Here is a 42,518-nt window from a genome sequence, read left to right on the forward strand (position 1 = left end):
CCTGCGGACCGTGCGGGGGCGGGGGCTGTCCCATCGGGGGTACCTCGTACTCCTGGTATCGGCGTATGTGCCCCGGGTCGTCCCGGGGACTTCAGTTCTATCCGACGCCGGGGACACGAAAAGAACACTCCTCCGCCGACCACCGGGCGTGGCCGTGACCGGCCCACCCGGCCTGTTCCGGCCACACGAGAACGACACCCGGGGTCCGCGGAACCCGCCCGCGCGCCCCCGAACCCGTCGACAATGGGAGTGTGAAAGGACGACTCCGCATCCATCTGGGTTCGGCACCCGGTGTCGGCACCACCCACCACGCCCTGGAAGAGGCCCGTCGGCGGGCCGAACGCGGCACCGACGTGGTGGTCGGCGCCGTGCACACCCACCACAGGACCGAGACCTCGGCCCTGCTGCGGGGTCTGGAGACCGTTCCCCCGCACGGATCGGGTTCGGTGGACACCGCGGCGGTCATCACCCGCGGGCCCGAACTCGTGGTCGTCGACGACCTGGCCAGGCCCAACGGCGCGGGATCCCCGAACCCCACCCGCTGGCAGGACGTGGAGGAGCTGCTGGCCGCCGGGATCGACGTCCTGTCCACGGTGGGCATCCACCAGCTGGAATCGCTGTACGACGTGGTCCACCGCATCACCGGGGTGTACACCGAGCACACCGTGCCGGACCGGGTGGTGCGAGCGGCGGCCGAGATCGAACTGGTCGACGTCACACCCCAGGAACTGCGCCGACGCATGGCCCACGGCGACCTGCACCCGGCCGAACGCGTGGACGCCGAGCTGGCCGACTACTACCGCGAGGGCAACCTCGCGGCCCTGCGGGAACTGGCGCTGCTGTGGACCGCCGACCGGGTGGAGGAAGGGCTGGCCCGCTACCGGGGAGAACACCAGATCCGGGACACCTGGGCCGCACGCGAACGGGTGGTGGTCGCGCTGACCGGCGGCCCCGAGGGCGAGACCCTCATCCGCCGCGCCGCCCGGGTCGCCGACCGCTCCAGCGGTGGCCGCCCCCAGCCCAGCGACCTGGTCGCGGTGCACGTGGTTCCGCCCAGCGGCCGAGGCGAGCGGCCCTCCGGCGACCTCCTGCTCCAGCGCCGGTTGTTGGCCGAACTGGGCGGCACCTACCACCAGGTGGTGGGGACGGACGTGCCCTCGGCACTGCTGGAGTTCGCCCGGGGCGCGAACGCCACGCAGATCGTGCTGGGCTCCTCGCGCAGGCGCACCTGGCAGTACGTGTTCGGGCCGGGCGTGGGCACCATCGTGGCACGCGAGTCCGGCGACATCGATGTGCACATCGTCACGCACGAGGAGGTGGGGGGCGGCCGGTGGCTGCTGCCCGCGCCGGGACGAGGGCTGAACGAGCACCGCCGGGTGTGGGGGTGGACGCTCGCGCTCATGGCCCCTCCCCTGGTCACCCTCATCCTCGCGCTGCCGTTCTTCGCCGAGATCGGCCCGGCCGCCGACCCCCTGTTCCTCCTGCTCATCACGGTGGCGACGGCGGCGGTGGGCGGCCTGCGCCCGGCGGTCGCCTCGGCGCTGTGGAGCGCGGTGCTGCTCACCGTGCTGTTGTCACCGTTGCACGGCCGCCCCTCGATGTCCTCCGACAACTTCCTGTCGATGGCGGTGTTCGTCCTGGTGGGTTCGTTGGTGGCGGTGATGGTGGAGATGGCGGCCCGCCGGTCGGCGCAGGCGGTGCGCGCACGGGCCGAGGCGGACGCCGTCGCGCTCCTGGCCTCCAGCGTTCTGGCCGGCAACGAGCCCCTGCAGGCGCTGTTGCGGCGGATCCGGGAGACCTTCGGGCAGCGTTCGGCGACCCTGCTGGAACGTGTGGACGACGGGGGCTGGCACCCGGTGCACAGTGTGGGGGCTCCCTCCTGTGAGTCCCCCGAGGACGCCGACGCGCTGGTGACCGTCTCCGACTCCATCGTGCTCGCGTTGCGCGGTCGGGTGCTGCCCGCCGCGGACCGTGGGGTGCTGGCCGCGTTCGCCACCCACGTGGGCATCACCCTGGAGCACCGCAAGCTGGCCTGGGACGTGGCCGAGGCGCGCGCCCAGGCCGCCGGCAACCGGATACGCACCGCGCTGCTCGCCGCGGTCTCCCATGACCTGCGCACCCCGTTGACCTCCATCAAGGCGAGCGTTTCCAGTCTGCGCGCCACCGACATCGAGCTGTCCGCCGAGGACCGCGCGGAGCTGCTCGAAACGGTGGAGGAGTCCACCGACCGGCTGGACCGGCTCATCGGCAACCTGTTGGACATGAGCCGGGTGCAGACCGACAGCGTGGTGCCGCGGATACGGGCGGTGGACCTCCACGAGGTGCTGCCGGCGACCCTGCTGGGGGTGCCGGGTGACGCGGTGCTGGTGGACGTGCCCGACGACCTGCCGCGGGTGCGCGTGGACGCGGGTCTGCTGGACCGGGCGGTCGCCAACGTGGTGACCAACGCGGTCCGTTACAACCCGCTCCCGGGCACGCCCGTGCTCGTGTCGGCCAGCGCCCACGGCGACAGCGTGCAACTGCGGGTGGTGGACCGGGGTCCGGGGGTGTCGGACGAGGCGAAACAGAGGATGTTCGAGGCCTTCCAGCGGCTGGGTGACGCGCCTCAGGGCACGGGTGTGGGCCTGGGACTGGCGGTGGCGCGTGGTTTCGTGGAGGCGATGCACGGTGACCTGAACGCCGAGGACACACCGGGCGGTGGGTTGACGATGGTGTTCACGCTGCGTGCGGCGGCGCCGGAGGACGAGGAAGACGAGAGGCGGGCCGATGCGGGTCCTGGTCGTTGACGACGACGTACAGATCATCCGGGCGATGCGGATCAACCTGCGGGCGCGGGGCTATGACGTGGACACCGCGGCGGACGGCGCGGGGGCGCTGCGGCTGGCCCGCGAGCACCTGCCCACGGTCGTGTTGTTGGACCTCGGGCTGCCGGACATGGAGGGCATGGAGGTCATCCGGCACCTGCGCGGTTGGACCCAGGTCCCCATCATCGTGCTGTCCGCACGGCACTCCGCCGGCGAGAAGGTGCGCTGCCTGGACCTGGGCGCGGACGACTACGTGACCAAGCCGTTCGGCATGGACGAGCTCCTGGCCCGCATGCGCGCGGCCGAACGCCGGGCCGTGCGTGTGGAGGAGGCCCCCGTGGTGCGGACCGCCTCCTTCGAGGTGGACCTGGGCGCCAAACGGGTGCTGCGCGAGGGCGAGGAGGTGCGGTTGACCCCGACGGAGTGGCACATCCTGGAGATCCTGGCCCGCAACTGCGGGCGTCTGGTGAGTCAGCGTCGACTGCTGCACGACGTGTGGGGACCCACGTACCAGAACGAGACCAACTACCTGCGGGTGTACATGGCGCAACTGCGTCGCAAGCTGGAACCGGATCCCTCGCACCCCCGGTACCTCATCACCGAGGCCGGCCGCGGCTACCGGTTCGAACGCGACGCCTGAACCCACGGCGGCGTGCGTCGCCGTGAACCCGTCGGAGGGGTCGGTGTCCCCGGGGCAGGGGTGGGCACGGGACCGGGTCGGAAGGCGGCACGGGGCCCCGGGGGGCGGCGGGTCCGGCGCACGCGGGTCAGACGGGGACCTCGCACAGGTGCATCAGCAGGTCGAGCTCCACCGAGCCGGTCTGACCACGGTTGACCTTGGCGACGGCCACACAGGGGGCGAAGGCCCGCACCCACTCCATCATCCGATCGCCGTCCACGCCCATGGCCCGGGAGAGCACGCCCACCCGGCGCTCCACTTCGGCGACGTCGGTCGCCTTCCACAGGGCCCAGTCGACCGCGTCCACGGCCCCGTCGCCCAGGCAGGCTCGGGGATCGACGACCACGAGCCCCCGGGGGCCACCGTCGATGACGTTGCCGGGGTGCAGGTCGCCGTGGAGCGGCACGATGTCGACGTCCCCGCCGGCCAGGTCGCGGGCCTTGGCGGAGGCGTGGTGCATCAGGGCGGCGGGGACGACCTCGGCGGCCGGCCCTTCGACGCGTTCGCGGTTCCACATGTCGAAGATGAACTGCACGCGCGCGGTGAGCGGTCGCAGTTCCCTGCGTTGTGCCGGGGTGATCTCCACCGCGTGCAGTTCGGCGATGAGACCGCCGATGGTCTCCATGGGCGGGAGCACACCCTTGGCGGCGATGGTCTCGCCGTCCACGCGCTCCATCAGAATGGCTCCGCGGTCGGCGTCGACGTCCCATACGTCGGGCACCCGACGGGTCCCGCGCCACAACCACAGGAGGTCGGCCTCGGCCACGACGAAGCCACTGTCCGGGGAGAGCTTGAGCACGCCCTCGGAGCCATCGGCACGGCGGACGCAGAGGACGACGGAGGTACGGCCGTGGGGCGCGGGGCCCTCCACGGTGAGTCGCCATTCGGCGGCGAGCTTCTCGACGACCGCCGGCAGCTCCGTCAGCCACTCGGCGACGTGGCTGCCGAAGCGCCGTTCCAGTCGACGGCGCTGCCGGTCATCGACGAACTGCGCTGTGACGTCGTTCATACATCCACCTTAGGTTCGCTCGCGTCGCCACCCTCGGAGTCCGGTCCCGTCGGGACCGGCGGACGGGGTGCTCGACCGGGGCCGTCCGCTCGGCGCCCGGGCCGGTCACGGGGCGTCCGCGCGCCGGCCGGCCTTCCGTCCCGTGTCGGAAGGGAACCTGCCCGGACCGTCGCCGCACCGCGAGGGTGTCGACACGGCAGCGGAGACCGCGCTGTGAGTGCGGGGAGTTCCCGCCTCTCAGGCACATACCCATCCTCGTGGTCGCGGTAACGACGTGTCCGGGGCTTCGTCGGCCCGACCTCGTCGTGGCCCATGCCCCGGTACGTCAGGAGAGGCGCCCCTTGGCGGCCCGGTGCTGGGCCAGCAGCGTGTCCACCACCAGATCGGACGGCCACAGGGGCGCCGTGATGGCGGTCGCGTCGAGACCGCGGAGCAGCTCGAAGTCGGGACCGTCCACCAGACGCCACGCGGCGACGGCGACGCGCTCGCGGCCGTCCCTGCGCAGCCGATCGACGGCGTCGAAGACGGACGGCGCCCACGTGCGCAGGTAACCGATCTGGACCGGCGAGGCGAGGCGTCGGCTCAACATGCGGGCCACGTCCATGACGACCTGGCGTTCCTCGGTGCCGGTGGTACCGTCCGCGGCCAGGACCACTCCGTCCTCGGGCTGCCGGCCGGAGTCGCCCAACCGCGCGGCCAGGTCGGCCACAATGGACGGGACCGCTCCCAGCGGGCTGGTCTGGCAGGAATTCTCCAGGCGGGCGAGGTCGAGCCGGGAGAACAGGTGCGCGCTCGCGACATCGCCCCCGGCGACATAGGCGGGCACCACCACCTTGGGACCGCGGACCGAACGGATCGTCGCCCTGACCTCCTCGGGACTTCCGAAAGCCGCGGTGACGGGCGCCTCACCTCTGTCGGCCACCGCTTCGGCCAGCCCGCGTAGGGCATCCCGGCGTTGAGCGTCGCGTGAATCATCGGCTACGAGGACCATCGTGGGGACCATGCACGGCTCCTTGGAATCGTTCTGTGATCTGCCGTTGCCCACCGAGCGTAAAGAGGTGCGGTTTCAGAGGGGTGCCCCAGTGTTACGCGAAGAAAAACAGCAGGCAATGGCTTTGATGGTTATCACCAGGGGAAGACTTGGTGAACCATAACAATCTCCAAAAAAAGACGTTCTGTCCACTTCTCAGAAAGTGGAACGCATCACGGTGCTCCGTCGCCGCAAGACGGCGAGCGGCCGACCATTCCCGACCATCGCTTCCCACCTGCGCATATTCATTCAGGAGAACGCGGCCGATGCGTCCACGCAGAAGGAGAATCCGTCGCACAACACACGTGAACGGGGCCGGAACCGCACACGACCACAACCCCGCCCGGCCTCTACAGAGAAATCCACCCAAGTCCGAGCAAATGCAAATGCACGGGGCGAATGCACGTGCCACGGAATGCGCACACGATTCTCACCTGCCGGCGAACCCGACCACGCTCGGTGTACGCTCCACCGCACCGACGGGTGGACAGCCGCCGGGAACCGCGGTCGCTTACCATGGCCCGAAACAACCCGTCAAGGGTGGGCACTCCCCCAGGCCCCGATACCCGCACACCACTTGACGTGGGGGGACAGGGTGCGGTTCCGGCACCATCACTTGCTAATCGGACCCGACCGCGACCACACTTGGAACCCGAGGGAGGACCCACGCGGGCCCCGACCGCCCCCGCGAGCACCTCCGCTCACGCGAGCCGACCGCACCGACCCGCGCACCGACGTCCCCCTCCACACAGACTCGCGACCGCAGAACCGTCCAGACTGGAGTGAGCATGGCCGTCCACCCGAGGGTGCAGACGCTGACCCAGGCCTTCCTCGCCAACGCCGACCAGGAGGCCCCCGGCCTCGTTCAGGGCCTCTACCTGACCGGCTCGGTCGCCCTCGGCGACTTCCGTCCGCACACCAGCGACGTCGACTTCGTGATCGTCACCGAACGCCACCTCGCCGACGACGACCTCGACACCCTGCGTCGCATCCACCACCGGACCCGGCACCAGGTGTCCGAACCGCAGTTCAACGGGATCCATCTCACGTGGGAGGAACTCGGGCGCGCCCCTGCCGAGTGCGGTCCCGTCCCCTCCGTGATCAACGGACGCTTCCGTTCCCGCGGCACCGCCGACGTCAACCCGGCCACATGGCACGTCCTGGCCGAACGCGGCGTCACCGTCCGCGGCCCCCACCCGGTCGAGCTCGACGTGTGGGACGAGCCCGAGAGCCTGCGCTCGTGGTCCCTGGGGTCCCTGGACGAACAGTGGCGCCGCTGGCGGGAGAAGGCCGGGCGTCTGGTCACCCCGCGCGGTCTGGCCGTGCTGGGCTCGCTCGCCCCGTCCTGGAGCGTGCTCAGCGTCAGCCGCCTGCACTTCACCCTCAAGACCGGTGAGATCACCTCCAAGTCCGGGGCCGGCGCCTACGCCCTGCACGCCTTCCCCGAACGGTGGCAGCGCATCGTCAACGAGTGCCTGCGCGTCCGCCGCGGCGCCCAGACCCCCTCGCTGTACGAGAGCGCGCTCGCCCGTCGCCGCGCCGCCCTGGACTACATCGAGATGGTCCTGGACGAGTCGCTGCGCCCCGGTCTGGCCACCTGAGCCACCGCTCCCTCGCGTTCCCTCCCGGCCGGCGACCCCGGCCCACGCGGAGACGGCACCCGATCCGCGGGGAACGCCACCCTCGGTCGAGCGAAAAGGCCCTAATCTGGGACGCATGACCATGCGCCCCATCGTCCGTTTCGGCGACCCAGTACTCGTCACCAAGACCGCACCCGTCACCACGTTCGACCAGCGCACGGAGAAGCTGGTGCGGGACCTGCTCGACACCGTCGACGCCCCCGGACGGGCCGGAGTGGCCGCCACCCAGATCGGGGTGGGTTCACGTGTCTTCAGCTACGCCGTCGAAGGGCGGGTGGGGTACGTGATCAACCCCGAGATCGTGGAACTGTCCGAGGAGCTCCAGGACTGTGACGAGGGTTGCCTGTCCATCCCCGGTCTCTGGTACGGGACCCGACGCGCCGCGCGGGCCGTGGTCCGGGGGGTGGACCTGCGCAACGCGCCGATCACCGTGGAGGGCACGGGGCTCATGGCGCAGTGCCTCCAGCACGAGACCGACCACCTGGAGGGCATGCTCTACATCGATCGGCTCTCCGCCGAGGACCGGAAGCGGGCGCTGCGCGACATCCGCCACTCGGACTGGTTCCTCCCCGCGGACCGGCCCGCTCCGACGACGTCGGTCCGTCTGCCGGGCGCGTTCGGCGGGATCGGCTAGGCCGGCTCTTCGGAGCCTCCCCGACGCCGTGGCCGGCGTTCGGGCGCCTCACGGCAAGGCCGGACCCGCGGTTCCCGCACCGAGGAACACCCCCGTGTCGGAGGTGCCGGCGCGTACGCGGAACACCCGTCCGGGCTGGAAGAGCCGCGTCCTTTCCGGGCCGCCGTGCTTCGACCCGTGGTCGACCGCCGGGTGGCCGGGGACCTTCGGCACCCCGGTGCGCGGACCTTCGACCTCGATCGACCCCCACGGGGTCGCTTCCGTCCCCGGGGTCCACGCCGAGGAACGGGCACGTGCCGTTCTGGTCGTGGGCCCCGGGTATCTTCGGACAGACCCCGCTCACTCCCCCACATCATCACGAGTCAACACACTGTGCAGATAACACCGAGATCTCGTATGGTCGGCCGCGGATCCTCCGCCCCTCCCGTGACGCAAGCAGGACCGTCGCCCAGGGCGTGACCGACGCGCTCGCACCATCGACGGAGCTGACATGACTTCCTCTCCTCAGAACGCCGCCTCCCGACGCGGCCTGCCCCTGGCCGCGGTCACCGTCGGCACCGCGACCCTCCTGAGCCTGTCCGGGGTGGCCCATGCCGACCCGGACGACCTGGACATCGACGAGCTGACCGCGCGGGCCGACGAGCTCGAGGAGACCTACGACGGCGAACTGCTCCAGTTCACCGAGATCAAGGACCGGGTGGACGAGGCCGAAGAGGTTCTCGTGGACCTGGAGGAGCGCCTGGAGAGCTCCCGCACGGGGGTGTCCGGCATCGCCGCGGCGCGGTACAAGAGCGACGGGTTCGACCCGGCGTTGCAGATCGTGTTCTCCAGCGAACCGGAGGACATGTTCGCGGACGCCGCGACCGTGACCTACCTGGGGGACAGCCAGGCCGAACAGATCAGCGACCTCATCGATCTGCGCGACGAACAGGCCGAGGTCACCGAGGAGCTCCAGGGAGAGCTGTCGGAGGCCTCCGACCTCATCGACACCCTGGAGGAGCAGCGCGAGGAGGTCGCGGACCGCATCGCCGAGTACGAGGAGGAGCAGGTCCCCGAGACCCCCGGCGACGGCAGCATCCCCGAGAGCGCGCAGGGCGGCGGTTGGGACCAGACCCAGCCGCGGATGGCGGCCATCCGCGACGAGATCATCATGGAGTTCGGCGCGCCCTTCCCCGTGGGTTGCTGGCGCCCCAGCGCCGACGACCACGGTGACGGCCGGGCCTGCGACTTCATGATGAGCGCCAACGGCGGGGCCCCCACGGAGGCCAACCGCCAGCTCGGCACGCAGATCGCCGACTACGGCATCGCCAACGCCGACCGGCTGGGCATCAAGTACATCATCTGGGAACAGCAGATCTGGCAGTCCACCTCACGCCAGTGGACGTACATGAACGACCGTGGTGACCTGACGCAGAACCACTACGACCACGTGCACGTCAGCTCCTACTGATCCTCGTGCTCACCGTCGCCCCCCGGCGGCCCTGACCGCCGCCGTTCACCGGGCGCGGCGCAGCGCCAGGGGGACGACGGCCACCAGGGCCACGGCGACCACGGCGAACGCCGGACCGTAGCCCAGCAGTTGGATGACCAGTCCCAACCCCACCGCGCCCGCTCCGGTGCCGGCGTCGTAGCCGATGTTCCACACGGCGCTGGCCCGGCCGTGACCGGTGGGGCCGGCCCGATCCAGCATCAGGGTGACGGTCTCGTTCTGCACGGCGCCGAAGCCCAGCCCGAACAGGGCGGCTCCGCACAGCACCAGCGCGGCCGTGGCCGGCCCCGGGGCGGCGTCGCCGAGACCCCACAGACCCGCGGTGATGAGGCCCATCCCCACAGCCCCCACCGTGGCCCCGGGGAGCAGGAGCATCGTGCGCCCGTAGCGGTCGAACATCACCCCGGCGGTCCAACGCCCGACCACCACCATCAGCGCGTACGCGGCCAGGAGCGCGCCGACCAACCAGGCCGCCCGTTCCAGGGGGATGGCGAGGAACGTGACGATCGCGCTCGCCCCGGAGGACAGCGCCAGCATGAGGATCAGAGGAGTGGCCAGGGCCACCCACAGGTGCGGTCCACGCAGGGCGGGCGTCGACGCGGTCGTGGTGTCGCCCGCGTTCCTCAGCGCGGCCCGGTTCCGGCCGCCGTCGGCGAACAGGATCCCCGAAGCCAACGCCGCCGCGACCACACCGCAGATCCCGGTGATCCAGAACGCCGTGTCGAAACCGAACCGCAGGGCCAGCGCCACACCACCCGGCAGGATGACGATCTGTGGGAGCCCCACGGCCAGCCCGTAGTAGCCGGTGGCACGACCCACCTGTGCGCGGTTCACGAGCCGGGCGGCCAGGGCGGTCCCGGCGACGGTGACCATACCGAACCCGATCCCGCGCACCGCGGAGATCGCGATGAGCGGGCCGAGGTCGCTGGTGAGCGCGAACAGCGGGGTGGGCAGGCCCATGATGAGCGCACCGACCGGGAAGGTCCACTGGTAACCGGCGGCTCTGTCCAGCAGCCAGGGCATGCCCAGCTGGGTGAGGACCGTCGTGAGCATGAAGGCGGCCGTGGTGGCACCCGCCCCGAACGCGCCGGCGCCCCCACGGGTGGCCCAGAGGGGGACGAGCGGCAGGACCGCGGCGAAACCGCAGAGGCCCACCGCCGTGGCCATGATGAGCAGGGCGAACCCACGCCCCTTCAACCCCGGGATGTCGGTGGGGGTGGAGGCGGTCCCGGAGGAGGCGATGGATCGGGTCATCCCTCCTTTGTACCGGCGCCGACACCCACTGTCGACGTGGGTCTTCCCGCCTCGGAGCGCACCCGTCGGGACCGCGATCACCCGGCCGCGTTCACGCCTCTTCGGTGACGGTCAGACGTTCGTCGAGCCACTCGCGCAACCGGGCCACCAGGTCCGCGCCGACCGCGCGTTCGGCGTGCCCCATGCCGGGGATGACCCACAGGTCCTTGGGCCGTCGGGCGGCGTCGTAGATGGCGGTGGCGTGCGCGACGGGGAAGTAGCCGTCGGAGTCACCGTGCACCACCAACAGCGGCACGGGGGCCACCGAACCGGCGATCTCACGGGGCTCGGCCGGGGTGGGGTTCCAGCGCTGGTCGGTGACACGAACCTTGCGGAACCGTCGCAGGAAGGCACGGCCCACGCTGCGGCGGATGCACAGGTTCAGGACGCGCATGGCCCGGGTGCCCCGGTAGTACCAGCGGCTGGGGCTGCTGATGGCCACCACGGCGTCGGTACCGCCGAAGATGGCGGCGTGCCGGATGGCCACGGCGGCGCCCATCGAGAAGCCCACGGCGGCGATACGGCCGTAGCCGAGGTCGCGCAGGTGACCCACCACGGCTTCGAGGTCGTGGATCTCGGCGTTGCCGACCGTGCTGTGGCCGCCGGAGCCGTGGTGCCCGCGGAAGTCGAAGGTCATGACGTCGCCGACGGACATCAGTCCCTCGGCGATGGCCCGGGTGTGCGGACTTCGATAGGTACCGGTGAACCCGTTGGCCAGGATCACCGCGGTGGTCCGGCGATCGGCGGCGCGCAACAGGACCGCGTCGATGCCCACCCCGTCCGAGGTGGTGAGACGGTAGCGGTGCTCACGGGGTTGCGCGATGGAGTGGTCGATGGCGTCGGACACCACTCCATCGTGCACGATCAGTCCCGGTGGCGGGTACCCCGCCCCGGTGTGTCGTCGCCGGGGCCGTAGGGATGATCACGAGGATCGAACCCGGGGTAGGGACGTTCGTCCGGCTCGCGACCATGGTCCGGGTAGGAAGGCGGATCGCCGTAGAGGAAGTCGCCCGGGGCGTGCCGCGGCTGCGCGGGCGGCTCCTGGGAGAACAGGTCACCGCCGGCACTGCCGTAAGGACCCGGGTGCCGAGGATCACCACCCTGCCCGTACGTGGGGTCGTGCGGTCCGGGCCACGTCGACGGGCCGGGTGCTCCGAAGGGCGGGGTCCCCTGGGGAGGGCCGGACGGCGGCCCGGAAGGCGGGGTGCCGAAGGGCGGCCCCTGGGGGCGCCCCGGCGGTGGACCCTGGGGTGGTGCGACGTGCGGGGGGTGCGGATACGGCCCACCGGGGGGTGCGCCCTGGAGCGGGCCCTGGGGCGGGGCACCGTGGGACGGTCCCGGATACGCACCCGCGGCAGGCGGACCCTGAGGCGGCGCGGTGTGCGACGGCCCCTGATACGGGCCCCCGGCAGGCGGGCCCTGCGGTGGGGTGCCGCGCGGCGGACCCTGACGCGGATCCCCGGGCGGCGGTCCCTGACGCGGGCCACCGGCGGGCGGACCCTGGAAAGGGTCCCCGGCAGGCGGGCCCTGCGGACCGGGCCACGCCGACGGACTCGGTCCGCCGAAGGGCGGTGTGCCCGAAGAAGGAGCGGACGGTGGCTCCTGGGAGGGCATGGCCCGTGTGGCGTCCGCGGGGCCGGGGGCGGCCTCCACCGAGGCGAACTCGCCGGTGCCCTCCTCCTCGTACTCGTCGTCGTCGTAGTAGTCGTCCTCGTCGTCGTAGCGGTCGTAGTCGTCGTAGCCGTCGTCACCGTCGCGGTCGTCGTACTCCTCGGCCTTGGCCAGCTCCGCGGCCGGTGGGAAGACGATCGAACGCAGGTTGAGGGCCACGTGCACGATGATCGGCACGACGAGGCTGCCCGTGCCCAGGTACAGAACGGTGAACAGGGTGCCGGAGAAGCCGGCGCTGAGCAGCCCCCACCAACCCTGGTAGACGTGGGCGACGGAGAACAGCACCACAGAGAGCACCGCGGCGATCCACAGCGGCACGTCCATGCTCGCGACCAGCACGATGAACAGGCCGCGGTAGAGCAGTTCGCCGAACACGCCGCCGGTGACCGCCATACCGGCCGCGAAGGCGCGTTCCTTGCGCGTGCGCGGCAGCAACAGGTGCTGGCGGTGACCGGGTTCGGGCAGCGTCATGGGCGCGGCGGGGCCACGGCGTCCGCGGTGACCGCGACGCCCCCGGCCCCCACTCGACTCGGTGCCGGCGTCGTCGTCCTTCCTCCCACGCTTGGACCCGACCCCCGGAAGCTTCGCCAGGGCGGGGTACCGGTCCGCGGTGGGCCTGCCGTTGACCAACAGCCAGAAGGCGGTGAGCGCCACCAGTCCGCCGAGGGCACCGCCCACCACCGGCCCCCAGGCGTCCGGGAACCGCAGTCCCAGGTCGACCGGGTGCAGTTCGGGCGAGGTGAGCACGACCGCCAACACGAGCAGGCCCCACAGGAGGTGGACGGCCATCGTGACGGCGTACAGCAGCTCCAGGGCACGCCCGTCACCCTCGCGGCGGGACAGCCACGCGAAGGCGCGTCGCCCGAGGAAGGGCTCACCGAACGCCGCGAAGAACAACAGCAGGATCGTCAGCAGCGTCCCGATGAGACTGAACTGGGGAAGAATCTCCGACCAAGGCACGGGGGACAGCCTAGAAGAACAACTCGGGTCATAGGGCCCCGAATCCTGACCCTGGGGATATCGACTGCGTGACCTCTTGTGATCACGGCCACGAACAGCGACCGTAGAAAGTGTCACAGGTCACACCCATGGTGATGGTCCTGGAGGCCACCACCCGGACGCCCGAAGGGCTGGGAAGCAGGGATGGCAGAGCGAACCGTAGCCGTACCCAGGGCCGACAGGCCCCAGAACATCCGCAACGTCGCACTGGTCGGACCGACCGGAGCGGGCAAGACGACTCTGGTCGAGGCACTGCTCCACGCCTCGGGTGAGATCCGACGCCTCGGAAACGTGGAAGAGGGCACCACCGTCAGCGACCACGACGAGGTCGAGGTCCGCCGGCACCGTTCCGTGAACCTCACCGTGAACCCGGTGATGGTGGACGGGGTGAAGGTGAACCTGCTGGACACCCCGGGGTACGCCGACTTCATCGGGCCCATGCGCGCCGGCCTGCGCGGCGCCGACGCCGCCCTCTTCGTGGTCTCCGCCCTGGACGGGGTGGACGGGCGCACCCGACTGCTGTGGGAGGAGTGCGCGGCCGTGGGCATGCCGCGCGCGGTGGCGGTCACCAAGATCGACCACCCGCGGGCCGACTTCGACGAGGTGGTCGCCCGGTGCCAGGAGACCTTCGGGTCGGGGGTGCACGCCGCCTACGTCCCGGCCTTCGAGGGAACGGGCGACCAACGCGCGCTCGTGGGCCTGTGGGGACTGGTCTCCGAGCGCTACTACGACTACTCCGACGGGGGCGGGGCCGACTCCGCCCCCGCCGCGCGTTCGGTGCCCGACCGACTCCGCGAGGTCGCGGGGTCGCTCCGCGCGACCCTGGTCGAGGAGGTCATCACCGAGAGCGAGGACGAAGCGCTCATGGAGCGCTACATGGAGGGCGGCGCGCTCGACCCGGACCTGCTCATCGCGGACCTGAAGCTGGCGGTGGCGGCGGGCGGTCTCCACCCGGTGCTGGCGCTGTCCCCGACCCGGGGCGTGGGGGTCCGCGAACTCCTGCGCGAACTCCCGTTGTCCTGCCCCGACCCGACCCGGCGTCCGTTCCCCGCCGTGGTCCGGCCCGACGGCCGCCCCATCGAGGGGCTGTCCTGCGACCCGGACGGCCCTCTGGTGGCCGAGGTGCTGAGCACGACCAGCGACCCCTACGTGGGCCGGGTGAGCCTGGTGCGCGTGTTCTCGGGCACCCTCACCCCGGACTCCGAGGTGCACCTGCACGGCCACGGGGTCGTCTCCGGCCTGGGCGCGTCGGACGTACTGGACCGCACCGGCGAGGAGGAGAGGGTCGGCTCGTTGTCGGTGCCGCTGGGACGCGAGGCACGACCGGTGGGCGAGGTGATCGCCGGTGACCTGTGCATGGTGTCCAAACTGCCCGCCGCCCGCACCGGGGACACCCTCTCCGCGCCGGATCGACCCCTGCGGGTGGCGCCGTGGGCCTTCCCCGAGCCGACGATGCCGGTGGCGCTCGCCGCCGCGTCCGCCTCCGACGAGGACAAGCTGTCGCAGGCGGTGGCCCGTCTGGTCGCCGAGGATCCGTCGCTGCGGGTCGAGGTCAACCCCGAGACCCATCAGATGGTGTTGTGGTGCCTGGGCGAGGCGCACCTGGACGCCGCCCTGGATCGTCTGGAGCACCGGTACGGGGTACGGGTGACCACCGGCGACATCCGCATCCCGCTCCGGGAGACCTTCACGGTGCCGGCCCAGGGCACGGGCCGCAACGTCAAGCAGAGCGGCGGCCATGGAGAGTTCGGGGTGTGCCGGATCCGGGTGGAACCGTTGGAGTCCGGGGCGGGCCTGGAGTTCGTCGACCGGATCGTGGGCGGTGTGGTGCCCCGCCAGTTCATTCCGTCCGTGGAGAAGGGCGTGCGCGCCCAGATGGCGGACGGTGTGGACGACGGGTATCCGCTCGTGGATCTCCGGGTGACCCTGTACGACGGCAAGGCGCACTCGGTGGACTCCTCCGACATGGCCTTCCAGAAGGCCGGACGCCTCGCCCTGCGCGACGCCGCCGCCTCCTGTGAGCGGGCCGTGCTGGAGCCGGTGGACAGCGTCACGGTGGAGGTCGACGAGGCCGACCTGGGCGCGGTGCTGAGCGACCTGTCCGCGCGGCGCGGCCGGGTGGTGGGCACCGAGGCCGCCAACGGCGGCCGGGTCGTCGTCAGGGCGGAGGTCCCGGAGCTGGAGATCGCGCGCTACGCCGTCGACCTGCGGTCGGTCTCCCACGGCACGGGGCTGTTCACCCGCGACTACCTGCGGCACGAGCGGCTGCCCGAGCACGTGGAGCACCGCATGGCCCGAGCCCGCGACGGGGACTGACGGGGTCCGTGGCGGGCCGTGCTCGGGCCCGCCGCGGGCGCCGTCCGGGCGGGGCACCGTGGTCGGAGGGCGTGCGGCCGGACCGGTCGGACGAGGGGGGTCGCCGGATGGTGTCACCGACCGCGCGCCGGGAGGTTCCGGCCGGACTGGCGCCCTCGGAGTGACACGGCGGCCTCCGGGGGCTCCGTCCCCGGCGGAGGCGCGCCCGCCTCACAGCACGCGGCCGGGGCGCGTCCGGTCGGCCAGGGCGGCGAACCGGAACGTGTTCACCGGGTGGCTGGAGAGCAGGTTGACCAACAGCACGAAGAACCCGGTGTCGGTGTGGGCCCGCCGGGCGATGTCGTCGAAGTCCACGTCGCGGTAGAGGTACTTGCCCGCCGCCAGGACCCGTAGGCCCGGCACGCCCTCGGGGCAGTACTCGTAGGCGTGGTTGTCGGCGGTGTACTCCTGGGCGCGCCCCAGAGTGCTGCCCACACCGGGGATGATGTTGGCGACCGACACCCCGAACTGTCGCCAGAACGAGGTGTGTCCGGCCGCGATGTGCCCGACCTCGTGGCCGATGACGAAGCGCAGGGCGTCCGGGTCACGGGCGCCCACCTCGAAGAGGTCGCTGTTGACGGCGACGTAGCGGCGGAACCCGTGGCCCGACGCGAACGCGTTGACCACGCCGTTGCCGAGCACCACGTAGGCGTCGGGGACCTGACGCATCCCGAACCGCGCGGCGGCCTCGACCACCATCCGGTGCGCCTCGGGGAACTGGTCCTCCGTGATGCGCACCCCGTTGACCCGCTGACGGGCGTACAACTGGCCGCGCACGAAGTAGACCAGCACGGGGATGCTCAACAGCAGCAGGGGCTCATTGGGGTCCCCCGACAGGGCGCGGCTCACGGCCCCCGCGATGGTGAACAGCGTCACCAGGACACATCCGATGAGAATGGACGTCTCCCGGTGATGCCGCAGGGACCGGCGCACACGGGGGTCACCCCATCGCCACGGGACGACCCCCACGCGCGGTCAGTACCGGTACTGCGTGTCGGGCAGGTCGTCGTCCGGTCCGGGCGGGGGCGCGTCGTGCGCTCCGCCCACCGGCGGCGGGCCACCGAAGGCCGGACCCGAGGGAGGACCGGAGGGCGGCGGGGGCGCCGTCTCCTCGTGCATGAGGGCCGCCATGTCGGCGGACAGGGTCGACTCGTCGCTCTTGCCGCCGGGCCACTCGTCCCCGTACTCCCGGTCCTGCTCGCCCATCACCGCACCCATGTCGGCGTCGGCGGTGGACTCCACGAGTGACTCACCCGGCGCGGGCCAGGAGGAGGCGAGGAAGGCGCTGTCGTAGGCGTCGTTGTCGTCGAACGACGTACCGGTCGCGGACGGTCCGGTGAGGGGGTCCCCGGTGCTCTCGACCGAGGACGGGACCGGGTCCGTGTAGGCCTCCTGCGGGCCCGACGGCACGAACTGGGGCCCGGACGGCGGGGTCCGGGTCCACGAGGGAAGGTCCTGCGGCCCCGAGGGCACGCTCAGGGGTTCGTCGGTCACCGGCTCCGGGAAACCGAAGGCCTCGGCCGGGTCGGTGGCGGCCAGGCTCGCGCCGCTTCCGGTGGCTGCGCCCGGGTCGGCGGTGTCGGTGGGCGCCGGCCCCGAGTAGGCGGGTCCGACCGGCACGACGGTGGGCGGCAGGCCGGGCGTCGACGGGTTCTTGTTCTCGCTGCCCAGGTAGGACAGGGCGGCCACGGTCAGCGCGGCGAGCCCGGCCCGGAGCGTGGGTTCGCGTGCCGGGGAGAAGAACGGCGAGTGGTTGCTGGGGACGTTGCCCATCTTCTCGTAGGGCGTGTCACCGGGGGCCGCCTCCCACACGTCGTGCGGGGTGGCGCCCACGAACCAGAACACGTACGGGATGGGCTGCGGGTCATCGGGCAGACCGAAGCGGCAGAAGTCCTCCGTGGCCGGGGAGGGATCCGGCAGGTGGATGACGTACTCCTCGCCGAAGTAGGCGAGGTGCGCCGCGGCGACGTCACCGGTGCTCGCCGGGTCGTTGTGGGTGACCCCGCTGCCCTGGAAGCGCTCGACCTCGGGCTCGCGTCCGGCGCCGGAGGCCGCGGCCTCGGCACGCACGATCCGACCGATGGCCTGCTCCAGCTGGTCCGAGACGTTCTCGTTGAGCGCCCGGGTGCTGATCTCGAGGTAGGCCTCGTCGGGGATGATGTTGGCCTTGGTCCCGGCCTGGATCCGACCGACGGTGAGGACGGCCATCTCGCTCGGGCTGATCTCGCGGGAGACCACGCCCTGGAGTCGGCTGACGATGTTGGCGGCGATGAGCACCGGGTCGACGGTGGTGTGCGGCTGGGAGGCGTGACCGCCCTCGCCGTGGATGCGCACGCGGTAGGCGTTGGCGGCACCGAGGATGATGCCGGCCCGGTGCGAGATGAGCCCGGCGGGCTGAGAGCCCAGGTGCTGGGCGAGGATGACGTCGGGGCGCCCGAACCGGTCGAACAGGCCGTCGTCGATCATTCCCTGGGCGCCGTCGAGGGTCTCCTCGCCGGGCTGGGCCACGATCATGATCGTGCCGGCCCACTCCTGGCGGGTCTCCGACAGCAGATCCGCGACGCCGACCAGACACGCGGTGTGCGCGTCGTGGCCACAGGCGTGCATGACGGGGACCTCGACGCCGTCGGCGTCCACCGCGGTGGCCGTGCTGGCGTAGGGAAGTCCGGTCTTCTCCTCCAGGGGGAGCGCGTCCATGTCGGCGCGCAGCATCACCGTGGGGCCGGGACCATTGCGCAGGATGCCGACCACACCGGTGCCGCCGACGCCCTTGTGGACCTCGTAGCCGGTGCGGGTCAGCCACTCCGCGACGATGTTCGCGGTGCGCTGTTCGGAGTGCGAGAGCTCCGGGTTCTTGTGCAGGTCGACGTAGACACCCTCCACGAGCGGGAAGATCTCGTCGAGAAGCCTCATGACCACGCTTCCGTGCTGAGCGGCACGGTTGGGATCCACCGCGTGCGGCACGGTTTCCACCGCCTTCTTCGTTCTCGTCCGGGCGGAGACTGCAAGGGGAACAGCCGCCTCCGAGCACCTTATCTTCGCGAGCGTCGCGCGTTCACACCGACGCGTGCGGTCCACAGGTCGGATGATGGGGAGGACGAGCGCATCACCGTGTGCCATGGGTTAGGGTCTGCACACGGTAAGCCATCTCCGAGGCGACCTCACGCGGGCTCGCCGGAGCCCCGCACGCCCCGCCACCCGGGGCGAGAGCGTTCTGTGAGCTATGACCGGATTTGCGCGAACCACTGGCGATCCCCGTTATGTCTCAGTAAGGTAACGCTCCATGTTCGCCGACAGGAGACTCCGGTACCCCCCGACCGCGCCACGCGGCACCGGATCGACCGGTCCACCGCCACCGCCCGGCGGTCCCACTCCGCTCCCCTGACCCACGAAGCCCGGGGCGACGCAGCACACGCCCCACAAACCCGCACGACGGAGTCCCGAGTGGCCTCATCCCTGACCAGTCCGATGACCCCACGAGCAAAGGACGAGCGCGACGTGAGCGCCACCCCCGCGCACAGCGACGCGTCGACAGGCGCACCGGGCCGCGACGCCCGCCTGGACAACGCCAAGTTCATCCTGATCGCGCTGGTCGTCATCGGCCACGCGATCGAACCGCTCACCGATTACGGGCCCACCAGTGCCCTCTATTACTGGATCTACTTCTTCCACATGCCCGCGTTCATCATGATCAGCGGCTACCTCTCCCGGTCCTTCGACGGCTCGTCGACCCGGGTGGAGAAGCTGGTGCTCTCGATCGCGGTGCCCTACCTCATCTTCTGGGGGCTGCACCAGGCGTTCTACGCGGTGGAGCGCGGCGGGCTGCCCGACTCCCTGTCGATCCTCAAGCCCACCTGGACCCTGTGGTTCCTGGTCGCGCTCTTCGTGTGGCGTCTCACCGTTCCGGTGTGGAAGCGTCTGCGCTGGCCCGTGGCGATCGCGCTCGTCATCTCGCTCTTCGCCACGACCACCGACCTGGGGACCACTCTGTCCGTGGGGCGGGTGCTCAGCTTCCTGCCCTTCTTCGTGCTCGGGCTCAGTCTGCGCCGTGAACACTTCGCCCACCTGGACCGGCTCTGGGTCCGGGTCGGCGCCGTCGTGGTACTGACCACCACCGCCGTGCTGTCGGTGCCGATCTCCGACCGGCTCAGCCGGGACTGGTTGTTCTGGCGGGACAGCCTCACCGACCGCGACATCGACCCGCTCATGCCGAGCATCGGCATCCGCCTGGCCTTCATGGGCATCGCCCTGGCGATGACCGTCGCCGTACTGGCGCTCACGCCCAAGCGTCGGACCTGGTTCACGTCGCTCGGCGCCTACACGCTGTTCGTGTACCTGGGGCACTCGGTGATCCTGCTCGTGCTCAAGGCGTCCCCCTGGTACGACGCGATGAACGGCGCGATCGGGCTGGCCGCCACGATCGCCCTGGGCGCCGCGATCACGCTGGCACTGTGCAGCGCCTGGGTGCGCAAGGGCCTGCAGTGGGCCGTCGAGCCACAGGCGACCTGGTTCCTGCGCCAGGACGACCAGGGGCTGGCCCACAAGCGGGCGGAGGCACGGCGGGCGGAGGACGAACCGCCGGCGAAACCCAGCGGGGCCTCCGCGTAGGTCGTGTCCTGCCGGCTCTCCGCCGCGCCTCGACCGTGCTCGGGCACCTGAAGGCGGAGTGGGGATCTTCGGCACCCGAACGGCACACCACCCGCGGTCCCGCGCTCCGTGCCCGGACGAAGGGCACCGGGCACGGAGGGGAAACGACGAGGAGGGGCGGTCCGCATCGATGCGGACCGCCCCTCCTCGGTCAGCCACCGGTACCGGAGCCGGCCGGCGGGGCCGCGGCGAGCTCGCGGCGACGTACCTCGAAGCGGCGCGACTCCTTCCACAGGCGGAGCACGAGGACGACCTCGAAGAAGGCCAGCGCCAGGACGGAGAAGACCGCGACCGGGATGATGAGGCTGTTCAACGGGGTGAAGAAGGCCACCACCACCGTGATCGGGGCGACCACGCACAGGAACATCTCGAACTCGATGCCGCTGAACAGGTGCGGGCGTACCCGGCGTCGCAGCAGCGCGTTGCGCACGCGCGGGTACAGACCCTTGGCAGGCGCGGGGTTCGCCTTCTCCGGAGCGTCCGCGGACTCGTCGTCCTCCGGGTCGGCGGCCGGGGCGCTGACCGCCTCGTCCCGCAGCCGGTCGGTGTCGCCGGAGGCGACCGCCAGGGCCTGCTTCATGGACTTGCGGGTCTTGGCCACCTGCGAGCCGTTGAGGTAGCGCAGCAGGTCGAAGAAGACCAGGACCGGCGCGACGATCAGGTAGGCGGCGTCGCCGGTGATCACCCACTGCCCGATCAGCAGGGCCATCACGCAGCCGAAGAACCGGATCCGGTCGAAGACGAAGTCGACCCAGGAACCGAAGACCGAACCGTTGCCCTTGAGACGGGCGATCTTGCCGTCCATGCAGTCGAGCACGAAGCTCAGGTGGAACAGCAGGGCCCCGGCCACCAGCCAGGCCCACCCGGCGGCACCGGCCCACACCGGGGCCACGAAGCACAGGGCCGAGAGCAGTCCCAGCACACCGGCGCCCAGCGTCAGCTGGTTCGGGGTGATGTTGGTGCGGTTCGCCGTCCACACCACCAGCCGGCCGGCCAGGGGATCGACCAGGAAGACCGTCCACCAGGCGTCCTTCGCCTTGTAGGTCTCTTCCTTGACTTGCGCGAGAGTGAAACGCGACATTCGGGAGTTCTCCTGGAGGGCGCCGTCTCCCCCGTACCCGCGGTTCACGGCGTCGTGCCGCCGAATGAGGGCATGGGTCGGGCCCCGAGTAGAGGCGGGAATCGAGTCATCATGCCAGACGGGGGTATCTCCAAGGTAATCGGTGACGGCATAATTGACCGGTAAGAGGGGGATCAACAGGGTGCCGTCGAGGCGAATCGGCGGAATGGTCCACCCCCTTCGGTCTCGACCGAGGTAGAGGCATTGCGTTTTCTCAACGACCAGGTCCCCAGCCAGGACCTGACCTACAGCGACGTGTTCATGGTCCCGGGCCGCAGCGCCGTGGGCTCCCGACTCAGCGTGGACCTGTCCTCGCCCGACGGAACGGGCACCACCATCCCGCTGGTCGTGGCCAACATGACCGCCGTCGCCGGACGACGGATGGCGGAGACCATCGCCCGCCGTGGCGGCATCACCGTCGTCCCGCAGGACATCCCCTTCGAGGTGGTGTCCGACGTCATCGCCTGGACCAAGCAGCGCGACCTGGTCTACGACACCGCCATCACCCTCAACCCGACGAGCACCGTCGGCGAGGCGCTCAACCTTCTGCCCAAGCGGGCGCACAACGCCGTCATCGTCATCGACGACGACCGCCGTCCCCTCGGTGTGGTCACCGAGGCCGACTGCGCGGGTGTCGACCGCTTCGCGCAGTTGCACGACGTCATGTCCACCGAACTGCTGACCATCCCCGCGGGCACCGAACCCCGTGAGGCCTTCGGCATACTGCACGACTTCCGGCACCGTCTGGCGCCCGTCGTGGACACGCAGGGCGCCCTGGTGGGCGTGCTCACCCGCACCGGCGCGCTGCGCTCGACCCTGTACACCCCGGCCGTGGACCCGCGGAACCGGCTGCGCGTGGCCGCCGCCGTGGGCATCAACGGCGACGTGGCCGGCAAGGCCTCCGAGTTGTTGGCCGCCGGGGTGGACACGCTGGTGATCGACACCGCGCACGGTCACCAGGAGAAGATGATCGCGGCGATCGAGAAGGTCCGCGCCCTGGCGCCGGACGTCCCCATCGTCGCGGGCAACATCGTGACCGCGCAGGGCACCCGGGACCTCATCGAGGCCGGGGCCGACATCGTCAAGGTCGGTGTGGGACCGGGCGCGATGTGCACCACGCGGATGATGACCGCGGTGGGCCGCCCGCAGTTCTCGGCCGTCCTGGAGTGCGCGGCCGCCGCCCGTGAGCTGGGCGGACACGTGTGGGCCGACGGTGGGGTGCGGCACCCGCGCGACGTCGCCCTCGCCCTGGCCGCGGGCGCCTCCAACGTCATGGTGGGGTCGTGGTTCGCCGGTACCTACGAGTCGCCGGGCGACGTCATGCGCGACGCGCAGGGCCGCCAGTACAAGGAGAGCTTCGGGATGGCCTCGGCCCGCGCGGTGCGGCTGCGCACCGCCGAGGACTCCCCCTTCGAACGGGCCCGCAAGGCGCTGTTCGAGGAGGGCATCTCCACCGGCCGCATGTACCTGGAGGCCGAGCGTCCGGGCGTGGAGGACCTCATCGACCAGATCATCGCGGGGGTGCGCAGCTCCATGACGTACGCGGGCGCCACCTCGCTGGCGGAGTTCCACGAGCGGGCCGTGGTGGGCGTGCAGAGCGCCGCCGGTTACAACGAGGGCCGTCCGGTGGAGAACGGCTGGTGACGTAGGCCGACCGGAGACGATGACGGGGAGGGGCCCGACGGCCCCTCCCCTGTCGCGTGTTCGGGGTGGATCGCCCCGTACCCCTGGACACCCGCTGCGGGTCAGTCCCCCGTCGCGGCGTTCCTCGCCTCGTGCTCCTTGCGGTACCGCCCGCACAGACGGTCGGCGTGCCGGATGGGTTCGGGGATCCGGTAGTCGGGCGACACCCGCAGGACGAGGTCGGCGGCCCCGGCCAGGTCCACCCGATGGCCGACGGAGACGTAGACCGGCCGGGTCCGGGCGCGGGTGCGCAGCGTGCGGCCGATCACCTCGGCCCCCTCGTCGGCCAGGGACGTGGTGTCCTCGACGAGCTCGGAGCGTCCCGCCACCATCGGGGTCCAGGAGCCGCGTTCCTCGCCCGGCATCGCGTTGCGGCCGTAGAGCACCGTCTTGGCGGAGCCGATCACCCGTGCGTCGATGAGGACCCCCAGGTGACTGGCGATCCCGAAACGGCGTGGGTGGGCCACACCGAAGCCGTCGCTGACGAACACGTCGGGGGTGACGGACAGCCCCTCGATGGCCTTGAGGACCGGGGGCAGCTCACGGAAGGCGAACAGCCCCGAGACGTAGGGGAACGCGGGTGTGTCGGCGACCAGGGAGGTGTCGACGACCTCCAGGGTGCGGGCGTCGAGGACCACCGCGGCCGCGGCGAGTTCGGTGTCGCCCACCCCGTAGCTGACGTCGAGCCCGCACACCAGCTCCACGGCGTCGGCGTCCAGGGGTTCGACCCGCACGCGGTCGGCGAGCAACCGTTGCCGGGCCACGGCCTCCTTGGGGTCGTCCGGCCAGTTCTCCGGATCCTCCAGTGCCCGGGCCGCGCGTTCGGCGATCTGTGTCATCGTCCCCCACCGTCTCCGACTCGACCTGCCACGCGCAGTCTAGGGCCTGCCGGTCGGGTCCCCAGGGTGTCCCGCGCACGCCCACCCCCGCACAGACCCCCGAATCACGAGGGGGTGTGCGTTCGGGCGCCGGCGGGCCCTGCTCTCCGAAAACCCGTGGAGGTGCCGGAGGTGGGATTGCGAGAAACGATCCCTCCCACCGCAGGACCCGAAGGTTCCCGCCGTGCCGTGGGGCGCCCGAACACGGGCCGAAGCGCAGCGGAGGCCCAAAGAGAGCAGGGCTTCGGGCGCCGGCGGGCCCTGATCTCCGAAAACCCGTGGAGGTGCCGGAGGTGGGATCGCGAGAAACGATCCCTCCCACCGCAGGACCCGAAGGTTCCCGCCGTGCCGTCAGGCGCCCGAACACGGGCCGAAGCGCAGCGGGGCCCACAGCCAACACGAGCACGACCCGAACCGTCTTCAGCGGGCGGAGGGTGCGACCGTGAAGGACGCGCCGTTGGCGGGAACACCCACACCGGTCCAGGTGAAGGGCAGTCCCCCGGCGCGGTTGAGGTCGGGGTGGTCCATGAGCTGAAAGTGCAGGTGTGGTTCGGAGGAGTTGCCGGAGTTGCCACATTCCCCGATCGGCTGACCGGCGACGACACGGTCGCCCTCCCGAACGGCGATCGACCCCTTCCTGATGTGGGCGTAGGCGGCGTGGACACCACCGCCCAGATCCAGGATCACGTGGTTGCCGAAGATCCGCCGGGGCCCCGCCAGGGAACGGACGACACCCTCCGCGTACAGGTAGACCAGGCCCGGATAGGAACCACGGCTGCGATGGTCGCGCTGCCCGTCGGAGACGCGCACGACGGTGGCGTCGGCCACCGCCACGAGCGGCGCGCCGAACGAGGGGAAGTCCGTGGCCGGGCGCATGACCGGCCACCACCCGTCGACGATCGGCCGTCCGGAGTCGATGAGGATGTCGATCGCGAAGGTCTGGCCGAGGGAGTGCACGCCGTGGCTGGGCACCTTGTCGGCCGGACCGTTCAGCCCCGTCCAGGTGCCCTCGACGGGCGGACCCACCTCGATGGCCGGTGGCGCGGGGCTTCGGGCCGCCCTGCGGGCGGCGAGCAGACCGCACACGAGCGCGACCACGTAGAGGACCGCCGCCGGGAGGGCGACGAGGCCTCCCGCGTAGGCGGGGATGGGCGCCCCCAGCATCGACCCGACGACCAGGACCAGCACCACGAGGATGAGGAACAGGAAGATCCTCATCAGTCGGTCGGCGATGACGCGCAGACCCGTTCCTTCCATGACCCCTCCTCGGTGTCGTGACCACCTCCAAGATTACGCAATTACGTATTTATTGCAAGAGCAACCGCGACCGCGCAAGGAGAGCGTCGAATCCGACCGCGGATCCCCCCTCTCGCGGAAGCGCCTCGTTGTGCCGCACCCCACAGCCCCGAACGCTCGGGGCGACGGGCGCGAACCAGTACGGTGGAGCCGTAATTTGTACTGACTGGTCAGTTTAAAAAAAGGGGAACACCAGGGATGCGACGGGCCACCGGAGCACGCGTGCACGCCGAGGACGTCTCGCTCACCACACGCGAGGGCCCCGTCTACACGGGGGTGGGTTTCACGGCACGGCCGGGGACGCTCACGGTCTTCCAGGCCGATTCCGGCGGAGGTCGCAGTGCCCTGCTGCTCACGCTCACCGGCCGGATGCGCCCCACCCGGGGGCTCCTGCACGTGGACGGCCACACCCTGCCGCGACAGGCGCGCAAGGTGCGTCGGATCAGCGCCCTCGGACTCATGAACGACGTCAACGCGCTCGACGAACGCCTACGGGTGCGCGAACACCTCTCCGAGGCACGGCTGCTGCGCCTGCGTCCGGCCGCGCGTTCGGTCACGGACGAGGCCATGGAGGCGGTCGGGCTTGCCGACCTGGACCGGAGCACCCTGGTCAAGGAGCTGGCCATGACCCAACGGCGACGTTTGGGCCTGGCTCTGGGACTGGTGTACGAGCCCCGCCTGTTGGCCGTGGACGACGTCGACGGCGGGCTCGGCACCGAACACCGGGCCTCCCTGTGGCGCACCCTCAAGGATCTGGCCGAGGAGGGGCTGACCGTCATCGCCACCTGCGCCGACGCCCACGGATTGGACGCCGTGGCCGACCGCGACACCCAGGGCCCCCTTCCCATCCGCCAGGGTGGTGAGGCCTGCCTCGACCGGGGCGACGGGAAGGAGGACGACGCGGTCGTCGGCGTCTCCGCGCTGCTCGGCCCCGCGGAGGAACGCGCGAAGCGCGGCCGCCGGAAGGGGGGCGCCCACCGTGCCCAGGACTGACCGGACACCGCGTTACCGCCCCTTCGCCGTCCCCCGACTCGGGCTGCTCACCATGCGGTCCTTCCTGCGTTCCCCGCTGCCCACCGCCGCGCTGGCCGCCCTGATGCTCATCCCCCTGCTCTACTCCGGGATGTACCTCTGGTCGTTCTGGGACCCCTTCGACCGCATGGAGCACCTGCCCGTCGCACTCGTCGACGAGGACACGGGGGCGGAGGTCGACGGCGACGAGGTGAACGCCGGACGGGAACTGACCGACACCCTCCTGGACCGCGGCGACCTCGACTGGCACCTGGTGGAGGCCGACGACGCGGCCCGCGGGCTCGCCGACGGCGACTACTACGTCACCCTCACCATCCCCGCGCACTTCAGCGAGGCACTCACCTCACCCTCGCGGGACCGCGAGGACCCCACCACCGCGCTGCTCGTCGCCGACTACAACGACTCCAACAGCTACATCGTCCGGCAGCTCGCCGGCAGCGCCTTCAAGGAGATCCGCGAGGCCGCCGCCACCTCGGCGATCAGCGACTACCTCGACCGGATCTTCCTCGGTTTCAACGAGATCCACGGCAGTACCGAGGAGGCGGCCGACGGCGCCGACCGGCTCGCGGAGGGCGCGGGGGACGCCGAGACCGGGTCCGGTGCACTCTCCGACGGCATCGACGACGCCCACACCGGCGCGGGCTCGCTCAGCGAGGGGATCGGTGATCTCTACGAGGGTTCCTCGACCCTGGCGAGCGGTGCCGGCGACGCCTCCTCACAGGTCTCCGCCAAGGTGGACGACCTGAACGACCTGGCCGACGACGTCCTGCCCCGGCTGCGGGAGGACATCCCCGACGTCCAGGAACGCGCGGATGAGGTCGCCGACGTGGCCGCGGGGGTGAACGAGGCCCTGGGCGAGTTGCCCGAGCGGATCGACGTCTCCGGGCTGGAGGACGTGGACGGCCGACTGTCCGCGTTCCTGGAGGAACATCCCGAACTGGAGCGGGAGCAGCCCGAGCTGCACGCGCTGCTGACCGATCTCCAGGACGCCATGGACACCGCCCTCGACGTGGCGGGGTTCGTCAGCGACCACCGCCAGGAGATCGACGACACCGCCGCCGACGCCGCCGCCCTGAGCACGAGGGCGGCCGAGATCGCCGACGACCTGCCGGACATCGTGGACCAGGCCGAGGGCGCCCGCGACCAGGTGGACGAACTCGACGAGGGTCTGGCCGACCTCGCCGAGGGCGCGCGGGAGCTCCGCGACGGCCTGGCCGAGGCCTCACAGGGGGCGAGCGACCTCGACAGCGGCCTCGGCACGCTCAGTGGCGGTGCCGGCGAACTGAACGAAGGGCTGGATCTGCTGGCCTCGGGTTCGGGCGACCTCGCCTCGGGCCTTGCGGACGGGGTGGACGAGATTCCCACCTACTCCGACTCCGGCCGTACCAACGCGGCCGCGATGATGAGCGAACCGGTCCGTCTCGACAGCCGGGTGGACAACGAGGTGCCCGACTACGGCACCGGTTTCGCCCCCTTCTTCGTGCCCCTGTCCCTGTGGGTGGGGGCGATGGTCGTGTTCATGGTGTTGCCGGCCCTGTCCGAACGCGGCCTGGCCTCGGCCTCACCGTCCTGGCGGGTGGCACTGGCCGGTCGGGTGGTGCCCATGTTGGTCGGCTGGGCGCAGGTCCTGATCATGATGGCCGTCCTGCACGTCGGGCTGGGCCTGGAATCGGCCCACTGGCCACTGCTGTCGACCTTCCTCCTGCTCACCGCCTCCGCGTTCGCCGCCACCGTGCAGTACCTGACCGTGCGGTTCGGCGCGGCCGGTCGCGTGGTCGCACTGGCGTTGCTGGTGCTGCAGCTGACCTCGGCCGGGGGCACCTACCCGATCGAGACCAGCCCGGCGTTCTTCCAGGCCATCGGCCCCTTCCTGCCGTTGCACTGGGGAGTGACCGCCATGCGTCACCTCATCGGCGGCGGAGACATGACGCTCGTGGCACAGGCGTTCGGTGTGATGTCCCTGTGGTTGGTGGTGCCCCTGCTGTTGACCTGGCTGGCGGTGGCCCGCAAGCGTGTGTGGACGATGTCCACCCTCTACCCGGCGCTGAAGATCTAGGTGGAGGGCACAATGGAGGCGATGAACGTGCAGACCCCCGAGCCCTCGCGACGTGCCGGCGGTCGCCGCGAGGCGACCCGGCGCAAGCTCTTCGAGGCCGCCGTCACCCTGATCTCCGAGCAGGGCTACGGCGACACCACGGTGGACGAGATCGCCGAACGCGCGGGCGTGGCCAAGGGCACGGTCTACTACAACTTCGGCGGGAAGGACGAGCTGTACGCCTCCCTGATGGAGTGGGGCGTGACCCGGCTGGCCGACACGCTGCGCGAGGCCGTGCCCGAACCCGAGGTCGAGCCCCGTCGGGCCCTGGCTGAGGTACTGCGGGCCGGGGTCGTGTTCATCGGCACCCACGAGGCACTGGCCCGGCTCCTCATGGCCGAGACCTGGCGCACCAACCGCTCCTGGTACGCCACCGTCCGACAGATCCGCACCCAGGCGATCGGGGTCATCACCGACCAGCTCGACACGATGGTCGAACGCGGACTGACCCGTCCGGATCTGGACACCGCGCTCGCGGGGTCGGCGCTGTTCGGCATGGTGGTGACCGTGGCCCTCGACTGGCGGACCCTCCAGCCCGAGCGGTCCGTGGAGGAGATCCACACCACCCTGGCGCACATGGCCGACGGTCTGATCGGCTCGCCCTCGTCACCGTACTGAGCGTCCCAGCACGCCCCACGCGAACCCCCGGAAGGACTCCCCCACCATGGCCGATCTGTATCCCCTGCTCCCAGCACTGGCCGGCGCGATCCTCCTGTGGGTCGTCGCGCGGGACACCCGAATGGAACTGCGCCTGATCAAACACGGGGTGCGGGCCAAGGGGCGGGTCATCGGCTACCACGAGACGTCGGTCGCCTCGCGGATGATCGTGCAGTTCCAGACCGAGGAGGGCAAGGAGGTGCACGCCGAGCACGAGAACACCGGTTGGACGGCCTCACGCGCCGGGGAGATCGTCACGGTCTCCTACGACCCCGACGCACCCGAGCGCGCCCGAATCGTCTCCGCCCCCTGGTTGAGCCACTACGTGCGAGCGCTGTTCGGCACCCTGGGCCTGATCCTGGTGGCGGCGGGGGCGTTCCTCGGCTACCTGCACTGGGGCGAGACCTCCTGAGCCCCACCCCGCGACGGTGGCGGGCACCGGTCGCCGCGCACGCTCAGACGTGGGTCGGTTCCCGATCCGTTCGGGGCGGCTCCTCGGCCGGCGGCGCGTAGCGCACCAACCGCTCGGGCAGTCCGCCGTCCAGGGTGGCGCGCGTGCGCACCCGGGTACCGCAGACGAGGTCGGCCAGGCCGGTCCCGTCGGGGCGGACCACGGCGGTGGAGGCGTGGAGGGCGACCACGATCAGGGACCACCACCCCAGGCCGAGGGCGATGAGCACCACCACGGGCGCCTGCAAGAGGAGAGAGCGCAGCAGGACACGGTGCCTCGGGGCGGCGCGGGGCACCGTCCGGTCGGCCAGGGCGACCCGGACGGCGGCGGTCCCCAGGGTGGCGCGGTCCCGACGCATCAGCGGCAGGAACAGCCCGAACACCAGGGCGAGCCCGAAGAGGAGCGCGGTGCGGACCTCGTCCTCGACCCCGGAGCCGATCACGCCGTAGGCGTGCAGCAGGGCGACGGTGAGCGCGGAGCCGAACCACCACAGGCCGAGATCGAGCAGGGTGCCGAGGACACGACGGGTGAGGTCGGGGACACCGCGGTCCGGAACCGCGCCTGGCCAGGAACGGTGCGGGCCGAGGGGCCAGAACAGGGGCGCCCACCTGGCCGCGAGCCACCCGAGGAGCACCCCGGCCACGGCGACCCCGGCGAGGGCGAGCGGACCGGTGTTGTACGCGCACGGATAGAACCCGAGGACGCCGGTGGCGCGGACGGCCGTCACCGCCAGGGCCAGGGCGGTGCCCAGGGCGAGGGTGACCGGGAGTCCGCGGCGGAACCGGGCCCGGGCCAGGATCCCCACCGGGAGGAACACCCCGAAGGCGAGCAGGATGGACCGCACGTCCAGGGGCGGCGTGGGTTCGGGGATGACCGGGCACACTCCGTCGACCGAGGCCGGCAGGGGCCAGACCGCGTAGGCGACCAGGCCGAGTCCGGTGAGCAGGGCCGCCAGGGTCAGCTGCCCGGGCCAACCGGCCAGGCGGCCGTAGCGCGTGAGCTGCCCGCGCAGGTAGAGAGCGGAGCCGACCACCATCAGCAGTGGCAGGGCGGCGACCGCCACGTCGATGGCGGCCTGTCCTCCGCCGAACGCTTGCCCCATGGAGTCCCTCTCCCCGTTCCGGCTCTGCGAGCCCTCACGCTCGGCCCTGTTCGTTGCACCACAGGGGATGTTCTCTTGTGCGGGCGCCGGCGGAACGTGCCTCCGGCAGGGCCGGGGAGGAATCGGAGGTGGAATCGCGAGGAATGCGCCATTCCACCGCAGGTCCGACGGGTTCTCGCCGGGCCGCCGACCGCCCGAGGCCGGGCCGAGGCGCGGCGGAGACCCTCGAAAACCCAGGCTAGTACGGGCGGTGGGCGTGTGGGTGCGGAACGCCGATTCGGCGGTCGATCCCCGGAACGACCGACCGGTCCGGACCGATAAGGAACACCGCAGCACCCCTAGGAGCGCGTGAGACTTTTGTCCTATAGTCGTGCGCGACATCAGCACCATACTGACCGGTAGGCCACAGACCTGCATTTGTGTGAACATTCCACTGGTTCATGGCAGACTGCCTCCACCCCCGGATTATTCGGCGATTCACCGCCGAGATACGATCCCGAACGCCTAAAACCCCCATTCGTGGTTACTCTGCGACAGGTCCGTGTCACCCGAACCCCAGGCGAGACACGGCGTGCGGGCGGGAGGCGGTGCGCCCACGCCGGTCGCGACGAACGACCAGGCGGCCACGCCCCCGAGCCCGAACGACACACCCATGACGCGGATGGACAGGAGCACCGTGCAGGCAGTACCGAAGAAACGCGGGCGGACGATCACAGCCCGCATCCGCGCCATGGTCATGATCCCCACGACCGCGCTGGTCGCCCTGTGGCTCATCCTCACCTTCGTCCTCGGCGGCGACGCGATCTACCAGCTCATTCGCGCCAAGGCCACGGAGGACCTGGTCACCCCCGCCGCCGTCGGCCTCGTGGACGCCATGGCCGAGCGGTCGGCCACCATCGCCTACGTCGAGAACACCGACGACGCCGAGCTGGCCCAGGGAATGGTGGAGGCCCGACAGAGCACCGACGACTCCCTCGGCGTGGTCGTGGAGGAGCTCATCGGCTTCGCCGACCTGGCCCCCGGCGACGGTGGCATGCACATCGAGATGTTGCACGGGATGTACCAGGAGATCGGCGAGATCCGCGAGGCCGTCGACTCCGGCGACGCGGGCCGCGGTGACGTCCTGGACTACTACAACGAACTGATCCTGCACGGCGCCGACAGCTTCGACAGCCAGGGCCGTGAGGGCAACGAGGGCGACGCCGTCAGCCCCGGGTTCACCGCGATCTACATGTTCCGCACGGTGGACGTTCTCGCCCAGGCCGACGCCCAGATCGCCCGTGGCTTCGCCACCGACGAGCTCAGCGTCGAGGACCAGCGCGAGTTCACCGCCATGGTGGGCGCCTACGAGAGCCTTCTGGACGCCAACGCCGACTACCTGGAGGGTCCGGGTCAGACGGAGCGCTACGGGGCGGTGCTGGAGAGCCCCGAGTACGCCGCCCTACAGCGGATGCAGACCACGATCATCGAGCGCGAGGTGGAGACGGAGACCACCACCGACCCCGTGACGCTCGCACCGCAGACGGTCGAGAACCTGTCCATGCCGGTGAACGAGAACGAGTGGGACCAGGCCTACGGGCACGTCGTGGCCGAGCTCACCGCCCTGGGCGCCGACGAGGCAGGCCACGCCGCCGTCGTGACCCGCCGGGACGCCAACCAGGCCGTGATGCTCGCGGTCGGGGGCAGTCTCGGCGTGGCCGCCGTCACGGGCCTCGCCTTCCTCCTGGCCCGACGCTCCTCACGTGCCCTCAACGAGCAGCTGCTGACCCTGCGCGACGAGTCGCGCTCCCTGGCCGAGGACCGGCTGCCGTCGATCATGGAGCGCCTGCACCGGGGCGAGCGGATCGACACCGACACCGACCTCCCCGAACTCCGCGTCGACGACGACGAGATCGGTGAGGTCGCCAAGGCGTTCAACACCGCCCAGCGCGCCGCGGTCGACGAGGCGGTCCAGCAGACCGAGCTGCGCCACGGCGTCAACCGCGTCTTCCTCAACATCGCGCACCGCAGCCAGACACTGGTCCACCGCCAGCTGCGTCTCCTGGACAAGATGGAGCGGGAGCAGGAGGACCCGGACCAGCTCGCCCAGCTGTTCAAGCTGGACCACCTGGCGACCCGGTCGCGCCGTAACGCCGAGAACCTGCTGATCCTCGGCGGGGAGGCCCCCGGCCGTACCTGGCACCGCCCGATGCCGCTGATCGACGTCCTGCGCGGCGCGATCTCCGAGTCCGGCGACTACACGCGGGTCAAGCGTGAACGGATCGCCCGGGTCAACCTCAACGGTCCGGCCGTCGCCGACGTCATCCACCTCGTCGCCGAGCTCGTCGACAACGCCGCGATGTTCTCGCCGCCGCACACCAGTGTGCGACTGAGCAGCGAGGACGTGCCCAACGGAGTGACGATCGAGATCGAGGACCGGGGCCTGGGCATGACCGAGGCCGAGTTCACGTCGGCCAACAGCCTGCTGGCCGAGCCCCCCGAGTTCGACGTCATGCGCCTCAACGAGAAGATGCGCCTGGGTCTGTTCGTGGTCTCGCACCTGGCCCACCGGCACGGCATCCGGGTGCACCTGCGCCCCTCCCCGTACGGCGGCGTGCAGGCCATCGTCCTGCTCCCGCAGGAGCTCATCTCCGGTGACCGCACCCCGATGCCGACCACCGACACCGCGGGCGAGGAGATCTGGGAGGTGCGCGAGATCATGGGGCGCACCTCCGGGAACGCCCTGGAGTCCGGCCGATCCGCCCGCGGCGACGCGGACCGGGGCAGCGCCAAACCGGTACTGACCTCGGTGTCCACCCCGGTCGAACGGGATTCCGGCGAGGACGTCCTGTCCGCTCCCCTGGAGGATCGTCCTCCGCTGCCCACCCGCGGCTCCCGCATCAGCGCGGTACCCGACAGTCGCCCCGACAGGACCACCACCCCCGAGTCCGGCGTGTCCGAGACACCGGCGGGCACCGTGCCCGCCCCCGAGGCTCCGTCGAGCCCGGCCCCGGACACCACGCCCGCCGACGACGGCCGGCCTCCCCTGCCCAAGCGGCGCCCCCAGGAGAACCTCGCCCCGCAGTTGGCCGACACGCCCTCCGGCGGTGGACCGGCCTCCGGCGCCCCGAACGCGACCCCGCCCGCGTTGGACGGCTCGGAACGGCTGGCTCGCCTGCGCAAGAACATGTCCGCGTTCCAGAAGGGCACGGACCGAGGACGGCGTGAGGGCAGGCAGCACACCAACGACACCGACAAGGACACGTCATCGTGACCAGTACCGAAAGCGCAGGCGGCGACACCGCAGGCAAGAAGGACATCAACTGGCTGCTCGACGAGCTGCTCGATCGTGCGGTCGGCTCCCGGCACGCGATCGTCCTGTCCTCCGACGGGCTGCTCATCGGCCGCTCCCACGAGCTGGTCAAGGAGGACGCGGAGCACCTGTCGGCGGTGGCCTCCGCCTTCCAGAGCCTGGCCCGCGGCACCGGGCGCCACTTCGGCGGCGGCGAGGTGCTCCAGACCGTCGTCGAGATGGAGCAGGCCTACCTGTTCGTCACCGGTGCCGGTCGGGGCGCGTGCCTGGCCGTCCTCGCCGAGGAGAGCGCCGACGTGGGTCTCATCGCCTACGAGATGAACGTCCTGGTCGAGCAGGTGGGCCGCTACATGGACGCCGCACCGCGCCGTGGAGGCGCCGGCCAGGACGTCGATCGATAGGGGTCTGTATGCAAGCGCATGACGAGATCGAACCGGACGATCTACGGAACGGCGGGTCCCGGCGCGACGTCGTGGGCGGCTACGGCGACGAGATAGGCCACGACGAGGCCGGCCCGCTCGTCCGCCCCTACGTGATCGCGCAGGGGCGCGAGCACGCGGACACCGTACGACTGGACATGATCAGCGTGGTCATCGCGGCCAAGCGGGTCGAGGTCGACGAAATGGAGCTCGAACCGGAACAGCTGCGCATCCTGGAGCTGTGCCGCAGACCGCAGTCGGTGGCCGAGGTGTCCGCGCACCTGGACATCCCCGTCGCCGTGGTCAAAGTCCTGCTCAGCGACCTGCTCAACCGCGGTCTGGCCTTGGCCCGCGCCCCCTACCAAGCAAAGAGCCCGGTGAGCCGGGACGTACTCCAGGCGGTTCTCGATGGCATCCACAGACTCTGACCCGGACACCGAGGCGCCGGTCCCCTCGGCCCTGAAGATCCTGGTCGCCGGCGGTTTCGGCGCCGGGAAGACCACCCTGGTCGGCGCGGTCAGCGAGATCGCCCCGCTCAGCACCGAGGAGGTGATGACCGAGGCCAGCTACGGGATCGACGACCTGTCCGGGGTGGAGGCGAAGACGACCACCACGGTGGCGTTGGACTTCGGTCGCATCACCATCAACGAGAGCCTGGTGCTGTACCTGTTCGGCACGCCCGGCCAGGAACGCTTCTGGTTCATGTGGGAGGAACTGTCGGAGGGCGCCCTCGGGGCGGTCGTCATCGCCGACACCCGACGTCTGGAGACGTGTTTCGCCGCGGTGGACTTCTTCGAGCGGCGCGGTGTGCCCTTCGTGGTGGCGGTGAACTGTTTCGAGGGCGCGCACGAGTACGCGTCGGACGAGGTGCGCGAGGCCTTGAGCCTGAGCCCGGAGATCCCGGTGATCCTGTGCGACGCCCGGGAGCGGGAATCGGCCAAGCAGGTGTTGTCGACCCTGGTGAACCGGGTCGCCGAGCGCGTCACCGCCTGAGCTCCGGCGGGGTCCGCCGCGGTCCGGCGGCCTCGCCTCACGCGAAGGTCCGGGCCCGGGGTGTGCGCTCCCTCGGGCCTCGGGAGGGCGGCCCACGCCTTCCGCCCGTCGGTGCCACGACCCTCATCGTGGCCGGTGTCGCCCCCTTCGTCGTTCCCGGTGTTCCGAGCACGGGCAGGGGTCGGAGCGGGCACGATGCGCTCCGGCCCGCCCCGCTCCACCGAGCGGGGCCGGACACGCCCTCTGTACACGCGCCCCATCCGGGTAAAGTGCGGGGCGGTGAGGCGTCCCATGGAGCGGCGTTTCACGTTCCCGACGACCCTGGACCCGTCGCGGGCGGGCCCGGACGAAGGTGGAAGACCCATGAAGCGTTTCGAGTGGCGCGACAAGATCCACGCCCTGGATGCCGAGGCCGACTGCGAGGAGATCGTCCGCATCCTGGGGACCCTGGAGTTCCCCTGGGACATCGAGCAGGCCCTGGGGCTGGCGCTCTACCGCACCTACGCCGTGCCCAGCGTCGGGGGGCTGCTCGGCGACACCCGTGAGTTCACCGAACGCACCCAGCACCGGTACGACGACACGGCCCTGATCCTCAACGACATCATGGAGCACGGGTTCGAGCCCGGCCGCGGCCGGGACGCGCTGCGCCGGATGAACCAGATGCACCGCTCCTACGACATCAGCAACGACGACTACCTGTACGTGCTGAGCACCTTCGTGGTCATGCCGGTGCGCTGGCTCAACGACCACGGCTACGGCTGGCGTCGCCTGTCCGACCACGAGATCGCGGGAAGCACCAACTACTACCGCAAGCTCGGCCGGCACATGGGCATCAAGGACATCCCCGACACCTACGAGGAGTTCCGGCGGCTCATGGACTCCTACGAGGAGGAGCACTTCGCCTACACCGAAGGCGGACGGGCGGTCTCCGACGCCACCCTGGGGCTGATGGTGGACTTCTATCCGGCCTGGCAGCGTCCCCTGGTCCGGCCCTTCACGAAGGCGCTGTTGGACGACCGCCTGATCCAGGCGTTCCGCTACCCGGAACCCTCCGCGTTCTGGCGCAAAGCCGGCGACCTGGCCCTGAAGGGGCGCGCCAAGGTGGTGCGCCGGATGCGGCCGCGCACGGAGCCGCGCTGGGCCCGTATGAACCCCAACATCCGCAGTTACCCCGAGGGGTACGAGCCCTCCCGCATCGGCACGTTCCCCCAGGGCTGCCCGGTCCCCCACGACATGCGCACCCAGGACGTCCCCGCCACCGGCGCCAAGGTCCCCGCGCCGGGCCAGGCGGTGGCCGCCACGCCGTCCGTCGACGACGCCCCCGAGCGCCGTTAGGGACCCCGCACCGCACGCGCCGTCCCCGCACGCCCCCGTTCCCGCGCAGCGCGTGGTCCGAACGCGCGTCGCGGACGTGGGGACCGCCGTGCCGGCCCGCACCCCCGAAGGATCGGCGAATGCGGCGTTTCGACCGGCGCGACGAGATCCACCGCCTCGACGCGGGGCCTCAGTGGTGCGGGACGGCCGCTCCGTGGATGCGCAGGAACGCGTCCACCCCGGAGCGCACCACCGCGCGGACCTCGGCCTCGGGCAACGGCAGGGCCCCGAAGAAGGCCCGGTTGTTGACGGGACTGCGCACCAGCGCGACGTAGTGACCGGCCGCCGTCTCCTCCTCCCCGACGCCGAGGTCCAGGAGTCCGCGGTCGGCCATCGCGCGCAGGTGGGCGGCCAGGCTCCGCAGCGAGCAGTCGGGGCCACGGGCCGTCCACACCCGGGCGGCCTCGGGGAAGTGCGCGGCCTCGGAGATGAGCAACCGGACCAGCGCACCGTGATCGGCGCGGCGGCCACCGGCGGAGAGCCACTCGTCGCCGAAGGCGGTCAGGGCGGCGCGGGCGTCCTCGGCCGCGACCAGGTGCCGTTCGGCGATGCGGGCGTGGTCGGCGACCAGGGCGGCGCTGCTGCGTTCGACGATGGTGGCGAACAGGTCCCGCTTGTCGGCGAAGTGGTTGTAGATGGTCCGTTTGGACACCCCGGCGTCGGCGGCGATGGCGTCCACCGAGGCACGGGCGTAGCCCTCCCGGAGGAACACCCGCAGCGCCGCCTCGACGATGGCCTCGCGCTTGACCGGGGAGCGGCGTGCGCCTGTCTCGTCGCAGGGGTCCGTCATCGCCTACCTCCGCCATCGCCGGGCCGTTCCCGGTCTCTCCCCCAGTCTGGCGCACCATGACGGGACCCCGACCGGACCCGCGGGAAACTGCACGGTGTAGTTTCCTAGGGATGGCGACGCACGACCCCTCCACCACGGCCCCGGATCCCTCCCTCGCACCCGTTCCCGTACCCGACCCCACCCGCATCGACGGCGCGCTGTGGAAGCTGGCCGGAGTGCTGCTGGTGGGGGCGATGGCCGCCCTGCTCGACACCACGATCGTCAACGTGGCCGTCGACCACCTCTCCCGTTCCCTCGACGCCCCCGTGGCGACCGCCCAATGGGTGGCCAGCGCCTATCTGCTCTCCACCGCCTCCGTCATTCCGGTGACCGGGTGGGCGGTGGACCGGTTCGGCCAGCGGGCCACCTGGATGACCGCGCTCGCCGTCTTCGGCGTGGGATCGCTGTTGTGCGCGGCCGCGTGGTCCATCGAGAGTCTCATCGCCTTCCGGGTCATCACCGGCCTGGGCAGCGGCATGATCCTGCCCCTGGTCATGACCGTGCTGGTGCAGGCCGCGGGTCCGCGGCGCCTGGGACGGGCCATCGGGCTGCTGAGCGTGCCGATCCAGATCGCCCCGGCGATGGGCCCGGTCCTGGGCGGCCTGGTCCTGGACTCCCTCGGGTGGCGGTGGATCTTCCTGGTGTCGATCCCCCTGATCCTGCTGGCCATGGCCCTGGGCGTGCGAGGTGTGGAACGGGGGAACCCACGGGCGAGCGAGAGGCTGGACGTGGTGGGGCTGGCCCTGTTGTCCCCCGGGATCGCGACCCTCCTGTACGGGCTGTCGGTGCTGGGAGACCACCGCTTCGCTCTGGTGTTCGCCCTCGTGGGCGCGCTGCTCATCGGCGGGTTCGTGGTGCACGCCCTGCGCCGTCGCCCTCGCGGGCCCGCCCCCGTGATCGACCTCCGTCTCTTCGGCGACACGCTGTTCCGGCTGGGCGCCCTGCTCATGTTCGTGTTCGGGCTGTGCATCTGGGCGGGCATGTTCCTGCTGCCGCTGTTCTTCCAACAGGTGCAGGGGACCTCGGCGTTGACGGCGGGGCTGTTGATGGCACCGATGGCGGCCGGGGTGGCGCTGGTCAACCTGTTCGTCGGCCCGATCGCCGACCGGACCGGCCCCCGTTACCTGGTCGTGGGCGGCCTGTTGGTGGGTGCGGCTGCGACGGCGCCGTTCGCCCTGGCGGGACCGGACACCTCACCGACGCTGCTGGCCACGGCGATGTTCGTGCGTGGTCTGGGCCTGGGCACGGCGATGGTCCCGATGCTGGCCACCGCCTACCGTCGACTGCCCTCCGACCAGGTGCCCCGCGCCAGCAGCGCCCTGAACGTCACCCAACGGCTGGGCGCGGCGGTGGGCACCGCCGCCCTGGCCCTGCTGCTGTCGTCCCTGATCGCCCAGGGCACCGCGCCCACCCCGGCCTTTCAGGCGACCTTCTGGTGGATGACCGGTCTGACCGCGCTCGCGCTGATCCCGGCCGTGTTCCTCCCGAGCGCCCGCCCGAGTTCCACCCCCTGAGCGGAGCGGACCACGGGCCACGCACCGCAGGCGTCGGACGCGTAGCGCGTGTGACCGAAGGGGCGACCATCGGGCTCCGGCGCTCCCGCCGGTCCCGGAACCCGTGTCCCTCGAAGCGGGGGCGCGAACGACGCCCGGCCGGCTCCGGGGTCCACGACGTTCGGGAAGGGTACGGCCCGCCCCCGGCGCGGACCCGGTGTCGTGGCGAAAGGCTCCGGTTCCGGACCGTGCTCGTCCACCGTTGTACCGCCCCCGGGTCCGGAGCCTCTAACGACCCAGACGGCGCCACAGGGGGCGGGGCAACAGGCGCATGCCGGTGAACAGCGGCCGCAGGACCCGTGGGGCCCACACGGTGGTGGCACCGCTCCGGAGTCCCCGCGCCACGGAGTCGGCGACCTGATCCGGGGTGGCCGGGAACGGGGCCGGATCCACGTGCGCCGACATGCGCGTGGGGACGTAGCCCGGGCGGACCACCAGGACCCGGGCGCCGGACCCGTGCAGTGAGTCGGCGAGCCCCTGCGCGAACGCGTCCAGGCCCGCTTTGGCCGAGCCGTAGACGAAGTTGGCGCGCCGCACCCGTACCCCCGCCACGGACGACAGCACCACCAGGGCGCCGTGCCCCTGCTCGCGCAGGCGGGCGGCGACGGCCAGGTCCACGGACACGTGCGCGGTGTAGTTCACGGCGGCGGCCCGGGCGGCGGTGCCCGGGTCCCGGTCGTAGGCGTCCTGTTCTCCGAGCACCCCGAAGGCGTCCACCACCACGTCGAGGTCACCGACCAGGTCGACGGCGGCGTCCACGGTGTCGGTGTGGGTCGCCGTGGCCTCGGCGTCGAACTCCAGGGAGTGGATCTTGGCGCCGGAGACCGTCAAGGCCGCGGGCGTCTCCTCGACCCCGCCCCGGGCGGCGAGGACCACCTCGCGGGCGCCCTCCCGCACCAACAGTTCGACGATGGCCAGGCCGATCTCGCTGCGTCCGCCGAGCAGCAGGACGCTGCGCACTGTTCCCAGCGAGTCGCGCATGGGGTTCCTTCCAGAAGGGTCCGGGTGTGGGGTCAGACGAGCCGCAGCCGGCGGGCGAGGTCGGAGACGAGCACCCCGTCGGGGTCGACCCGTTCGCGCACCCTGCGCCAGGACGCCAACTCGGGGTACATCGCGTGCACCGTCGCGGCGTCCGCCCGACTGTCCTTGGCCAGGTACAGACGCCCGCCGGCGGCGAGCACGCGTTCGTCGAAACCGCGCAGCAGCCGGGCCAGGCCGGGCGACGCGGCGGGAAGATCCAGGGCGAGCGTCCATCCGGGCCGGGGGAAGGACAGCGGCCCCGGTGTGGGCTCCCCCATGCGTTTGAGCACCGCCAGGAAGGAGGGTGCACCGGCCCGGGACAGCCCCTCGACGACGTGCCGCAGGGTGTCCTCGGCACCGAAGGGGACCACGAACTGGTACTGCACGAACCCGTGCGCACCGTAGATCCGGTTCCAGCCCCGCACCCGATCCAGCGGGTGGAAGAACCCGCCGAGCGGGTGCGCCCGACCACGCCGGCGTCGCGGCGCCGCGTGGTAGTAGGCGGTGTTGAACGTGCCGACGGTCGCCCGGTTGAGCAGTCCGGTCGGTGCCCAGGGCGGGGCGCTCAGCGGCGCGCCCGGCCGGTGGCGGAGGGGCTCGCGCCGGAGCGGCGCGGGAAGGTCGGTGAGGCGGGCGTGGTGGGCCCGGGTGAGCACACCGCGCCCGGTGGCGGCCCCGCGGGCCAGCAGGTCCACCCAGCACACCGTGTACCGGTAGGCGTGGTCGGTCCGCTCCATCAGTTCCAGCGTGGAGTCGAGGTCCCCGGTGCGGTCGGTGTCCACGCGCAGGTGCGCGGTCTCCACCGTGTGCACCGCCAGTCGGGCGGACGTGATGACGCCGGTCAGACCCATGCCGCCGACGGTCGCCCAGAACAGCGCGGTGTCCCCGTAGTCGGGGCCGAGTTCGAGGACCTCACCCCGGGGCGTGAGCAGTGTCAGGGAACGGACGTGGGCGCCGATCGAGGAGTCGACGTGGTGGTTCTTGCCGTGGACGTCGGCGGCGATCGCCCCGCCCAGGGTGACGTGACCGGTCCCGGGGACGACGGGGAGGAACCGACCGTAGGGCAGCAGGTGCGCCATGAGACGGCGCAGAGGCGTGCCCGCGGGGGCGGTGACCTCCTCGCGCTCGGGGTCGAACCGGAGCGGCCCGGTGAGCCCGGTGCAGTCCAGGACCAGACCGCCCGCGTCCTGCGCGGCGTCGCCGTAGGACCGTCCCAGGCCGCGGGGCACGACGCCGCGCGGTCCGGCCCGGTCGAGCGCCTCCGCCGCCTCGGCGACGGTGCGCGGACGCACCACGGTGGCGGCGGTGGGGGCGGTGCGCCCCCAGCCGGTGAGCAGGGTCGGGCGACTCACAGGTAGATCCCCAGTCCGACCAGGAGGACGAGGGCGACGAGGACGCACTGGAGGGGGCGGTCCCGCAGCGCGATCTCCTCGGGTTCCTCGCCCGCGCCGCGGTCCACGAGCAGGTTGTAGCGGAGCACGAACATGATGAACGGAACGATACTGGCCGCGTGGAACGGCGACTGCGGACCATCGGCCTGTTCCAGCGCCCACAGACAGTAGGTGACGATCATCGCGCCGGAGGCGATGGTGCGGATCTGGGCCAGGTAGCCGGGGGTGTAGCCGAGCAGGGCCACCCGGGTGGGGTGGGCGCCGTCGACGGCCGACACCCCGTCGGTTCGAGCGGGTCCGGGGTCGCGAGGACCGCCGTGCCCGGTCGGGGTGGCCGGGTCCTCCGTTTCGACGGGGGTGTCGCCCTCCGGTCCGGAGTCGGTGGCCGTGCGCAGTTCCGCCTCGCGTTTGCCGACCACCACGAGCAGGGCGGCCAGGGACACCACGATCACGAACCACGAGGTGAGCGGCACCCCGACCGCGTAGGCGCCCGCCATGGCGCGCAACACGTGGCAGGCAGCCACCGCCACCAGGTCGACGACGACCCGGTCCTTGAGGTACCGGGTGTAGGCCAGGGTGAGGAGGACGTAGGCGCCGATCACCGCGCTCAACGCGGGCACGCCGAGGGCGAGGGAGGCCGGGGGCGCCGCCGTGACGAACAGGACGCCGACGACGACCGCGACCGGCACCGAGAGGGCGCCCGAGGCGACGGGGCGGTGGCGTTTGCGCGGGTGTCGTCGATCGCGGGGGGCGTCACGGACGTCGTTGAGCAGGTACGTGCCGCCGGCGGCGACACCGAAGAGCACGAAGGTCGCCAGGCATGTCAGCAGCGCCGCGGGGTCGGTGAGCGCGCCCGCGGCGGCGGGCGCGGCGAACACCAGCAGGTTCTTGAGCCACTGTCGGGGTCGGCAGGCGCGCAGAAGTGCCAGGGGCGTCCCCACGACGTCGCTCCGCCCGGGTGGGTTCTCGGTCTCGGGGGTCGTGGTCACGCTCTCCCCCTCGGGGTCCGGCGATGGTGGTCGGGTACGGGCCCGGACCGCCCGTGGGGGGTGTCGGGCGGTCCGGTGGGGGTCCGGTCGGTGA

33 protein-coding genes are annotated in these 42,518 nt (G+C 71.5%); 18 read left to right on the forward strand and 15 right to left on the reverse strand.

The window, feature by feature from the left end:
* Positions 1-251: 251 nt before the first annotated feature.
* Both DSY14_RS17995 and DSY14_RS18000 read left to right on the forward strand, forming a co-directional pair.
* Positions 252-2,786, forward strand: coding sequence for an ATP-binding protein (locus DSY14_RS17995; RefSeq protein ID WP_211717746.1), 2,535 nt, complete (start codon positions 252-254; stop codon positions 2,784-2,786).
* Positions 2,767-3,444, forward strand: coding sequence for a response regulator (locus DSY14_RS18000; RefSeq protein WP_211717747.1), 678 nt, complete (start codon positions 2,767-2,769; stop codon positions 3,442-3,444). The genes DSY14_RS17995 and DSY14_RS18000 overlap by 20 nt, the downstream gene beginning before the upstream one ends.
* 127 nt (positions 3,445-3,571) lie before the next feature.
* On the opposite strand, the gene DSY14_RS18005 is transcribed toward DSY14_RS18000, so the two are convergent.
* Positions 3,572-4,492 (reverse strand): aminoglycoside phosphotransferase family protein, encoded by a 921-nt coding sequence (locus tag DSY14_RS18005; RefSeq protein WP_211717748.1) that lies wholly within the window; start codon positions 4,490-4,492, stop codon positions 3,572-3,574.
* 325 nt (positions 4,493-4,817) lie between these two features.
* On the reverse strand, positions 4,818-5,495 hold the full coding sequence (locus DSY14_RS18010; protein ID WP_211717749.1) for a sirohydrochlorin chelatase: 678 nt from the start codon (positions 5,493-5,495) through the stop codon (positions 4,818-4,820).
* 815 nt (positions 5,496-6,310) lie between these two features.
* Between DSY14_RS18010 and DSY14_RS18015 the strand changes: the two genes are divergently transcribed.
* From DSY14_RS18015 to DSY14_RS18025, 3 genes are all read left to right on the forward strand, one after another.
* Positions 6,311-7,123, forward strand: coding sequence for an aminoglycoside adenylyltransferase domain-containing protein (locus tag DSY14_RS18015; RefSeq protein ID WP_211717750.1), 813 nt, complete (start codon positions 6,311-6,313; stop codon positions 7,121-7,123).
* Between the two features lie 115 nt (positions 7,124-7,238).
* Positions 7,239-7,796, forward strand: coding sequence for a peptide deformylase (gene def / locus DSY14_RS18020; protein WP_211717751.1), 558 nt, complete (start codon positions 7,239-7,241; stop codon positions 7,794-7,796).
* 490 nt (positions 7,797-8,286) lie between these two features.
* Positions 8,287-9,246: a hypothetical protein gene (locus DSY14_RS18025; protein ID WP_211717752.1), complete on the forward strand. Its 960-nt coding sequence runs from the start codon at positions 8,287-8,289 to the stop codon at positions 9,244-9,246.
* Positions 9,247-9,291: 45 nt separating this feature from the next.
* Here the strand turns inward: DSY14_RS18025 and DSY14_RS18030 are convergent, their stop codons facing one another.
* From DSY14_RS18030 to DSY14_RS18040, 3 genes are all read right to left on the reverse strand, one after another.
* A complete protein-coding gene (locus DSY14_RS18030; RefSeq protein ID WP_211717753.1) occupies positions 9,292-10,539 on the reverse strand; it encodes an MFS transporter in 1,248 nt (415 codons plus the stop codon).
* Positions 10,540-10,630: 91 nt separating this feature from the next.
* Complete coding sequence (locus DSY14_RS18035; RefSeq protein ID WP_211717754.1) at positions 10,631-11,425, reverse strand: alpha/beta hydrolase; 795 nt, start codon at positions 11,423-11,425, stop codon at positions 10,631-10,633.
* Positions 11,426-11,442: 17 nt separating this feature from the next.
* On the reverse strand, positions 11,443-13,209 hold the full coding sequence (locus DSY14_RS18040; RefSeq protein WP_211717755.1) for a type II CAAX prenyl endopeptidase Rce1 family protein: 1,767 nt from the start codon (positions 13,207-13,209) through the stop codon (positions 11,443-11,445).
* Between the two features lie 183 nt (positions 13,210-13,392).
* Between DSY14_RS18040 and DSY14_RS18045 the strand changes: the two genes are divergently transcribed.
* Entirely contained in the window at positions 13,393-15,564 is a 2,172-nt protein-coding gene (locus DSY14_RS18045) for an elongation factor G-like protein EF-G2 (protein WP_211717756.1), read from the forward strand.
* Between the two features lie 210 nt (positions 15,565-15,774).
* On the opposite strand, the gene DSY14_RS18050 is transcribed toward DSY14_RS18045, so the two are convergent.
* Together DSY14_RS18050 and DSY14_RS18055 are read right to left on the reverse strand one after the other, a co-directional pair.
* Positions 15,775-16,536: a M48 family metallopeptidase gene (locus DSY14_RS18050; protein WP_211717757.1), complete on the reverse strand. Its 762-nt coding sequence runs from the start codon at positions 16,534-16,536 to the stop codon at positions 15,775-15,777.
* A gap of 42 nt (positions 16,537-16,578) precedes the next feature.
* Positions 16,579-18,576, reverse strand: coding sequence for an amidohydrolase (locus DSY14_RS18055; RefSeq protein WP_211717758.1), 1,998 nt, complete (start codon positions 18,574-18,576; stop codon positions 16,579-16,581).
* A 525-nt stretch (positions 18,577-19,101) separates the two neighbouring features.
* Here DSY14_RS18055 and DSY14_RS18060 point away from each other — a divergent pair.
* Positions 19,102-20,211, forward strand: coding sequence for an acyltransferase family protein (locus DSY14_RS18060; RefSeq protein WP_374224022.1), 1,110 nt, complete (start codon positions 19,102-19,104; stop codon positions 20,209-20,211).
* Between the two features lie 190 nt (positions 20,212-20,401).
* On the opposite strand, the gene DSY14_RS18065 is transcribed toward DSY14_RS18060, so the two are convergent.
* The gene (locus DSY14_RS18065) at positions 20,402-21,331 is read right to left on the reverse strand and encodes a CDP-alcohol phosphatidyltransferase family protein (RefSeq protein WP_211717760.1); all 930 of its coding nucleotides are present in this window, start codon (positions 21,329-21,331) and stop codon (positions 20,402-20,404) included.
* A 243-nt stretch (positions 21,332-21,574) separates the two neighbouring features.
* Here DSY14_RS18065 and DSY14_RS18070 point away from each other — a divergent pair, with 243 nt between their 5' ends.
* The gene (locus tag DSY14_RS18070; protein ID WP_211717761.1) at positions 21,575-23,014 is read left to right on the forward strand and encodes a GuaB1 family IMP dehydrogenase-related protein; all 1,440 of its coding nucleotides are present in this window, start codon (positions 21,575-21,577) and stop codon (positions 23,012-23,014) included.
* A 101-nt stretch (positions 23,015-23,115) separates the two neighbouring features.
* Here DSY14_RS18070 and DSY14_RS18075 read toward each other — a convergent pair whose 3' ends face one another.
* Together DSY14_RS18075 and DSY14_RS18080 are read right to left on the reverse strand one after the other, a co-directional pair.
* A complete protein-coding gene (locus DSY14_RS18075; protein ID WP_211717762.1) occupies positions 23,116-23,892 on the reverse strand; it encodes an endonuclease V in 777 nt (258 codons plus the stop codon).
* Positions 23,893-24,351: 459 nt separating this feature from the next.
* On the reverse strand, positions 24,352-25,188 hold the full coding sequence (locus tag DSY14_RS18080) for a murein hydrolase activator EnvC (protein WP_249188077.1): 837 nt from the start codon (positions 25,186-25,188) through the stop codon (positions 24,352-24,354).
* Between the two features lie 237 nt (positions 25,189-25,425).
* Between DSY14_RS18080 and DSY14_RS18085 the strand changes: the two genes are divergently transcribed.
* Genes DSY14_RS18085 through DSY14_RS18100 form a run of 4 tightly spaced genes read left to right on the forward strand, consistent with a single transcriptional unit; the run spans position 25,426 to position 29,423 of the window.
* A complete protein-coding gene (locus DSY14_RS18085; protein ID WP_211717763.1) occupies positions 25,426-26,220 on the forward strand; it encodes an ATP-binding cassette domain-containing protein in 795 nt (264 codons plus the stop codon).
* A gap of 52 nt (positions 26,221-26,272) precedes the next feature.
* Positions 26,273-28,315, forward strand: coding sequence for a YhgE/Pip domain-containing protein (locus DSY14_RS18090; RefSeq protein WP_211717777.1), 2,043 nt, complete (start codon positions 26,273-26,275; stop codon positions 28,313-28,315).
* 21 nt (positions 28,316-28,336) lie between these two features.
* Complete coding sequence (locus tag DSY14_RS18095; protein ID WP_374224023.1) at positions 28,337-28,972, forward strand: TetR/AcrR family transcriptional regulator; 636 nt, start codon at positions 28,337-28,339, stop codon at positions 28,970-28,972.
* Between the two features lie 46 nt (positions 28,973-29,018).
* Positions 29,019-29,423 carry a DUF3592 domain-containing protein gene (locus tag DSY14_RS18100; protein WP_211717765.1) on the forward strand — a complete coding sequence of 135 codons (405 nt, stop codon included), beginning with the start codon at positions 29,019-29,021 and terminating at the stop codon, positions 29,421-29,423.
* Between the two features lie 43 nt (positions 29,424-29,466).
* On the opposite strand, the gene DSY14_RS18105 is transcribed toward DSY14_RS18100, so the two are convergent.
* A complete protein-coding gene (locus DSY14_RS18105; protein WP_211717766.1) occupies positions 29,467-30,564 on the reverse strand; it encodes an RDD family protein in 1,098 nt (365 codons plus the stop codon).
* A gap of 652 nt (positions 30,565-31,216) precedes the next feature.
* Between DSY14_RS18105 and DSY14_RS18110 the strand changes: the two genes are divergently transcribed.
* The 5 genes from DSY14_RS18110 (at position 31,217) to DSY14_RS18130 (ending at position 36,603) form a co-directional block, all read left to right on the forward strand.
* Positions 31,217-33,817: a nitrate- and nitrite sensing domain-containing protein gene (locus tag DSY14_RS18110; protein ID WP_283091654.1), complete on the forward strand. Its 2,601-nt coding sequence runs from the start codon at positions 31,217-31,219 to the stop codon at positions 33,815-33,817.
* Positions 33,814-34,257: a roadblock/LC7 domain-containing protein gene (locus DSY14_RS18115; RefSeq protein ID WP_211717767.1), complete on the forward strand. Its 444-nt coding sequence runs from the start codon at positions 33,814-33,816 to the stop codon at positions 34,255-34,257. Before DSY14_RS18110 ends, DSY14_RS18115 begins: the two co-directional genes overlap by 4 nt.
* Before the next feature lie 8 nt (positions 34,258-34,265).
* Positions 34,266-34,703: a DUF742 domain-containing protein gene (locus DSY14_RS18120; protein WP_211717768.1), complete on the forward strand. Its 438-nt coding sequence runs from the start codon at positions 34,266-34,268 to the stop codon at positions 34,701-34,703.
* Complete coding sequence (locus DSY14_RS18125; protein WP_211717769.1) at positions 34,684-35,268, forward strand: ATP/GTP-binding protein; 585 nt, start codon at positions 34,684-34,686, stop codon at positions 35,266-35,268. Before DSY14_RS18120 ends, DSY14_RS18125 begins: the two co-directional genes overlap by 20 nt.
* 363 nt (positions 35,269-35,631) lie before the next feature.
* Positions 35,632-36,603: an oxygenase MpaB family protein gene (locus DSY14_RS18130; protein WP_211717770.1), complete on the forward strand. Its 972-nt coding sequence runs from the start codon at positions 35,632-35,634 to the stop codon at positions 36,601-36,603.
* A 169-nt stretch (positions 36,604-36,772) separates the two neighbouring features.
* On the opposite strand, the gene DSY14_RS18135 is transcribed toward DSY14_RS18130, so the two are convergent.
* Positions 36,773-37,432, reverse strand: coding sequence for a TetR/AcrR family transcriptional regulator (locus DSY14_RS18135; protein ID WP_211717771.1), 660 nt, complete (start codon positions 37,430-37,432; stop codon positions 36,773-36,775).
* Between the two features lie 110 nt (positions 37,433-37,542).
* Between DSY14_RS18135 and DSY14_RS18140 the strand changes: the two genes are divergently transcribed.
* On the forward strand, positions 37,543-38,985 hold the full coding sequence (locus tag DSY14_RS18140) for an MDR family MFS transporter (RefSeq protein WP_211717772.1): 1,443 nt from the start codon (positions 37,543-37,545) through the stop codon (positions 38,983-38,985).
* A gap of 267 nt (positions 38,986-39,252) precedes the next feature.
* On the opposite strand, the gene DSY14_RS18145 is transcribed toward DSY14_RS18140, so the two are convergent.
* The 3 genes from DSY14_RS18145 to DSY14_RS18155 are packed head-to-tail and all read right to left on the reverse strand — an operon-like array spanning position 39,253 to position 42,424.
* Positions 39,253-40,005, reverse strand: coding sequence for an SDR family NAD(P)-dependent oxidoreductase (locus tag DSY14_RS18145; protein WP_211717773.1), 753 nt, complete (start codon positions 40,003-40,005; stop codon positions 39,253-39,255).
* Positions 40,006-40,037: 32 nt separating this feature from the next.
* Positions 40,038-41,396, reverse strand: a complete 1,359-nt coding sequence (locus DSY14_RS18150) for an FAD-binding oxidoreductase (protein ID WP_211717774.1) — start codon at positions 41,394-41,396, stop codon at positions 40,038-40,040.
* Entirely contained in the window at positions 41,393-42,424 is a 1,032-nt protein-coding gene (locus DSY14_RS18155) for a decaprenyl-phosphate phosphoribosyltransferase (protein WP_211717775.1), read from the reverse strand. Before DSY14_RS18155 ends, DSY14_RS18150 begins: the two co-directional genes overlap by 4 nt.
* Positions 42,425-42,518: the final 94 nt, after the last annotated feature.

This window comes from Nocardiopsis sp. MG754419, from assembly GCF_018207095.1.
Lineage (GTDB): Bacteria > Actinomycetota > Actinomycetes > Streptosporangiales > Streptosporangiaceae > Nocardiopsis.

What these genes read in the sequence shown, in the direction of transcription:
- DSY14_RS18000 (WP_211717747.1), top strand. Translation starts at nt 2,767, where the DNA reads ATGCGGGTCCTGGTCGTTGACGACGACGTACAGATCATCCGGGCGATG.
- DSY14_RS18005 (WP_211717748.1), bottom strand. Translation starts at nt 4,492, where the DNA reads ATGAACGACGTCACAGCGCAGTTCGTCGATGACCGGCAGCGCCGTCGA.
- DSY14_RS18010 (WP_211717749.1), bottom strand. Translation starts at nt 5,495, where the DNA reads ATGGTCCCCACGATGGTCCTCGTAGCCGATGATTCACGCGACGCTCAA.
- DSY14_RS18015 (WP_211717750.1), top strand. Translation starts at nt 6,311, where the DNA reads ATGGCCGTCCACCCGAGGGTGCAGACGCTGACCCAGGCCTTCCTCGCC.
- def (WP_211717751.1), top strand. Translation starts at nt 7,239, where the DNA reads ATGACCATGCGCCCCATCGTCCGTTTCGGCGACCCAGTACTCGTCACC.
- DSY14_RS18025 (WP_211717752.1), top strand. Translation starts at nt 8,287, where the DNA reads ATGACTTCCTCTCCTCAGAACGCCGCCTCCCGACGCGGCCTGCCCCTG.
- DSY14_RS18030 (WP_211717753.1), bottom strand. Translation starts at nt 10,539, where the DNA reads ATGACCCGATCCATCGCCTCCTCCGGGACCGCCTCCACCCCCACCGAC.
- DSY14_RS18045 (WP_211717756.1), top strand. Translation starts at nt 13,393, where the DNA reads ATGGCAGAGCGAACCGTAGCCGTACCCAGGGCCGACAGGCCCCAGAAC.
- DSY14_RS18065 (WP_211717760.1), bottom strand. Translation starts at nt 21,331, where the DNA reads ATGTCGCGTTTCACTCTCGCGCAAGTCAAGGAAGAGACCTACAAGGCG.
- DSY14_RS18075 (WP_211717762.1), bottom strand. Translation starts at nt 23,892, where the DNA reads ATGACACAGATCGCCGAACGCGCGGCCCGGGCACTGGAGGATCCGGAG.
- DSY14_RS18080 (WP_249188077.1), bottom strand. Translation starts at nt 25,188, where the DNA reads ATGGAAGGAACGGGTCTGCGCGTCATCGCCGACCGACTGATGAGGATC.
- DSY14_RS18085 (WP_211717763.1), top strand. Translation starts at nt 25,426, where the DNA reads ATGCGACGGGCCACCGGAGCACGCGTGCACGCCGAGGACGTCTCGCTC.
- DSY14_RS18090 (WP_211717777.1), top strand. Translation starts at nt 26,273, where the DNA reads ATGCGGTCCTTCCTGCGTTCCCCGCTGCCCACCGCCGCGCTGGCCGCC.
- DSY14_RS18095 (WP_374224023.1), top strand. Translation starts at nt 28,337, where the DNA reads ATGAACGTGCAGACCCCCGAGCCCTCGCGACGTGCCGGCGGTCGCCGC.
- DSY14_RS18100 (WP_211717765.1), top strand. Translation starts at nt 29,019, where the DNA reads ATGGCCGATCTGTATCCCCTGCTCCCAGCACTGGCCGGCGCGATCCTC.
- DSY14_RS18105 (WP_211717766.1), bottom strand. Translation starts at nt 30,564, where the DNA reads ATGGGGCAAGCGTTCGGCGGAGGACAGGCCGCCATCGACGTGGCGGTC.
- DSY14_RS18110 (WP_283091654.1), top strand. Translation starts at nt 31,217, where the DNA reads ATGACGCGGATGGACAGGAGCACCGTGCAGGCAGTACCGAAGAAACGC.
- DSY14_RS18120 (WP_211717768.1), top strand. Translation starts at nt 34,266, where the DNA reads ATGCAAGCGCATGACGAGATCGAACCGGACGATCTACGGAACGGCGGG.
- DSY14_RS18125 (WP_211717769.1), top strand. Translation starts at nt 34,684, where the DNA reads ATGGCATCCACAGACTCTGACCCGGACACCGAGGCGCCGGTCCCCTCG.
- DSY14_RS18130 (WP_211717770.1), top strand. Translation starts at nt 35,632, where the DNA reads ATGAAGCGTTTCGAGTGGCGCGACAAGATCCACGCCCTGGATGCCGAG.
- DSY14_RS18135 (WP_211717771.1), bottom strand. Translation starts at nt 37,432, where the DNA reads ATGACGGACCCCTGCGACGAGACAGGCGCACGCCGCTCCCCGGTCAAG.
- DSY14_RS18140 (WP_211717772.1), top strand. Translation starts at nt 37,543, where the DNA reads ATGGCGACGCACGACCCCTCCACCACGGCCCCGGATCCCTCCCTCGCA.
- DSY14_RS18145 (WP_211717773.1), bottom strand. Translation starts at nt 40,005, where the DNA reads ATGCGCGACTCGCTGGGAACAGTGCGCAGCGTCCTGCTGCTCGGCGGA.